This is a genomic window from Colwellia sp. MB02u-9 (assembly GCF_014077085.1).
Classification (GTDB): domain Bacteria; phylum Pseudomonadota; class Gammaproteobacteria; order Enterobacterales; family Alteromonadaceae; genus Cognaticolwellia.
This window is the reverse complement of record NZ_JACGVF010000088.1, coordinates 1-57,671: the sequence shown is the minus strand read 5'-3', so window position 1 is coordinate 57,671 and position 57,671 is coordinate 1. Positions and strand designations below refer to the sequence as shown.

Below are 57,671 nucleotides of genomic sequence, written 5' to 3'. Positions count from 1 at the left end.
CTGGGTTAGTGCCTTCAGTTGCAAAATCAATTGCGGCTTGATAAGCATTACGAGCTAGTGATTTTTTACCTTGTTTAAAGTAAATATCACCTTTAATTTCTTCAACGCTAGTGTCAAATGAAGCGGGTAATTTTGGTGTTAATGTCACTAGAGCTTGTTCATATTTCTCTAATTGTAATTGCACTCGCGCTAAGCGCTCAGTAGCAATCGCTTTAATACCATCATCCACTGACTTTTCAATTGCCGTGTTTAAATATGTTTCAGCTTTTACCCAGTCTTGCTTTTCAGCCGCTTCTTTAGCTAAAGCAATAGCGGTTAACATGGTATAACTAGAGGCACTATTTTCAGCAATAAAGGCGTTGCCCGCAGCTTCAAAAGTAGTGCTATCTTCAGCCGCCTCCTCGATCATCGTTTGATAAGCTTCTGAGGTATTTAGCTCTTGCTGCAATTTATGATCATTATAATAGTTAAGACCAATAAACCCTGCAAAACCAATAGCTAAACCAGCAATAATCGCATTACCATTATCACTCCAAAACTTTTTGATTGATTCGACTTGTTGTTCTTCTGTTTGATTTATATCCAAAACTGACCCTTAAAGTAAATTTGTTAAAAGACTTGGCACTTGCTCAAGTGGCAAACTTTGTTGTTCTTGTTGTCCGCGCAAATATTTTACGGTTACCGTCTGTTGAGCTATTTCATCTTCACCAAGAATCAATGCTATTTGGGCACCTGATTTATCTGCACGCTTCATTTGTTTTTTCATATTGCCACCACCACAGTGACATTGTAAGCGAATATCTGGCACTTGATCACGCCATTGCTCCGCTAAGCCGTTAGCGGTTATTTCAACGTCATCGCCTAACATAATAACGTAAGCATCGACTTGCGCTCTAATGTTATTGGCTTTTTCTAAGCTGGTCATCATCAACACTAAACGTTCAATGCCTAAGGCAAAACCAAACCCTGGTGTTGATTTACCACCCAGTTGCTCTACTAAACCATCATAGCGCCCGCCAGCACAAATAGTGCCTTGAGCACCTAAGCTCGAGGTAACCCATTCAAAAACGGTACGGTTATAATAATCTAAACCACGTACTAAACGCTCATTAATCACATACTTGATACCCGCAGCGTCTAAGCGCTGACAAACCGATGCAAAGTGTGCGCTTGACTCTTCAGCAAAATAATCAGCTAGTTTAGGTGCGCCAACCAATGCAGCTTGTACCTCTGGATTTTTACTGTCCAGTACGCGCAATGGATTAGTGTGCATGCGGCGCTTGCTATCTTCATCTAAAAGATGTTCTTTTTCAGTTAAAAACACCACTAACGCGTCACGATAATTGCCGCGCTCTTCGTTCGAACCTAGTGAGTTTAGCTCTAGTGTGACAAATTCGTTGATGCCAAGTTCCCGCCAAAGTCGAGCCGTTAACATAATAATTTCAGCGTCAATATCAGGTGTTGCTATACCAAAGGCTTCTAAGCCGAATTGGTGAAATTGACGATAACGACCCTTTTGTGGACGTTCATGACGAAACATGGGGCCCATATACCACAAGCGCTGCTCTTGGTTATACAGTAATCCGTGTTGATTACCAGCACGAACGCAACTTGCTGTGCCTTCTGGGCGTAATGTTAAGCTGTCGCCATTACGATCCTCAAAGGTATACATTTCCTTTTCAACAATATCGGTTACTTCACCAATAGAGCGTTTAAATAGCGCCGTTGACTCGACAATCGGCATACGTATTTCAGCAAAACCATAATTACTGGCAACGCGGCGCAGTACTGTTTCTACCATTTGCCAAATGCCGGTTTGTGCAGGCAAACAGTCGTTCATACCTCTAATTGCTTGAAGTGCTTTACTCACGTATTATTTTCTCGCTAGTGTTTGTCTGTTTAATTATTCGTTTGCTTATACAAAGAATATTTTTTATCGCGGGCATTATAGGCAGTTTACTATCAAACGTAAATAACAGCGCAATTGTGGCAATAATTAGCCATTATTAATCGATTTCTTGTATGGCTATTTTATAACTCGCATCAAGCATTTTAGCCTTCGCGCGGATTCGTTGCTCTAGTTGGTCAACAAGATTGTTATTATCAAAGCGCTCTTTTTGACGAATACCATCAAGATAGTAACCACTTTTTTTACTACTGCCGGTTAAGCCTAAGTCAGAAATTAAGGCTTCACCGGGTCCGTTAACAATACAGCCAATAATTGACACATCCATTGGCGTGGTTATATCTTCAACACGTTGCTCTAAAGCATTGACCGTTGAAATAACATCGAACTCTTGGCGCGAACAACTTGGGCAAGCAATGAAGTTGATGCCGCGGCTACGAAGCTTCAGTGATTTTAAAATATCAAAGCCAACTTTAATTTCTTCGATAGGATCAGCTGCTAGTGAAACTCTTAACGTATCGCCAATACCTTCAGCAAGCAATAGCCCTAATCCTACTGATGATTTAACAGAGCCTGAGCGTAAACCGCCAGCTTCGGTGATGCCTAAATGCAAAGGGTTATCAATTTGTTTCGCTAACAAGCGATAAGCCCCCACGGCAAGAAAAACATCCGAGGCTTTGACGCTGACTTTAAATTGATTAAAGTTTAAGCGATCAAGAATATCAACATGACGCATGGCTGATTCTAACAAAGCTTCAGCCGTTGGTTCTCTATACTTTTCTTGAATATCTTTCTCTAACGAACCACCGTTTACGCCAATTCTAATAGGAATATTATTATCCCGAGCACACTCAACGACAGAGCGCACCCGGTCTTCTCGACCGATATTACCTGGGTTAATGCGCAGGCAATCAACGCCGTATTCCGCTACTTTTAACGCAATACGATAATCAAAATGAATATCAGCCACTAATGGAATATTAGTTTGCCGCTTTATTTCACGAAATGCTTCCGCCGCGTCCATCGTTGGCACACTCACGCGAACAATGTCGGCTCCAACGGCCTCAAGTGCATTAATTTGTGCCACCGTTGCCGCGACATCAGTGGTCAGAGTATTGGTCATTGACTGCACTGTAATCGGGGCATCGCCGCCAACAGGAACATTGCCAACCATGATCTGGCGGGACTTTCGACGAATAATAGGAGATTCTTTAAACATAATAAAACTTCAATAGTGTTGCGTTAAGTAAAAAAAATTACCGTATTAAGGCGCTAGCGGTAATGAAAATTTGGCAATATTACCGGCATTAAATACAGCCATATCAACCGGAATGTCATTGTAATCTATTTGTACCAATTCAGGTTTACCTAAGGTGATAGAAAAAGGTGCTTGACCAGAGATTTGCATGATATAACCTGATTTTTTCACACCCCAAGCAATTCGCTCGCCAGTAGCATCAAATATATTAACCCAACAGTCACCCGCGAAAGTGAAAACAACCTGGTTGATTATGGCAGATAATGCATTTTCACCAACCGCTTTGTTATTATTTAAATCGACTTGAGCCTCGGTTAAATCTGGCGTTGATAACACAGGTTCAACAGCAAGCGGCGCAGCTATATCAAGGTTTTCTGCAGCGCTATTAACATTCGCCTCAGTGTTAACCACGTTAGTTACACTAACGACTGACTCGTCATTTAGCATACGGCTTGAGTTTTTTTCGTTATTTTCGTTCGATAGACTGGCTTGCTTAGTCGCCGTATTGTCTCCGACTAAGGTTTCAACCGTACTTACCGCTATCGGCGCAGGTTGTTCAGAAGGCGTTTGAAACCACCAAACTACAGTTGCTGTCACTAATATGGCTAAAATGAGATAAGTGATCCACATCAACATATTGTGTTCTGCTTGCTTCTCTGTGCCTTTAGAAAAGCTTTGCATGCCTGTGCAATGGTTTTGTGTTATCGCTAATTTTTCATAGCTTTTTAACACGTCTTCCTGAGCAATATTAACCAACTGAGCATAATTTTTAAGATAACCACGATTAAAAGCCTCAGGTAAGCTACAGTCAAATTTATCTACTTCGATATTTTCTACTAAGTGAATTCTAAAGTTGAGTTTATTAGCCACTTGCTGTTGGCTTAATCCTCGCATTTCTCGTGCTGCTTTGAGCATAGAACCAGGACCCACTACCTCGATATCGTCAGTAGTTTCTGCCAGGTCATCATTTTCATTCTTCAATACTTCAAGCTCTTGATTCATCAAGTATTTCTCTTAGCGTTTAATCGCTGATTTTGGATCCGAGAGATAGAGAACATCACCAATTTTTAAAAGATAGGGGCGGCGTAACTTATTCCAACGCGCTAAACTTTCCATCACAATATTGTAGTGCTTAGAAATAGTAAACAAACTATCACTTTGTATAACAACATGAATCGGTAAAGACACCATAAGTGTACTATTATTTTCTTGTTTAATTTGTGCTTCGCCAGCCATTATTTCAAGTGGTCTTTTTTCATTACTTTTTTTTTGACTCGTCTGTTTTTTTGACGGCGCTTCTTTCATCTTAACTGGCTGAATATTTTGTAAACGCGTATTACTTTCAAGATTTTTGTCCGCTGACTTTGCTTTTAACTCAGTTGCTTGCTCTATCGTTGGCATAACTGAATTGGCCATAATAGGCTTTAAACCATCACGACTTAAGCTAGAGTTTGTAACACTTGCTGTCGTTTGTGGCGACAATATCACCACACGCTTTTTAGTTTTTTTACTGTTACCTCCCGACAAAAAAAATCGGTAGTCTTCAGCTAGTTGGTCTGCATCAATCTGATAAAGTTCATTTAAAATATATTGTTTGGCTTCAAAAGAACGGGGAAACATTTGAACCAGCCTATTGCCATAATTTTTAGCAATAGCTTTATTGCCTTGCTTGGCAAATATTTTAAAGGCTAAAGCTAATGCCTCAGCATTAAAACGACGCGTTGATTTTTCATAGCGGTAAAGGTAAGTTTGCGCTGACTTATAATCACTTTTTGCATATTGCAAGCGCATCATTTGCAGCAGAGAACTCGCTCTATTGGGGCTGTGGGCAATCGCTTTTTCAAGGTATGTTTGGGCTTTATCGAACTGCTTTGCTTTGAGTTGGCATAAGGCTAAGTTTTCGTAGCTTTGCGCCACTAAAATATAGCTAGGAATAGCTATCGCTTGTAGCATCATTTTTTCAGCGGCGGCGTACTTTTCGTGTCGACACAAAAAAACGCCATAATTATTAAGCGTATCAGCATCTTGATTATCAATGCTTAGCGCATGTTCATAAGCTTGGGTCGCTAACTTAGCCTCATCTACCGTGTCATAATAATGGGCAAAAGCTGTGTATACTTGCACTAAATTAGGTGAAAAACGTTTGGCTTTTTCTAAATTAAGCTTAGCTTGTTGGGTATTGCCCATTTTTAAATAACCTAACCCGAGTGATATACGGGTCATGGCTATTTCATTATTACTGGCTTCATTTTCAATTATCGGCGTATTTTTATCATTGCCATAATTTTTCGTCACACAAGCCGTTAATGTACTTGTCGTTAGTAACGCAATAAACAATGGTAATAATTTTTTCATCATAAAGGCACAGTCACTTAGTAAATATCAGTTTAAGAACAATTAGACCATCTTTACTGAAATTGAATCAGCTTTCACCTCATTTTTTCCTGTCCGCTTAGTTCTATCTAATACTTCACCGGCTAATTGACCACATGCTGCGTCAATATCGTCTCCACGAGTTCGACGCGTGATCACGGTTAAGCCATAGCTTTGTAGTACTTTATCGAAGCGATCAATACGAGAATTACTCGAGCGTTTATAAGGTGAACCTGGGTAAGGATTAAATGGAATAAGATTGATTTTACTGGGTAAATCTTTCAAAGCAAGCGCTAATTCATGTGCTTGTTCCGTGCTGTCGTTAACATGATCAAGCATCACGTATTCTATGGTCGCCTGCTTATTGGCTTTTGAGCCATCGATATAACGACCCGCTGCCGCTAAAAACTCTTCTAGTGGATACTTTTTGTTAATCGGTACTAGTACGTCACGTAAGGCATTGTTACCCGCATGAATAGATATCGCCAATGCGCAATCTATTTTCTCTTTTAACATATCTAAGGCAGGTACCACGCCTGAGGTACTCACAGTGACACGACGTTTCGATAAGCCATAGCCTAAATCATTTAACATGGTGTCTAATGCCGGGATCAAATTTTTCATGTTAAGCAATGGCTCACCCATGCCCATCATAACAATGTTGGTAATCGGGCGTGTGCCAGCAATGCGCGTTGCGCCAATATCATTTGCTACTCGCCAAACTTGACCGATAATTTCAGCCATAGTGAGATTACGGTTGAAACCTTGCTGCGCGGTCGCGCAAAAGGTACATTCCAAAGCACAACCCACTTGTGATGAAACACAAAGTGTTGCTCGGCCATTTTCAGGGATCCAAACTGTTTCAATTTCTTGACCGCCTTCAAGGCTTAACGCGTACTTAATTGTGCCGTCGTTTGATACCAATTTTTCAGATATCTCGGGCGCTTTAATTTCAGTATCACGTTGTAATTTTTCACGTAATTTTTTATTTATATTGGTCATCAACTCAAAATCATCATAACCAAAATGGTAGATCCATTTCATAATTTGGTCAGCACGAAATGGCTTCTCGCCGATTGAAGAAAAATATTCTCGCATCCCTTGATGGTCAAGGTTTAGTAAGTTAATTTTTTTCTTCACTGGGGTTACTACTTCGGTTACATCACTCATAATAAAAACTTCTCAATACTACAAAAATTACAGAATAAATTGTACGCTTTCTGGAAAAAACAAACAATTTAGTGGATCGATATTAGATATTTATTCGCACTATATCAATAAAAGTCAATGTTCTCAGTAGCATGCTTACTGGCAAAAACACTCAATTTTATACGGTCTTAAAATAGACAAAAGGATTTTACCGATTAATCAGTAAAATCCTTCAAATTAATTTTTAAACTACATTAAGCTAACGACTAAAGCGCTAGCTTATTATGTAATATTTTAAATTAACGCGTACGTGGGCAAATTTCTTCATCAGCGAAGAAGTAAGCAATTTCACGAGCAGCAGATTCTAATGCATCGCTACCGTGAGCTGCATTTTCATCGATTGAATCAGCAAGATCAGCACGAATAGTACCAGCAAGCGCTTCAGCTGGGTTAGTAGCACCCATGATTTCACGGTTTTTAAGAACAGCGTTTTCGCCTTCTAAAACTTGTACCATTACTGGGCCAGAAGTCATGAATTCAACTAAAGCACCAAAGAAAGGACGTTCGCTGTGCTCAGCGTAAAAGCCTTCTGCTTTTTCTTTTGATAAATGAATCATTTTAGCCGCAACGATTTTTAAACCAGCAGTTTCAAAACGGTTGTAGATTTGACCAATAAAGTTTTTAGCAACTGCATCAGGTTTTACGATAGAAAAAGTACGTTCGATAGCCATGATAGCCCTCTCAATAAATTAGAATTAAAATACGGTATAAATTTTGGCGCGATTATAGACGAATTAAAAGCAAATGCCTAGGGTTATCACTTTTAGCTGACGTAAACTACGCTAATTTTTTTTACTATAAGCAGGTATAAATCAGTGAAATGACATACACCTGCACGCCTAACCTGCAAGGTAGCGCTTTTGCCGAGAAGTTAAACCACTGCAAGCCGGCTTGTTCGCCTTAAGGTATATTTTTATCGGCGGGCGACTACTTGGCTTAGAGCTAAAATTTATAACTTGTGCCTAGATCGGACTCGGTAGTTATTTTTATTTATACTAAAAAAATTACCACTGGAATTAAACAGAAAAACGCTCATCCATGTGAGCGTTTTTTATTCATTATTTTTTTATTCATTGTAATGCGGTTTAAATCAAACTTTATCGCGGTTTAAATACTCACTCGACGATATTGACGATATTGAGGTGTCCAAAAATTACGCTCAATATTTTCCATCAGTTGTTCATCCGATAGTGGCAAGGCTAGATTTTGCTCAAAAGCGACTTTACCAACAGCAAAGGCTATTTTTTTACTTAACGCCGCAATTTCTACTAAAGGGGGTAACAACTCACCCGTACCAGTATTAGCTAACGGCGAGGCTTGCGCTAACATGGCGCTTGCTGCCATTAACATTTCATCGCTAATGCGATTGATCTTTGCTGACACCACACCTAAACCTATACCTGGAAAGACGTAACTGTTATTACATTGGGCGATAGGAAACATCTGACCTTTATATTCAACGGGCTCAAACGGGCTACCTGTGGCAATAATCACTTCACCTTCGGTCCAGTTGATCACTTGTTCAGGTGTTGCTTCTACCTGACGACTTGGGTTACTCAGTGGGAAGATTATTGGCATATTACAATGTGCTTTCATGGCTTTAATCACGGCTTCAGTGAACAAACCTGGCACACCAGAAACGCCAATTAAAATCGTTGGTTCAGCGCCATGCATAACGTCCAGTAAAGAAGCGTAGTCACCTTGGACATTCCATGGTGCTATTGCTGATTGTTGCTGGACCAGTTTTTCTTGAAAATCACGTAAACCCAGCATACCTTCAGTTAATAAACCGAAACGGTCGACCATAAATATTTGGCTACGCGCTTGTTGCTCACCAATCCCTTCACTGACCATTTGTGAGATAATTTGCTCCGCAATACCACAACCCGCAGAGCCGGCACCAACAAAAACGACACGTTGCTCTGATAAGGCTGATTTTTTGGTACGACAAGCCGCTAATAAGGTACCGACAGTAACCGACGCTGTACCTTGAATATCATCGTTAAAACAACAAAGTTCATCGCGATAACGGTTTAACAAGGGAGTGGCATTGGGTTGAGCAAAATCTTCAAACTGTAATAAAACATCCGGCCAACGACGTTTAACCGCATCAATAAACATAGCTAAAAATTCGTCGTATTTATCTTGTTCAATACGACGATGACGCCAGCCCATATACATAGGATCAGTTAATAACTTTTCATTATTGGTACCCACATCAAGCATCACAGGCAAGGTATAAGCTGGGCTAATACCACCACAAGCTGTGTAAAGCGACAGTTTACCTATGGGTATACCCATGCCACCAATACCTTGGTCACCTAAACCCAAAATACGTTCGCCGTCAGTTACCACAATAACTTTAACTTTGTTTTTTGTCGCATTACGCAAGATATCGTCAAGCTGATGACGTTGGTCATATGAAACAAACAAGCCCCGAGAACTGCGATAAATATCTGAAAACTGCTCACAAGCATCACCCACAGTTGGGGTATAAATAATTGGCATCATCTCAGCCAAGTTCGCTTGCACTAACTTAAAAAACAGGGTTTCATTGTTGTCATGAATGGCGCGTAGGTAAATATGTTTATTTAAGTTAGTTTCAAAACTACGATATTGCATGTAGGCACGCTCAACTTGCTCATCGATAGTTTCAAAACGTGGGGGTAATAACCCAGTTAAATTAAAGTGTGAACGCTCTTCTTCGCTAAATGCGCTACCTTTATTCAGTAAAGGTGTTTCTAGTAAACTAGAACCTGCGTAGGGGATATATAATGGCCGTTTATTTTTTTCAGATGTCTTTTCAGATGTCATAGTTGCATGCTTTCTTTATATACTGAGTGAATGACGAAGATTCATCATAAGAATAATGATGGGCACATTATAGCCAAATATCACCTCTTGAATAGTGATAAAGCTTAATCATTCAGTTTTAATTACCTATTATAGCTGCTAAATAGTTAAGCCTATATTTAAACCTGTAGTTAAACCTGTAGTTAATCAGCTTCTGAAATCCAGGCTAACTGAATAGCTTCAAGTATGCGTTCGCCACAATGTTTAGGGTCATCCTCAAAATTTTCTAACGCTAACACCCATTGCATTAATTCGGGGAAATGTAATTTCATCGGGTCTACATCAGGATGTGCTTCGATCAAATCAAGTGCTATCTCAAGTGAGTCGGTCCAACGATAAGTCATAGTATTACCTCTTTATTTTGTTAGTGAATAATTAAACCAAGTTGATTGATTAACTGCTCATTTTACATGGTTAAAATGAGCAGATCACTTGATGAGTCAAATGGGTATTAAACCAAACCACAAACTATCAGCAATTAACATCAACGCCAACCATAAAATAATCATTCTTGATTTACGGCAAAACTGACAGTCTGTTTGCCACCATTGCTTAAACGACGATTTATTCACCATGTCATACTTAAATTAGTTTTCATCTGGTGAGTATATACCCAAATCACGGCAATATATTCACTTCAGTGGTCATTAAACACGATTTAAACCAGGCATTTTTTTGCGGGATTGTCATTCTCTAATCAAAAAATCAACATCGACGTAGTGAAGTGGAGTAACGCAAGAGCAGTTAGCGAGAATAAACATTTCTACAACGCTAGCTCTTAAAGTTATTAAAGTTAGGTCCTTATGAAGCCATAAACATGCATCTTGAAGTGACTTGAGTATAATGCCAATTCATTAGGTTATTTGTCATGCAGGAAAACGTATTTATGTCGCCAATAAAATTTACTCGCACCGAAAAGTCGCTATTAATCGACAAGCTACAAGGCTACTTTACTAAGGAATTAGAGCAAGATTTAGAGCAATTTGATGCTGATTTTTTACTCGACTTTTTTACTGAAGAATTAGGGGCGGTATATTACAATCGCGGTTTGTATGATGCCCAAGCATTGATGGCAGAAAAACTGGAATTAATTGCCGAGCAAATTGTTGAATTAGAATTACCCGTATCCAAATAACCGTTAAAAATTTTAAATAACCACCCATTACTTGATTTGCCCCAAAGTAATGCTGATTAATTGCTTTATGATAATCACAAAGTAAAAATTTAGGATTGCACCTGTAATGCAACGTTCTGATTTAGAAAAAGCTGATTTAGACAAAAAAACTGATTTAGCAAAAGAACAGCAAATAATCCCCTTATTTAGGCTCGGCTTTCGTCCTTTCTTTTTCGCTGGCACGATATTTAGTATTATCGCCATGCTCTTGTGGCTAATGCTCTACCGAGCTGAGCTAAATTTTCAGCCTTTCGGTGGTGGTTACTGGTGGCATATTCACGAAATGATTTTTGGTTTTGGCTGTGCCATCATTGCCGGTTTTCTATTAACCGCCGTACAAAATTGGACTGGGTTGCACGGTGTGCAAGGCAAAATGCTCGCCGCTTTATTTTCTTTGTGGTTACTCGGCCGAGTGTGCTTAATTTTTCCTGATTTACTGGGTACAAGATTAACCACAATAGTAGATTTGGCCTTTTTGCCTTGTATCGCTTTTGTTTTAGCCAAGCCGATATTGGCGGTTAAACAGTATCGCAACTTATTCTTCGTGCCTTTATTAAGCATTTTCACCATCGCTAATGTCCAAATGCACGCCAGCCTATACTACCCAAAATCGGTCTCTATTCAATACGCAGGTTATGCCGGTGTGATGTTAATGACTTTACTGATTTCAGTGATGGCCGGTCGCGTAGTGCCCATGTTTACCGCAAATGGTACTCAAACGCCCAAAGCAACCACGCTACCTTGGCTTGATAAACTTACTAATGGCCCGCTAGCCCTGATCACTATACTGCTGCTACTGCAGCCAGTTATTGGCTTAAACCATTTTTATCTCGGTGGCCTATTAGTTTTTGCTGGCATTTTTCAAGCCGTGCGATGGTTTAGATGGCGCCCTTGGATCACCTTAGGCGTGCCATTACTTTGGTCATTACACTGGGCAATCAAAGCCTTGGCCTTTGGTTTGATATTGCTTGGCCTGAGTTATTTAATCCCTGAAATTCCCAGTAGCCCTATTTGGCATTTAATCACCGTGGGCGGGCTCGGTGGTGTTATTCTTGCTATGATTTCACGGGTATCTTTGGGCCATACCGGCAGAACATTACAAGCGCCTAAGCTGATGTCGTTGGCTTTTGCAGCGCTAATATTAGCAAGCTTAGTACGGAGTTTTGGCCCTTGGGTATTGCCAGACAAAACCATGATGTTTATTGATATCAGCGGCTTACTTTGGATGTTCAGTTTTATGCTGTTTGTTATATGTTATGGACCTATGCTACTAAAAGCACGCGCTGATGGCCGCTCTGGTTAGCGCTTGTAAGCGGTTGTTCGATGCGATTAAACGCCTTAACTTGCTGTTTTCATAACTTTCTATTTTATTAACTTTCTATTGATAGTCAGGCGTTGAGCTTTAATGCAATAAAATAAGCATTGATTGAGTCGCTCATTAGAATTGATATAAACTGAGCTAAATTTTCATCTTGAGTAGATAACATGCGCGCGGTATTTTTAGACTATCAAACCTTTAGCCCTTCACTTGACTTATCTGTGCTTCGCCAGACGGTGAGTAAGTTAGATTTATACCCGGTCACAACACCAGCACAGGTATTGCTACGTAGCATCGACGCTGAAATTATTTTAAGTAATAAAGTCATACTTAACCAGGCAATATTAAGCCAGTTACCCCGTTTAAAACTCATTTGTATCACAGCCACAGGCATTAATAATGTTGATATTGATGCCGCGCGCGAGCTTGGCATTGCGGTAACTAATGTCAGTGGTTATGCAAAAAACTCAGTCGCTCAATATGTATTTGCTCAACTACTGGCCTATTACAGCCAAATAGAAGATCACAATAACAATACCCGTGCTGGCCAATGGCAAGCTAGTGATACATTTTGCATGCACGGCAAAGGCAGTGTTGAATTAGCGGGAAAAACCATGGGGATTATTGGCTACGGCGCATTAGGTAGCAAAGTAGCGACAATCGCTCGCGCTTTCGATATGCGTGTACTCATTGCTGAAAGACCTAAGGCAGTAGCAATACGTATCGACCGAGTGGCCTTTGAACAGGTAATTTCTCAGGCTGACATCATTAGTTTACATTGTCCACAAACAGCTGAAACTGAAGGCTTGTTTGATAAAAAAATATTCAACAGCATGAAAGATAGCGCCATACTGATTAACACCGCCAGAGGCGCTTTAGTTAATAATCATGACTTATTAGCGGCATTAAATAATAACCAATTGGCTTGTGCAATTTTGGATGTATTAGAGCAAGAGCCGCCACCAAAAGATCATATCCTGTTAGCGGCACAGTCAACCAAATTGAAAATAACCGCGCACATCGCTTGGGCAAGCCAACAAGCACAGCAAGCCTTACTTAATTTAGTCGCCGCGAATATAAAGGCATTTAAACAAGACGAGCGCACTAACCGCATCGATTAAACCTGAGGTAAAAATTTACTTTACAGTTACCACGCTAAAACCAAGGATCTTTGATTTTAGCTCAATGGGCACTTAAAACCACTGATCTTTTATTTTACCGTAATGAAAATAGCCCCATTGCCCTGCTCGTCGTAATGGAGCAAATGGAAATTTAGGTAGTGCTTTATTATACAGAGGTAAATTAGGCACTGGCTTTTCAGCCACTTTTTCAGCTAAACGTTTGCCTGCTTGTACCGAGAACGATACGCCACTGCCACAATAACCCATGCTGTAAAATACCGATTGTTGATCATTTTGATGAATGTGTGGCAAATCGTCCAACGCCATACAAATCCAGCCTGACCAAGCGTAACTATAAGTGATATTAGCTAACGCAGGAAAACTGGTTTTTAATACCGTCAGTAAACGTTGTGCATAATAAGGGTCGTCAGCCCCTTTACCTGTTATAGCGCCGCGGCCACCAAATAATATTCTATTGTCAGGTAACTTACGGTAATAATATTTTAATGCTCTCGTGTCCATAACAACATTCGAGGTTAAGAAATTACACGCGGCTATTTGCGCTGCACTCAACGGCTCGGTAACGATAATTTGTGAAAGTACCGGCAATGTTCTATCAGTTGTTAATGGATGAAAGTTTTTTGGAGTGTAACCGTTGGTAGCTATCACCACTTTTTGTGCACTAACAATACCATTAGGCGTATGAAGTTGTTGTTTATTGCCTTGTGATTGCCAGTGGTTAACCGGTGTCGCACAATGCACTTTAGCGCCTGCTTGTCGCGCCAACTTTTGGTAGCCCCAAGCAAGTTTTAACGGATTTAAACCAAAACCGTCTTGATAACGAATAGCCCCATAAGCATTACGATCGTCCATGTATTGCTGACGTACTTCGTTTTGTGAAAGAATTTCAACATCATAGCCAAACATTTTCTGCTGCAGTTTTGCTAGCTCAACTAATTCTTTGAGTTTATTAGGCTTATGGGCAACTTTAATATAACCTGCGCTTTGCTTATCGCAGTCAATGCCTTCATTAATCAGTGAATTGACTGTTTCAACACCCGCGGCCATTTCTTGATAAATGCCGCGCATAACCTCTTCGCCCCATTGCTTAGCCATTTGGCCATAAGACTTGCGACCTGAAGATTTCAAAATAAAACCGGCATTACGGCCGCTGCAACCCCAAGCGGTTTGGTTAGCTTCTAACACATGAGCTTTAATACCATGCTCACGAGCCAAATGTAGCGCGCAAGATAAACCGGTATATCCTGCACCAATAATAGCCACGTCAACATCAAGATCAGCGATAACGGCGCCATCGTGTTCCGGTGCTATGCCTGAGACATTAGCCCAATAACTCTCGGGGTAGGCCTGATTACAGCCTGGTGATAAATCGTGTAAAGGATCGTACATTTTCACTTCCAAAACCTAATAGGTTTTTATATTAATTTTTTATATTAATTTTTTATAGTGTTTTAAACACTAGTGCGCTTAAAGTATCTCAAAAAAAACAGTACAATGCTGTAATAACTCACTCAATAAAAATAATCTTATGACCATCACCCTCAACTATCAAGCATTAACCCCTGCTGACTTTGATAAAGTTATTCAATTAGCTACCGAGGTACACGGCGCTGGTTATCTTGATCAAACTAGCATGCAAGTTTGGTACGATAAAGGACTTAAAAATGCTATTAACGCGGGTTTTGTGGTTTATCATGATAAAAAATTGGTTGGCTTTAGAATTACTTATGCCTCACAGCAATGGCAGATAGACAAATGGTGTTCTACTGAACTCTGGCCAGTGCCTGCCGAACAAGTTTGCTATTTTAAGTGCAATACGGTTGATGAGCATTACCGTGGCCATGGCATTGGTGGTGAGCTATTAAAGCGCTCAATTGCAGCCGTTAAGCAACAAGGTGCCATTGCCGGCGTTAGCCACTTATGGAAACAAAGCCCAGGCAATAGTGCGGTAAAATATTTTACTAAATCTGGTGGTATATTAATTAAAGACCACCCAGACCGTTGGCATGAATTAAGCCTAGCAGGCTATGAATGTACGATATGTCATCATGACTGTCATTGCGAAGCCGCTGAAATGATGGTTGTTTTTGAGCCATAATACTATGCCTGAAAAACTTTCTACTGGGTGATTTTCTTCTTAATCACCCAGCACTCTTTAATCCTCTAGCCAAATATTTTCCGTAATATTGATGGCGTTTCTCGCACTTTATTTCTAACGGCTGAGCCAGTTTCTGGTAAGGCATTAAAGTCAGATAAACTCGGAAAATCAACCTCGGGTTTACCATGTTCGTAGTCGCCAGACGCTGGATTAAAACGGTACTCTTTGCTCCATAGCGCTATATGTTCAGTCACTTGATTGATGGCTTCAACCACAAAGGCAACTTCTTTATCTGAGGTAGTAGGATGAAATGAAGCTCGGATCCAACCGGGCTTTTCGGCAAAGTCACCTGAGTCTATTTGCTGGGTTATTTTTGAGGAGGTATCTTGGTCCACCTTTAATAAAATATGACCATAAGTACCCGCGCATGAACAGCCGCCACGGGTTTGTACACCAAATTTATCATTGAGTAACCGCACGACTAAATTATAATGAGCACCCGGCACATAGAACGAAATAATCGCTAAACGCTGACGTATATTAGGCTCGAGCATCACCACATGTTCATTCTTAGCTAAGTTATCCATAACATATTGGCTGATTTGAGCTTCACGTTGCTGAATTTTTTCAACACCCATGGCATCTTTTAATTTGATCGCTAGCGCGGTTTTAATACATTGTAAAAAGCCGGGGGTTCCGCCATCTTCCCGCAACTCTATATTATTAAAAAAACTGTGTTTGCCCCAAGGATTTGTCCAGGTTACTGTGCCGCCACCTGGGTGATCTGGCACTTTGTTTTTATAAAGTGCTTTGTTAAAAACCAACACCCCTGAGCTGCCAGGACCACCTAAAAATTTATGTGGCGAAAAGTAAATCGCATCTAACGCTTGCTTAGGATTACTCGGGTGCATATCAATATCAACATAGGGTGCAGAAGCGGCAAAATCAACAAAACATAAACCGCCATGTTGATGCATAATTTCTGCAAGCTGATAATACGGGGTTTTAATACCGGTAACATTTGAACAAGCAGAAAAAGAGCCTATTTTCACCTTACGGTTTTGGTATTTTTCTAACAAGGATTCTAGGTGCGTTAAAGAAGGTAGACCCTGACTATCAGGCTCAACAATTTCCAAGGTGACATCGCATTCATACCAAGAGGTTTGATTAGAATGATGCTCCATATGGGTAATAAACACCACAGGTCTGTCATTTTCTGCAAACGCCACTTGCGCTTGCATACGCTCAGGAATTCGCAAACCTAAAATCCGTTGAAATTTATTAACAACAGCCGTCATACCCGCGCCAGCAGTGATCAACACATCATTGTCGCAAGCATTTACATGGCGTTTAATAATATGTTGGGCGTCATGATAAGCATGGGTCATGGCACTACCAGTTAGATTAGTCTCAGTATGCGTATTAGCGACATAAGGGCCTAACTCTTGGGTCAAATAGTCTTCAATAGGTTGGTATAACCGGCCACTTGCTGTCCAATCGGCATAAATAATATCAAGCTGTTGACCATTAATTTGATGTTGTAAATTTTTACCAATGACATGTTGGCGAAAGGGTAAAAAATAATTTTCTAATGACATGCTCTATGCTCTTCACTTTCTATAATGAAAACATACTAGCACTATTGCTACTTTGTAAAACAAAAAACCAATAAAATAAGATTAATAGCAAATTAAATTTACAAATAAACATATTAATGAAAAAATTTACTTTTAATGATTGATTTTAAGCCTTAGCTGAAAATAAATGTTAGTAATCGCTATAAAGTGAAATTATTTTCTTAAAAGCGAGCAATAATAACGACTTTTTAATCGCTAATTTGCCAATTGATGGCGGTTTTATTGTGTGCTTTTAACCATAAGTTAGCTTTAGAAAAATGTTGGCAACCGAAGAAGCCTCGATAAGCCGAAAGTGGCGATGGGTGCGGCCCGTTTAATACTAAATGTTTTTGCTGATCAATATTTTTACCTTTTTTCTGCGCATGACTGCCCCAGAGTAAAAATACACAGCCGGCATTATGCTGATTAATTTCAGCAATAATTTTATTGGTAAACTCTTCCCAACCCAATTTAGCGTGAGAGTGTGCTTGTCCCTGCTTAACGGTCAGCACAGTGTTGAGCAGTAAAACGCCTTGTTGTGCCCACTCATTCAAATAACCATGATGAGGTATGCTAAAGTCAGTAATATCTTGCTTAAGCTCCTTGTAGATATTAACTAAAGAAGGTGGCACTTTAATGCCTTTGCGCACCGAAAAAGCTAAACCATGTGCTTGTGATTCACCACTTTTACCTAGGCCATGATAAGGGTCTTGGCCTAGAATAACCACTTTCACATTGGCTAAATCAAGGGTAGAAAAAGCATTAAAAACATCCTCTTCAGCTGGCAGTACTACCTCACCGTTCGCTCTTTGCTGAGCAATTTCTTGCGATAATTGTTGAAAATAAGCTTGTTGTTGCTCATGAGCTATAATTTTTTGCCATTGTGGTTTTAACTGAGTCATATTATTACTCTTTAAGTAGCGAATCTTTTAAATGACGTGCGAACAAGCACTCATATCGTAACGCCACGTATGCCAGTGAATAATGCAATCATTGTTTTATAGCCTATTGAGCGGTATGACTAGCTGCATACTAACGGCATCACTACCGGCATGGTTACCTGCATAACTACTGGCATAGATAGCGAGCTACAATAAGCTGCCTTAAACATCAATTGGCCTTATTTTGCTTAGCTGCCTTTGGGCACTAAAGCCTGTTTGTCTACAAAATGAAAAAGCCAAAGAATACATTCTTTGGCTTTTCTAGTGATAGGTTATTGACTGGTTATTAGCTTAATAAAAAATTAGCATCATACAAGCCCAAGCCGCGATACCCGCGACTATATCGTCAAGCATAATACCTAGTCCGCCATGGCAATTTTTGTCAATATAGGAAATAGGCCAAGGCTTGAGAATATCAAAAAATCGAAATAAGATAAAACCCACCAGTATTGTCTGCCAGGTTAATGGCATCAAGAACATGGTGATCAAAAAGCCAACAAATTCATCCCACACTATCGCGCCATGATCAGGAACCCCTGCATCAGTTGCCGCTTTGCCACAGATATAAATACCTGCAACACTCATCACCACTAACAAGGTTAAATACAGCGTATTGTTAAGCGGTGCAAACAGCAACAATAGTGGAATTGCGGCTAAGGTACCAAAAGTACCCGGTGCTTTAGGTGCTAAACCACTACCAAAACCTAGCGCCAAAAAATGGATTGGATTTGATAGTTTAAAGTTTGCCGTAGAATTTTTCATCATCACTCTTTACTGCTAGAAAAGTGCTCGAAGCTTTTAGTCTTAATAGCGACAGCTTTACGGTTTAAAGTTGTGGTTATTTTTTCACTGCGATTAATCTGACCAATGCAGGTTATCGTGTTACTGGTATTTGCTAAAGCAGTTTCAATACCCACTTTGTTGTCTTCAGATACCGTAAATAACAATTCATAATCATCACCACCCGTCAGTGCCATTTCAAAGGCTTTTTCCATACCAACCGTAGCTTGTAATGCCTGAGAAATTGGCAAGTGATCTAATACAATATTAGCACCTACCTTAGAAGCGGTACAAAGATGGCCTAAGTCTGAAATAATACCATCAGATAAATCTATCGCCGCACTGGCATAGCCACGAAGTGCCTGTCCAGCCAAGATCCTCGGTGTTGGAAAATCTAAACTGTGCTGCACACTTTCTCGATATTCAGGTGCAACATTTACCTCATGTAAAATATGCTTTAGGGCTAATGCCGCATCACCAACTTCACCAGTAACATAAATCCAATCACCGGCTTTGGCGCCTGAACGAGTCAAATGCTTATTTATTGGTACTAAACCTTGCGCGGTAACAGTAATACTCAAAGGCCCTTGCGTAGTATCGCCACCAATGAGTTGCACATTATAATATTCGCACAGTTCAAAGACACCAAGACAGAACTCTTCAATCCATTTTAGATCGACTTCTGGCATGGTGATCGCCAAAGAAATCCAACTAGGTTCAGCGCCCATTGCCGCTAGGTCTGATAGATTCACGGCTATTGATTTATGACCAATAGCGCGAGCGCTGGTTTCATGAGGAAAATGAACACCAGCGACTAAGGTATCTGTGGTTATTGCAATATTTTGACGCTCAGCAGGGCTGACTATAGCACAGTCATCACCGATACCGAGTACCACATCCTTGCGTTTGATCACTTGCTCACTAAAGAAGTGCTTGATCAATTCAAACTCTTTCATATTACAACCAAATTATGACTATTCGTTCGGACGAACAAGCTTAACAACTTTGTCTAAAACGCCGTTGACAAACTTATGACTATCATCTGCACCAAATGATTTTGCTAACTCAATGGCTTCATTGATGATGACACGATAAGGCACATCTAAACATTCAGATAATTCAAACACCGCGACGCGTAAGATCGCTTTTTCAACCGGGTCAACATCCTTTAGTGGACGGTCAACATGAGGAGATATTTTTTCATCAATGCTGCTAATTTGTGCTGAAATTCCACGGAACAATTGTTGAAAATAAGGAATGTCAAAACGACGAGCACTATTTTCAGTCAAAAAATTCAATTCAATTTCAGCAACGTTGTTGTTACTTAGTTGCCAAGAATACACGGCTTGTACTGCCAATTCTCTGGCTTTTCTTCTAGGTGATGGTTTCACAAAAATATCCTGTTATAACTTATCGAGCACGTTAACCATTTCTAAAGCACTTAATGCTGCTTCAGCGCCTTTATTGCCTACTTTAAGGCCGGCACGGTCAATAGCTTGTTCAATAGAATCGGTGGTAATAACACCAAATGCCACTGGCAGAGTATATTCCATAGCCACTTGTGCTAGGCCTTTATTACATTCGCCAGCAACAAAATCAAAATGCGGCGTACCGCCACGAATAACGGCACCAATAGCAATAATGCCATCGTATCCACCTTTCGCAGCAACTTTTTTAGCCGCTACTGGCAACTCATAGGCACCAGGAACACGGATGATGGTAATGTCGCTATCAGCAACATTACCATGGCGTTTAAGTGTATCTACGGCGCCTTCAAGTAAGTTTTCAACAACAAAACTATTAAAACGAGAGACGACAATCGCGAATTTCTTACCGGTTGCATCAAAGTTAGCTTCTATGATATTCATTTAAAAATCACCTACTGATAAAAATTGTCGCAATTCTAGCAAATTGCACGCGACTGAGGAACTCGTTTTGACAAATTTATCAGAAACTTTGCATCTAAAGTCGATATTTTACCTTTCTTAACCACGGATGTAGCTTAGGCTCAAGACCATCATTTTTATTTAGTATTTCTAAAGGCACTTGTCGGCTAATTTATCCGCTCACTTAATGGCATAAATCTTGGTTTACAAATAGTGATAAGGGAAGTTTTAAGGGATTAGTGCTCAGGTTTTAGTCAAATTTTAGTGCTCATAATGACGGGGTCTGTTGTAACCATGTTTAGTGTTCTTTACTGATACCTCAGCGCTATTTTGTACTGCTCGCGTCTAAATTAAAACTTATCGCTATCTTTGTACCGTTAGCTTTGTACTGTTAACTTTGTACTGTTAACTTTGGATTACAATAAACAGCAACCATGTTAATAAATCACTCACTATCGTATTTGCCCATGGCACATTTAGTGTCATTTTTGTATGATAGCGCTACCTATAGTTTGAGCACATATTTACTTGAAATTTTATGACTATTTATTTTTCTTCCAATAAAATACCAGCCTTGCAGGTATTTAGCTTACATCAACGACAAGCTATTCTAGCCTTAGCGCAAGCAAAACTTTCTCCGCCTGAAAAGTTTATTTTGAATATGATTAAGTTATCATTGCTGATACCACCATTTTTCTTTATCGCAAATCTGCAAGGGTTTGCCTTGGCAGCATCCGTTGTGATGGTGCTGATTGCCTATTTTTTGCTGTTAAGACCTATTATGTTATTTTTTACACAAAAGCACCTAGATAACGCCGTTGCTCAATACCAAAAAAGCGAACTTTAGTTCGCTTTTTATTATTTTTCAGTTGATTCCTAGCATCAGTCTTGATTAAAAATATTAAGGCTGCATATTTTCAAGCTCTTCTAGATAAGCGTCAATATTGGCCTCTTCTGCTTGGTTAACTTCAATGGGTGGGTTGCCATCATAAACTCTAAACTGCATATTTTGAAAGTAGGCATTTTTAACAAACTCATAAGGGTCGATGGCATCATTTAAAATAGCTTCTTGATCAGCAAGCGACGCTCGAGCTTCCAAGCCTAAAACGCCAGCTCGTAAAATATTAGGCCAAAAATCGATAACGGCAAGTGGCCAGTAATAGCTATCAACAAAATCACCTACCTCTTCACGTACCGATGAAGGGCCAAGCGCGGGAACAACCAAGTAAGGGCCGTCACCCACACCATAACTGCCAAGTACCTCGCCAAATTCTTCTTGTTTTCGGTTCCAACCAAAATCACTGGCTGGGTCAAAAAAGCCTAATAAGCCGATGGTAGAGTTCAAAACAAAGCGTCCGGTGGACTTTGCTGCATCAGTAAACTTTGCTTGTAATAAATCATTAATGATTGTTGAAGGTTCATTAAGATTCAGTGCCATATTATGAACACCTTTGCGCAAGTCTGTCGGCATATATTCAACATAGCCTTGCGATGCCGGTTTGAAGACGTATTTGTCTGCATAATCCCAGGTAAAAGTCCAAAAAGGTCGGTTAATCACTTCTAGCGGATCTTTTGGATCAGATAGCGTTTGCTCTGACGAAGGCGTTGTCGAACAAGCCGTTAAAAAAAACGAAAAAATTAGGGTTAGCAAGAGTTTTAAGCTAAGTATTGACCGGGTTTTCAAGGCAACTTTTTTTATTCTATTCACTACAGGATCCTTGTCTTATAACCATTAAGTAATATATAGGTTATAAAGCTAAAAATAAAATTTCTCTACTGTGCAGTTTATCACGAGAGCGTTTAAGATTTTACGTAAAAATGTAACGTTTAAATACGGTATTTTATAGTAATGGTACTACTTTACAGCTTTTCTTTGATGAATAGAAAGCAACATTTCAGCCTCAGCTCTAGGAATATCACACTCTCGCATTATTTCAGCAAGGCCTGCACCTAGCTCAACCAATTTTTGGGCTCGAGTGTATAACTTATCTTCAGGTGGCTGATGTAACAGTTGTTCGATACTTTGAAATTGGTTATTGAACTGTTCCTGAGTCACTTTAATGCGGTGTTCTAATTGCTTGCTAACTTGTTCGTTTTCTATTTGCGACTCAGTGCAGTGTTGTTGATTGATTTCTAACTGCGATTGCTGTCTGGCAAGTAAATCTTGTAATTCTAACAGTTGTATTTCTTGGCTATTTACTTGTTGTTGTAATTCATCTATTTGTTGGGCAAAACGATTTTTTCGCGCCACTAATAACAGCACAACGAGTATCACAATGACGAAGCCAATTAAGCTGTTCAGGTTAGCAGATATATTTTCCATAAGTTTAATTGGCTTCGCTGGCAATAAAAGTCTACTTAAGCAGGCTTATTAGCTAAAATTAGAATTCCTTTAGTTCATCCCACTCTTCGTCAGAGAGTAATTGATTGAGATCAACCAAAATCAGTAATTCACCATCTCGGTTAGACACGCCTTGAATAAACTTGGCGCTTTCGTCATTGCCTACATTGGGTGCTACATCAATCTCTGATGATTTTAAATAAACAACTTCCGCAACGCTATCAACTAAAATGCCAATAACTTGTGTTTCAGCTTCAATGATCACGATGCGAGCATTGTCGTTTATTTCAGCAGACTCAAGCCCAAACCTTATACGAGTATCAATAACGGTAACAACATTACCACGCAGATTAATGATACCCATAACATACATTGGCGAACCCGGTACAGGTGCTACTTCAGTGTAACGTAACACTTCTTGCACTTGCATAACGTTGACACCGTAGGTTTCTCGATCTAGCTTAAACGTTACCCATTGTAGTATTTCATCATTGATGTTTACACGTTCACTTGCATTGCGTCTTTCATCAGACATACTGCTGACCTCTTTAAATTTTAGTTGTTATTCTAATGACCAGAACACTTAGGCTCTCAGTATACTGGCAAGTTTACATTCATCAATTATTCTTGGCTTATATTTACACCTTTTTCCAATAACTTAATTAAAGATTCAACATCTAACAGTACGCACATCCGGTTTTTTACTAACCCTGCTAGCCAAGGACGCTTGTTTTGGGTATCTAACCATTTAACATCTTCTTGCTTGAGCGTTACCGTATCAACCAACTTCTCAGCCGACAAGCCCCAAGATGAATCATTTAACATGATAATATATTGGTAATTAAGTGCTGAAATTAATGCTTCATCACACTTTTCAGGCATAACCCATAAAGCGGTATCAACCACGTTAACTTTTGCTGCTCGGTGAAGCATAACACCTTTAAACCAATCCGGCTTACCCATCAGCGGCGTGATTTTATCTGTGTTATGAATACCACCTAACTCGATTAGTGGTACGGCAATCATTAAGCCCGCAACCTCGAAAAACATCACCTGAAAGTCGCCTTGGCGATAACTGTGTTGTTGAGTATCCTCAACTCCATCTGTACTTTTACCGGTGGTAATTAGCTTTTCATTAAGGTCAGCGGAGTTTATTACTGCCTGTCTCAGTGCAACTTGATCTGCTACTTTTTCTGATAATGTTTGCTCTCCTGCATTACTTATATCGCTTGTGCTAATCGTAGCGTCTTGAACTGAACTTTGACTGTCAGCTTTAGTTGAACTTAATTTCTCGATATCGTTTGATGCAAAAACCTTTGGAAAAGTAGCGCTATTCAGTAACTTTTCTAGTGGCTGATGTTGTCTTTCTTTAACCGGCAGTGCTGGTTTTTGCTCTACTTCTTCTTCAGTAAGCAACTCTGACAAATAAGTCTGCATAAGTTTTTTACTTGCAGCTAAAGACTTTGGCATCGGCTTACTTACTCTTTGTGTTTAAGTTAATGAGATATTTTAATAAATTTTTATAAGCAATGATACCACGAGATTTTGCGGCATAATCTGAAGGTACCTTCTGGGCAACACTGGCATTACGAAAATTAGTATCAATTGGTACAACTGAAGGCCAAACAAACTCGCCATAAAGGTCTTGTAATTTTTGGTAGGTCGTTCTTGATGCTTTAGTACGTTTATCAAACATGGTAGGAACAATGGTATATTTAAACGGCAAAGGATGTTGAGCTTGCATAATTTCTAAGGTTTTCATCATCCGATCTAAACCTTTTAGTGCCAAAAACTCAGTTTGAACCGGCACTATAATTCTATCACTAGCCGCTAATGCATTCACCATCAAGACCCCTAAAATCGGCGGGCAATCAATTAATACATAATCATATTCACCTTCAATTGCAGACATCACTTTTTTTAACACTAAGCCCATGCCGCCTTTATTGCCAAGTGCGCGGTCCAGTGTTGCTAAGCCCATTGTGCCGGGGAGTATGTCGATATTACTATAATGCGTAGGACATAAACTTTGCATGATCTGTTCTTTAGTAGACACCTGTAAAAACAAGTCATAAACACTGAGCTCTAGGTCTTCAGACTCAATACCAAAATAATAACTTAATGAAGCATGAGGATCGGTATCAACTAAAAGCACGCGCTTTCCTTGCTCAGCTAATAAACCAGCTAAGGCAATAGCTGTGGTCGTTTTACCGACACCACCTTTTTGATTTGCAACTGTCCAAACTACCAAGTGGAATTCCTATCGTTCATTAGTTTTTGCTTTTGATGGCTGAGTGGCTTCATTGTTAGCCTTAGTCTCAGCTCGGGTGGTAATGCGAATACCACCATTATCAAGTTCGATAATACGGATTTCATCATCGGCCATTGAAGTGCTAATGCGGTTAATTACGGCTACATTTTCTTCTGAGATACTGGGAGGGGCCACTACCTTGGCTTTTTCTAAACCGTATTTAGAAAGCGCAATAACGACACGACGATTTTTGGCCCGCCCTGCACTTGTACTATTGTCAGCACTTGGATAATACTGACCGTAACCTTCAATAGCCATTCGAGCCGGGTTTAAGGTTAAGGCTTCTAAGGTCCGTAAAATGGCGGTTGCTCTAAATACTGATAACTCCCAATTAGAGGAAAAAATCTCGGTCTTAATCGCTTGATTATCGGTATAACCTCTCACCCTAATGTAGTTGTTGGTCTCGGCAATAATTTGATAGATAACCAATAAAATATCTTTTGCGCCATTGGTGGGCGACGCCGAGCCACTTGGAAACAATAAACTGCTGTTTAATTCAATTTCCAGCCAATCACCATCAATTTGCAGTTGCGCGTAACCGGACTCTACTAGTTCATATAAGGCTTCATGAAGATCTTTTTCTAAGGAGCTTAAACTGCTACCCAATTGAGCATCTGAGACAGTAGATAAATTTACCTCACCTGAAACAATGTCAGGTTCAGCGATATCTACAATAGCATCACCAAACAATACCTGCTTAGTTTTTACACTATTAACCGGTAAGATATCATCGCCATGACCGCGATTTTTAGTTTGTGCTTCCTGCGCTTGAAATACACGACCTAGAGATTCTGTCGCGGTTGCAAACGGTTTTTCATTGACTCTCGCCATGGCATATAACACGACAAAAAGCGCAAATAATAAGGTCATATAGTCGGCATAAGAGACTAACCAACGCTCAACATTTTCATGTTCTACTAGGTGACGTCTTGCGCGTAGCCGGCTCATTGCTCCAACCGAAATGCCGACAGTTTGTTTTCAATGGCATGTGGGTTTTCTGCTAAGGCAATGGCAATCAAACCTTCGGTCATCATTTCACGATACATAGTTTGTTCGTGTACTATGGCTTTTATTTTATTAGCGACCGGTAAATAAAGTAAGTTGGCAAAACCTACGCCGTAAATAGTGGCAACAAATGCGGTGGCGATGCCTTGCCCCAATAGTTGTGGATCAGCCAAATTCGACATGGCATGAATTAACCCCAGCACAGCGCCTATAATACCAATGGTTGGACTATATCCGCCCATAGACTCAAAAACATGAGCAGAACGTAAATTGTGTTCACGATATAAATCTAAATCAAGCTCTAATGAAACCCTTAGGTTCTCAACCTCTACACCATCAACAAGCAAATTTAAGCCTTTGTTAACGTAAAAATCGTTTTCTTCTTTGGCAATATATTCTAGCGACAAAAAACCAGATTCTCGTGCTTTTTCAGCCCAAAGCACAATCGATTCAATGCCCTGTTCAATGTCGTATTTAGGGGGGACAAACAACCATTTGAGTAAGCTTATGGCGTGAAAAAATTGACTTTGTGATGACTGCAACATAACAGCACCGAGCGTGCCACCAAAAACAATAATGAAGGCGGGCAGTTCCAGTAACGAAGATATAGCACCGCCATCAATAATAAAACCGAAATAAATAGCGAAAATGGCAATAAGGAGCCCAGCTATACTGAGTTTATCCATGCTGTATTTCCTTAAGAATTGCAGCTGGAAAGCTTTCAAGGGTCAATGATAGTTCAGATATCCCGGCAACCTTAACCGCTTGCGGCATACCATAAACAACACAAGACTCCTCATCTTGTGCCCATATAGTTGCGCCTTTATTTTTTAATAATCGCGAGCCTTCGCGACCATCTGCACCCATTCCAGTTAATATAACACCTAAAACATTACCACCAAAAACTTTAGCGGCTGAAGCAAAACTAATATCTACACTCGGTTTGAAAGCCATACGTTCAGAGTTGTCTTCCAGTATTCTTAGTTTTGCAGCACTTTCTGTCCCGTCAATGATCATTTGTTTACCACCTGGCGCTAAATAAGCATGACCAGGTTTTAAGATGTCACCTGAATTCGCTTGGCTAACCTGTATCTTGCAGATACCATTTAAGCGGTTAGCAAAAGCTAAGGTGAATGCAGCCGGCATGTGCTGCACCATAATGATAGGTAGCGGGAAGTCTTCAGGTAATTGAGTTAACAACTTTTGTAATGCTACAGGGCCTCCAGTTGAAGTGCCTATGGCAAGTAATTTATATTTTTTGCCAGAACTTTTTCTAAAGGTCTGGTTTTGAGGTGTGGTAGTTGTTGTGGCCGCATTTGGGGTAGTTGCATGACTGACCTTAGCTTTGTCCTCAACATCAGCCCTTGAGCGAAAGCTTGAAACTCGTGCGGCTGTAACCATTTTTTTTCTAGCTAATTGCTTAACGCGTTGACGTAATACACTACCGGCGTCTTCAGTAGTTTTAGCTATTTCATTAAATTTTTTCGGCAAAAAGTCTAACGCGCCAGCATCTAATGCTTCAAGCGTTGCTTTAGCGCCGTCATGGGTTAATGAAGAAAACATCAGAATGGCCGTTGGTGCTTTTGCCATGATCTGTTTAACCGCTTCAATGCCATTTAATAACGGCATTTCTATATCCATAGTGATGACATCAGGCTTTAAGGCAATAGCTTTTTCTACTGCATCAATACCATTAATAGCAACACCGATAACCTCAAGATTAACATCTGTATTAAGGATATCGGTTACTCGGCGTCGAAAAAAACTGGAGTCATCAACTACTAATACTTTAAATGACATTTACAATCTATTTCCTGTCGTGATTATGTGTTTACCACAGGCTATTACCTATGGATATTATGAGCGTAATTTCTTATTCACTAGTGCTTTTTTTGCGTAAAATTTAAGCATATTAGGTACGTCAATAATTAAAGCAATACCCCCGTCACTGGTTATTGTTGCTCCAGCCATACCTGGCGTACCATTTAATAATCTGTCTAGTGGTTTAATCACCACTTCTTCTTGGCCAATTAAACTATCAACAACAAAGCCAACTTTCTGGTTGCCTAACTGCACAATAACGACATGACCTAGCTCTCGTGGTTTTTCAACATAATTTCGCACTAACCACTGATCAAGATAAAATAATGGGATGGATTTTTCACGAACAATAATCGTTAACTGTCCATCAACTACATTAGTTTTAGTTAAATCAAGGTGAAATATTTCATTAACCACGGCCAAGGGTAAGGCAAAAGTCTGTTTACCAATCACCACCATCAAGGTTGGCAATATGGCTAACGTTAATGGCACTTTAATTTCAAGTATGGTGCCAACACCCATTTCTGAGTCGATACTGATGGTGCCATTTAGCTGGGTGATTTTTGTTTTCACCACATCCATACCTACGCCACGGCCTGATACTTCTGAAATTTCGGTTTTTGTTGAAAATCCAGGGGCAAAAATTAAACTAAAAGCTTCTTTATCAGACATACGTGCTGCAGCGTCGGCATCCAAAACACCACGATTTATGGCTATTTCTTTTAGTTTTTCCGCATTCATGCCAGCGCCATCATCACGAATGGTGAGTAGAATATGGTCACCTTCTTGTGATGCTGACAATAGCACAATACCTTCTCGTGGCTTACCCGCGGCTTCACGAGTATCAGGGGCTTCAATACCATGATCAACCGAGTTGCGCACAAGATGCACTAAAGGATCGGCTAAAGCTTCAACTAAGTTCTTATCTAGATCGGTTTCTTCACCTTCAAGAATAAGTTTAATTTCTTTATTGAGACTACGGGCTAGATCTCGTACCACACGAGGAAAACGTCCAAACACTTTCTTAATGGGTTGCATACGCGTTTTCATTACCGCGCCTTGCAAGTCAGTAGTGACCGCATCTAGGTTTGACAAGGCCTTGGTTAATTCTTCATCTTCTTTTGTCATGCCTAGACTCGCTAGACGGTTACGCACTAAAACTAACTCGCCAACCATGTTCATGATCTGATCTAGTCGTTTGGTATCAACCCTCACCGTTGTTTCAGCTTGAGCGGGCTTTGCCGGTGCGGTTTTTTTGTCAGTGCTTGCTGGTATTTGATTTATTGCCGGTTTAGCCGCGATGTTATTCGCCGCAGGAGCACTTGCCGCTTTTGTAACAGCGGCAGCAGGTTTTTCCGGTGCTTGAGCTTTAGGTCGTTGATTTTTTCCGTGCAGTTCGTCTAATAACGACTCAAAATCATCATCATCTATTTCATCAGCCGATGCGGAATTTTCTGTGCTAGCATGCGCAGGAGTCACCGCAGGAGTCACCGCAGGAGAAAATGCACCTTGGCCGTGCAGTTCATCCAGTAATGATTCGAATTCATCATCCGAAATATCATTACTACTACCACTACTCAATGTTGTTGGCTGCTCAACTACAGCCGCACTGGCTTTTTTTGCACCGCTGCCATGAAGTTCATCTAATAGGCGTTCAAATTCATCTTCTGACATTTCGTCACTTGAATTACTATCAGCTGCCGGTATATTTTCCTCAGCCGTTGCAAGCGCATTTTCTGCCACAGACTCTGCTTGTCCTTCCGGCTGAGATAGTCGATGTAACTCGGCTAGCAAACTAGGATCTGCCGGGCTTAATGGCGCTTTATTTTGTACTTGAGCAAACATTTCATTAATGGTGTCGAGCGCTTTAAGAATAACATCCATTAATGAGGAGGTAACTGATCGTTGTTGATTTCTTAAGGTATCGAAAACATTTTCCGCACCGTGACAGGCATCAACTAACTCGGCAAGTGACAAAAAGCCAGCACCACCTTTTACTGTATGAAATCCTCTAAAAATAGCATTGAGCAATTCCGCATTTTCAGGATCATTTTCAAGCTCAACTAATTGCTCTGACAAGGTTTCAAGTATTTCCCCAGCTTCAATTAAAAAATCCTGAAGAATTTCTTCATCTTGTTCAAATGACATTTAGTAACTCCTATTAAAAACCTAAGCTTGATAATAAATCATCAACGTCGTGTTGATCTGAAACAACATCTTTACGATTTCCAGGATTAACAATCGGACCTTCAACTAAGTTTTCACCTAATTTTGGTAAGTAATTCGATTGCTCTTGTTTGGAAGCCATACCAAAGGCTGTTAGCATATTTATTAAGCTGTCTTCAACCTCACAAACTAAATCAATAACTTTGCGAATAATTTGGCCGGTAAGATCTTGAAAATCTTGCGCCATCAAAACATCCGTCATTAAGCCATGAATTTTGCTGGTTTCTTTTTCTGTTGTTGTCAGTAAAACATCGATATCTCGACATAATACTTTAAAATCAGTAATATCAAGATCATTGTGCATTAATTTATGCCACAGCGGATTAACGTTCTTGATTTGTTGTTGAATATTACTAACCACAGGAAAAATTGATTCAACAACATCCATGGTTTTATTAGCCGCTTCTTCGGTACGATCAATAACAAAATTCAATCTTTCTTTAGCGTCTGGAATGTCCGCAGTCGCTAAATCATTCAAACGTGAATCAAAATGAAAGTTATTCAATGAATTATGCAATTCGCGAGTTAACTTACCTATTTCTTCAAACAATGCAGTTTGAACTGGATTTTGAATTTCTGCAATTAACTCATCCGCTTTGTTTTGCTGATCTGCCTCAAGGTATTTAACCAACAATTTAGCCTGTTCTAAAGAAACATGGATACTAGTATATTTACTCATATAACAGCCTTGTGTAAAAAAATTGGTGATTAACCAAGACGTTGGAAAATTTTATCAAGCTTTGCGCTTAACGTTGCAGCTGTAAAAGGTTTAACAATATAACCATTAACTCCCGCTTGAGCTGCCATGATAATTTGATCTTTCTTCGCTTCTGCAGTAACCATCAATACTGGAATATGAGATAACTTTTCATCCGCTCTAATGGCTTTAAGTAAATCTATCCCTTGCATAACTGGCATATTCCAATCAGTAACAACAAAATCAAAATCACCAGCTTTCAGCATCGGCAGCGCGGTATTACCATCATCTGCTTCTGATATATTGGTGAAACCTAAGTCGCGTAATAAGTTTTTGATTATGCGTCTCATTGTTGAAAAATCGTCAACAACAAGCACTTTCATATTTTTTTCCAAGACACCCTCCGGTGATAACATTTAAAATTTTACAATATTTTTAATATTCTACTTAATTTTGCCACGATTGCATACGAGCTTTTAATCTATGCATCGCTTGACTGTGTATTTGGCTTACCCGTGATTCACTCACATCAAGTACTTGGCCTATTTCTCTAAGGTTAAGCTCTTCGTCATAATACAAGGACAGTACTAAAGCTTCACGCTCGGGTAAAGAAGAAATACACTCTGCTAATGACTTTTTAAAGAAACTTTGTTCAATGTTAGCGTAAGGTTCATCTTGCTGGTGACTGTGGGCTATTTCAATCACATCATCACTAACACCTAAATCATCAAGACCAATAATTTTCCCTGAACTCACGTCATTCAGTATCTGATGGTATTCATTGATTGAAATCTCAAGTTTTTCAGCCACTTCAACATCGGTAACGTCGCGGCCATATTGCGCTTCTAAGCTTTTGATGGCTTCGCTGATCATGCGACTATTTTTATGCACTGAGCGGGGAACCCAGTCACCCCGACGAATTTCATCAAGCATGGCACCACGAATACGAATACCCGCAAAAGTTTCAAAGCTAGCACCTTTGCTATTATCAAAATTATTTGCCGCTTCAAATAAGCCTATCATGCCTGATTGAACAAGGTCATCAACCAAAACACTGGCCGGTAGTCGGGCAAGCAAATGATAAGCAATGCGCTTCACGAGTACTGTGTGTCGCTCCAGCAAGGCCGATTTATCAACACTATAAGTATGTACTTTTAACACGATAACTCACTTGTTTGTTAAATAGGGCCTGTAGAATTTTCATTCTAGTCTCGGCTATAGATTAGGCTTTCAGTTAACAAGGCGACAGACATATTAGGTAGCTATGCTAGTTTACACTTGCTAACGATGTTAGTTAAAAAACAACGATAGACCTTTAACAGGCGGTAAAAAAACCTACACACTTGCTATAGCTAGAGCTCGCTTAACTCATGCAAAAAAAAACACCACGAATTGTCCAATTGTAACCCTGCTTCGTCGTTATGTTCATACCTAGCTACAAGTTAAAAGCTCAACAGCTTTAGTGTTCTAGTAATTGCTCAATAAAGAATTCTAAATGCCCAGAGGCTTGTTTTGGCACTGGCCAGCTCACAATGTTTTTGGCAAGTGCTTTAAGGCCAATTGACGCTGGCGAGTTAGGATATGCCTCGACAATCGCTTGTTGTTTTCTCACAGATTTACGAATATTTTCATCATAAGGTATAACAGCAACCAGCTCTAAAGTGACATCCAAAAATCTGTCAGTGACTTTAGCTAATTTCGCAAATAAATTTTTACCTTCATTCGGGGTGCGCACCATGTTTGCCACCACTTTAAATTTGAATAGCCCGTGATCTCGGCTTAACAATTTCATTAAGGCATAACAGTCAGTAATTGAGGTGGGTTCGTCACACACGACTAATAAAACATCTTGTGATGCACGGCAAAAACTTAATACCATATCTGAGATACCGGCAGCGGTATCAACAATTAAAATGTCAAATTTGGTTTTCATATCACTAAAAGCACGAATAAGTCCGGCATGCTCAGCTGGGGTTAAATCCACCATAGATTGAGTGCCTGATGTCGCAGGAATAATATTAATGCCGGCAGGGCCTTGAATAATAATATCATCCAGTTCACATTCACCCGATAGCACATGCGACAGGTTGCGTTTTACGCGCAAACCTAGCATAACATCAACATTAGCCAAGCCTAAGTCGGCATCTAGCACTAAAACCCGCTTACCTAATTTAGCTAAAGAAATGGCAGTATTTAATGAGACATTAGTTTTACCAACCCCGCCTTTACCGCCAGAAACGGCGATGACTTTTATGTATTCGGGGTTTTGCATTTTTCTTAAGCCACTCGCTTGATCTATCATCTATATAACTTCTCTATGTAATGCCCATTGCAATAAATAATCGGTCATTTTAAGCTGACCTCAACGTACAAAAATCACTTAATGCTGTGGAACCATACATGACTCAAAATGGCCATGTAAGAATCAATCAAGCGCCAAACTACACGGATGGTGATACTTACCTGTAGTCTGAAACAATAAACCTATGCTCTTGAATATTTATGCTTACTTATAATTAGATAATTGCTTACTTAATTCAATTAGCATAATTGCTCTGCCTAACTATACTGCGACGGCTGATACCGGATTACGCCAAGAAACAGTCCCTGAGCTTTGATACTTAGTGGCCATTCGGTCTGCTAGCGTAACCAATTTTTCAGCATTTGCAACCTTAATATCTTCCGGAACTCTTTGTCCATCAGTAAGATAGCCAATAGCTAAACCGTTTTGTAATGATGTGGTGATAATTTCACCGACACTTAGGCTTTCATCTAATTTAGTATAAATGCAGCCCGCTAAAGGAATACTTTTAAAGCGCTCAACATTTTCTTGCATAACACGCTGCTGCGTATTGGCGGCTAATACTAAGTAATTACGAATTCTAACACGCGCATTTGAGATTAAGGTAGTCAAATGCTCAGTTAGACGCATATCTCTTTGCCCCATACCGGCAGTATCGATCAATATTAATTTTTTTTGTGAGAACTGTTGTAACAAGCTATCTAGCTCATCGCCGTCATTGGCCAACTTAACGTGGCAACCAATAATACGACCGTAAGTAGCAAGCTGTTCAAAACCAGCAATACGATAACTATCTGTAGAAATTAATACCACTTGGTCGGCGCCGTGCAGCTGAGCAAAGCGGGCCGCTAATTTCGCAATAGTGGTGGTTTTACCCACGCCTGTTGGCCCAACAAGAGAAACCACGCCACCACGTTGAATAATATCATTGTTAGTGGTGTTTAATTGTTGCGCTATAATATGTTTTGCTTGCTCAAAGGCATCTTTTTCAAGGCTATTGGCTGGAATGTAACCCGCAATTTGATCAGCCACTTGTTCATTAAGACCCATCGCCATTAATTTATTAACCAACACAGCGCGCATCGGATCTTTTTGCGCCATATCTTGCCACATTAGCCCTGACATTTGATGTTCTAATAGCTGACGAATAGATGACATTTCTTTTTGCATATGATCAAACTCACTGCCACTTATTTGACGTTCGCCACGCGAAGCCATTTGCTCAGGTGCAGGTGTTGATGAATCAAGCGAGTTAGTAAAGTTTGCACTGTTTGAGCCATGCCCAGGAGTATCTGCTCCTTGGTTGCCCGCGTGATCCGCTGAGTCTAAATCAGTAGTTTGCGCTAAACGAGTAGTGAAATTTTTAAACTGTTGTTCAATATCTTGTGGTGCAGCACCAGGCTTGTTGTCCGCTTGATGATTAACCTCATGAGTTGAGCTAGCTATTTGACTATTAAATGCCTGTGTTGCTGGCGCTTTATCGTAGCCATTTTGTTGTACTTGTCGGCTTAACAACGCGGCTAAGCTATCGGCTGGCAAAGTGGTTGACGTTTCTGCTGACTGAGGTGAGCTACTAATGGCTACCGTATCTTCAACACTGTCGAATCGGTCAACTTGATGAGTCGGCTGGGTATTGGCAGCCGTACTCGCTTTGCTGTGCTCAGATACTGGTGATTGGGCAGGCTTAACACTTTGGTTATAATCAACCGCAGCCATTAACTCGACACCTTCAGCAATTTTTTTATTAGACATAATGACGGCATCAACACCCAAATCTTCTTTAATTTGTGCGAGTGCGCTTCTCATATCTTTTGCTACATAACGTCTAATTTTCATCGCCAACCCTTATAATTCAGTACAACTTACTTTGAAGTATTTTTTACTGGCCGATAGCGCTAACAATTTTGATTTGCTTATCATCTGGAATTTCTTGATAAGAAATCACCCGTAATCCCGGGATGGTATATTTAACAAATTTAGCTAAAACTGCACGTAAAATACCTGACGTTAATAAAATTGGTGTGTCACCAGCCATTTCTTGCTGTTGTGCACCATCGGTCAAAGATTTCTGTAGTCTTTCTGCTAAACCTGGTTCGATACCTGCGCCATCATCTCCAGCCATTTGCATAGACTGATGCAACATCTGTTCCAACTCTGGTGACAAAGTTATGACAGGTACCTCTACCACAGGTCCAACTAACTCTTGAACGATGAATTTTCGCAAGGTTATCCGAACCGCCGCCGTTAACACTTCAGGGTCTTGAGTCTTAGGACCATACTCAACTAAGGTTTGAATAATGCTACGCATATCACGTACAGCCACCCCTTCATTCATTAAGTTTTGTAGTACTTTTACAATAGTGCCTAATGACAAGACATCGGGGATCAGGCCTTCAATCAATTTAGGATAACTCTTAGCTAACATATCAAGTAAGTTTTGAACTTCCTCATGGCCTAATAGCTGAGCGGTATTATTAGTTAAAATTTGACTTAAATGTGTTGCTAATACCGTGGCTGAATCAACCACCGTATAGCCTAGTGATTGTGCGTGTTCTCGTTGATCTTTTTTTATCCATACAGCATCTAAGCCAAAAGCAGGGTCTTTGGTTGCAACACCATCAAGCTTGCCAAATACTTGACCTGGATTAATAGCCAGTTCTTGATCGTGGCGAATTTCGGCTTCACCTACCGTGACGCCCATCAGTGATATCCGGTAACTGTTAGGATCTAAGTCTAAATTATCGCGAATATGAACGGCTGGTACCAAAAAGCCAAATTCTTGCGAAAGCTTTTTTCTCACGCCTTTAATGCGATTAAGTAACTCTCCACCTTGAGCTTTATCCACCAAAGGAATTAAGCGATAGCCTATTTCGAGACCAATAATATCAACATGATTGACATCATCCCAACCTAGGTCTTTAACTTCGGCTTCTTGTTGCTGACTTTCAACTTCTGCCGCCTGACCTTGTTCAATTAATTGTGCCGCCGCTGCGGCTTTATATTTACTATTAAAAAACGCCACCCCCGCGATTAATATCGCAAAGGTTAAAAAAGCAAAGTGTGGCATTCCAGGCACAATGCCCATAACAAACATCACACCTGCGGCAATATAAAGTGATTTTTCTTGGCCAAGCTGACTACTAACTTGCTCGCCCATATCTTGAGAGGTGTTTTGGCGGGTAACCACGATTGCCGTGCCTACTGAGAGCAATAACCCTGGAATTTGTGCAACTAAACCGTCTCCGATCGTCAGTAGGGTATAAATTTCCACCGCACTGTCAAACGAAAGATCATGCTGCACCATACCAATAATTAAACCACCAACAATATTGATAAAGAGAATTAAAATCCCCGCAATGGCATCACCTTTAACAAATTTACTCGCACCATCCATTGAACCATAAAAGTCGGCTTCACTGGTGACTTCAACTCGGCGTTCTCTCGCTTCATCTGCGGTGATAAAACCGGCATTTAAATCCGCGTCAATCGCCATTTGTTTACCTGGCATAGCGTCTAAAGTAAAGCGCGCAGTTACCTCAGCAATACGCCCTGCACCTTTGGTAACAACAACAAAGTTGATGATAATCAAAATGGAAAAAACGACTAAACCAACCGCATAATTGCCACCAATAACAACCGAGCCAAAGGCTTCAATCACTTTCCCTGCCGCATCAGGGCCTTCGTGCCCCTCAAGTAATACCACTCGGGTACTCGCAACATTAAGCGCTAAACGTAAAATAGTCGCAATCAGCAATACCGCTGGAAATGAGCCAAACTCAAGCGGCTTTAAGGTATAAACCGTGATCAATAAAACCACCAGAGACAAGGCAATATTGAAGGAAAAAAGAATATCCAACAAAAATGCCGGCATAGGTAAAATCACCATACCGAGCGCCGCCATCACGAGGAATGGCGTACCTAAACCTGAAAGTAGGTTAAGTTTTTGTTTCTTTAACTTATTAAAAGTTGCGGCTAACTGCATGAGTGCTTAAGGATAATTTTTTGACGTGTCTTGTAATAGGCAATAATCAGACCAATGTTATTACTTTTGTAATTTAAGCATTTTTATTTTGCATTTTTTAGTATCACCATTGAAGTCTTTGTTCATATAAAAAAATCATAATGCATAAACGAAAAGATTTTTATTCTAGGTCGACAGTTAATCCGAATTAGATAACGCCTATGGCTGCTGATGTGGATTGGGTTATTGTTGCTTAAACCTGTCCAATATTTTTACTGACAGCTGATGACTAATTGTTTAACTACCGACCGACAGCGATGTCTTTTTACTGAAAGCTAATCCCGACCTTTTTTTTCGTCAGAATTAATAGCGAAATTCATCTGGGATGGGTAAGTTTTTGGCCACAGGTTTGGGTCGGCGCGCCTGACCTTTTTTATGGGCACTCAACTGAAAAATAAATGCCAGTATTTGTGCTACTGCCGCAAATAATTGTTCTGGGATTTCTTCATTGGGCTCTGCGGTGTAATATAAAGATCGAGCTAAAGCTGGAGATGCCACAACCTCAATATTATGCTCTTTGGCAATGGTACGGATATGTAAGGCCATTTCATCTATGCCTTTAGCGACTAATACCGGTGCGCCACCCGCTTCAGTGTCATATTTAAGCGCTACTGAATAATGGGTTGGGTTAGTGATCACCACATCAGATTGGGGTACGTCTTGCATCATGCGCCGTTGTGACATTTCATATTGCGCCCTTCTAATCCGACCTTTTGTTTCTGGGCTACCTTCAGAGCTTTTCATTTCATCTTTAATTTCTTGCATGCTCATTTTTAATTGCCGATTATGATTCCACACTTGATATGGCGCATCAATAACCACAATAATGCCAATTGAAAACGCTAAGGCTAAAAACATCCACATCAGTAATGACACCGCATGAGCAAAATTATCCGGAATATTCTCCGTACTTAAACTCAATATTTGGCCAAACAAACTACTCAGTAATAAATATGCTGAAATAAAAACCACAAAAAACTTAAGAATTGACTTAATAAGTTCAACATAGGATTGCACACCAAACATGCGTTTAAACCCAGCCATCGGCGAAAGTTTACTGGCTTTGGGTGCCATAGCTTCCCAAGAAAAACTGATACCGCCCAGCAGCATGTTGCCAATAAAGGCCGCAATAACAATAATAATATGTATCCAAAGAAAAGGTACCGTTATTGCACTGATACTATCACTGATCACTTGATATAAAGCATGCACATCCATGGTTTCTTTCCGACTTAGACTCAGCAGACGAGTCATCATCTTTGCTAGGCCCTCAACCAAAGAATTGCCCATCAGCATCAATGCCGCCGCACTGCCGACTAAAACAAACATAGTGCCTAAATCTTTTGAACGCGCTATTTGGCCTTTTTTTCTCGCGTCAGAAAGTTTTTTCGCCGTGGGTTCTTCGGTTTTTTCACCGCTATCAGATTCGGCCATTAGGGCGCGGCTCCACAATCGATAAGATAACAGCTAAAATCTAAAGCCCGTTGCCATTGCATAACAAAATGACTATAAAAATTACCCATGGTTAACCACATAATTAATAATCCTGCACACATGGTGACAGGAAAACCAATAGCGAAAATATTCAATTGCGGCGCTGCTCGTGTCATAATGCCAAATGAAAAGTTAATTAATAACATCGCCGTTAAAGGTGCAATGGCGAGTGACAATGCGGTGGCAAACATCCATCCACCCCATTGGGCGATTTCTTTAAATTTGATACTGGAAAATTCTGGGGCAGGAATAGGAATAGTGTCAAAACTGGCGACCACAAACTGTAAATAAGCTAAGTGGCCATCCATTGTCCAAAACAATAATGATGATAAAATTAAAAAGAACTGACCTACAGCCGGCACGCTTGTGCCACTGGCGGGGTCAACAAGCGAGGCAAAACCTAAACCCGTTTGCATCGCGATAATTTGGCCCGCTAAGGTAAAAGTATTAACCACCATCACGGTGACAAAGCCGAGCATGATGCCGATAATCATTTGCTCACCAATGAGCAATGTTGTCGCCAATGAAAACATATTATCAACACGAGCAGGCGGTAATGCTGGCATAACCGCGACCGTGACGGCCAAGCAAAGAAACAATTTCACCCGTCCAGGAATGGCTTTTGCCCCTAAGCCTATCATTGACATCACCATGGCTGAAATACGTGTAAACGGCAGCAAAAAATCAGCCATGCTTTGATTAATAATTGACTCAGTGAACTCCATGGCTAACTGACTACGCTAGGGATGCTACCGATGAGTCGAATGGTATAATCCATTAGTTTTTGTACCAACCAATGTCCGCCTATAATTAAAGACAGCAAAGTCACAATTAAACGCGGTAAAAAACTCAAGGTTTGTTCATTTATCGAGGTAGCGGCTTGGAATACTGCTACAACCAAACCAATAATCAGGCTTGGCACAATAACGGCACTCACCAGTACAATCACTAGAAACAGTGCATCTCGTAAAATATCAACAAATACCTCAGGACCCATTACGTGGCTCCCATACCGTAACTTGTTGCCAGTGTACCTATCACTAAATTCCAGCCATCAATCAGCACAAATAGCATTAACTTAAACGGCAAAGATACGATCATCGGCGATAGCATCATCATCCCCATCGCCATTAAGATACTGGCCACCACTAAATCTATGATTAAAAATGGAATAAATAACATAAAGCCAATTTGAAATGCCGTTTTTAACTCACTAATAACAAAGGCTGGAATGATCACTGTCATCGGTAAATCTGTTGGTTTATCAACTTGTGTTATACCTGCCATTTGGGCCAAGGTATCCAGATCTTTAATACGTGTTTGCTCTAACATAAACGCCCGTAATGGCACTTTAGCTTTATTAATCGCCTCAACCGAGGTTAATTGGTCTTGTAAGTAAGGTTGAATCGCCCGAGCATTAATTTCGTTATAGACCGGCGTCATAATAAATAAGGTCATAAACAAAGTAATGCCAATAATAACCTGATTAGACGGGGTTTGTTGTAAACCAAAAGCTTGCCGTAAAATCGCCATGACCACCACAATGCGGGTAAACGACGTCATCATGATCACCGCTGCCGGTATGAAACCTAGCGCGGTCATAAAAATTAATATTTGTAAGGTAACTGAGTATTCTTGCGAACCATCCGGATTAGTGGTCAAGGTTAACGCTGATAATGAAAGGCCATCGGCGGCAAAACTAGTATTGCTAATGAGTAAAAACGACAAAATCGTCACCAGTAAAGTGACGATTTTGTTTAACGATAATAATGATTTTTTATTTTTGTTTATCATAATTTTTTATAGCTTTTTGTTTGAATAGTTTTGCTAACGACTGAGCAAAATCAACACTGTTTTCTGTGGCATTCACCAAGGGTTCATCAAGGGTTTCTAACAAGGTAACCTGCTGTGTGGTGACCCCAAGCAATAATTGTTTATCTCCAGCTTGCACCACCACTAACTTCTCTTTTGCCCCAAGGTGTAAACTTGTGACTATTTTTAAGCCATGGTGAGTTTGACGTACGCCTTGAAAACGCTTTAATATCATGGCACTAATAACAATCACCGCCAGCACCATCAGTAATGACATAATCATGCTCATAGAGTTCATATTAGTGGCAACATGCTTGCCCACTTCAACCTGAACATCCTCAGTTAAAGCAACATCGCTAACAACCTCTTGCGCATGGGCAAAGGCTGCAAAAGCCAACCAGCTTAAAAGTCCTGATAAAGTTTTTTTCATTAGTGACTATTTTAACTTTTTAATACGTTCAACTTGGCTAATAACATCAGTCAAGCGAATACCAAATTTATCATTAACCACAACCACTTCACCATGAGCGATTAAGGTGCCATTGACCATCACATCTAATGATTCACCTGCAACACGGTCAAGTTCAACAACCGAGCCTTGGTTCAGCTGTAGCAAATTTCGAATACTAATATGACTACGTCCTACTTCCATAGAGATGGTAACAGGTATGTCTAGAATCGCATCGAGCTTACGCTTTTCTGCACCTGAGATATTGCCACTATCTTCTTCTAACTCTTCCAATTCAACCGCTTTAGCCGCTTCTGCACTAGCTTGCTCATCCATCGCTTCATCCCACATACCTAAATCATCTTTGTTTTCTGTACTCATACTATTTTGCCTCAATTTTCATCGAGTAGCGTCAAAATACTTACACTACTCGTTTGTTATTTTCTATTATGCCGTTATACAATTTTTACACCAGAGTTAATCAGTCCTGTTTTCTCAATACTGTTTTCTCAATCATGTTTTATCAATATTACTTATCCAGGTTTGTTATAAATAATCGTCTAATAAATGCAGCTCGGCATCACTGTCTAAACGCTTACCACCTTTGGTCAAGATAGTTAGCTCTGATTTAACTGATTCCGGACGCTTAATTTTTGATTCTATTTTCAGCGCTAAATTATTACGACTTTGACCAAGTTGAGCCCTAAATGACGGTAATTTTTCTATTAATACAGTAATATGTTCAGGCATATCAATGGGAATAATGTCACCGGCTTTAAGGTCCATAATTTTTTGCAATGGCAAGGTCACTTCGATGAATTTAGTTGATATCTCGACCGACACGTCCATAATTTCATCACGCAGGGCCTTCGACCAACGCATATCAGTATCTTCTTTATCAGTTTGTAAACCGGCATCAAGTAATTCGCGAATAGGCTCTAACATTGCATACGGTAAAACCACATGAAAATCACCGCCACCACCATCAAGTTCAATATGAAAAGAACTAATCTCCACCACTTCAGTTGGACTAACAATATTTGCCATCGAGGGATTAACTTCTGAATCAAGATATTCAAATGAAACATCCATCACAGGTGACCATGCTACTTTATAATCTTCAAAGATAATTTTTAACAACATTTGCACAATACGGCGTTCAGTGGGAGTAAATTCACGTCCTTCAATTTTCGCATGATATCGACCATCACCACCAAAAAAATTGTCCACTAATATAAAAACCAGTCGCGCTTCCATGGTAATTAGTGCCGTGCCTTTTAAAGGCCGAAAGCGCACCATATTTAAACTGGTTGGCACAAATAAAGTATGTACGTATTCTCCAAACTTGATCATTTGGATACCGTTAATAGAAACTTCTGCGGTGCGACGCATCATATTAAATAAACTAATACGCATATGACGTGCAAAACGTTCGTTGATCATCTCCAACGTTGGCATGCGGCCACGAACAAGGCGATCTTGCGAAGAAAAATCGTAATCAGAGGTCTCTCCTGAATTAGCAGAGTCCTCTAAAGTTTCATCTTCTTCAACATCATCAACACCGTGTAAAAGTGCATCAATTTCATCTTGAGATAATAAATCACTCACTCAATAGTCTCTTTATCTTGTTAGTTTAGTTACACTGTTCACAAACCATAGCCGTTAACTTAAGCAAAAGTTTAATCAAAAATTCAATCAAAAGCTTCAATCAACCAAGCAATCTATTCGCGGCTATTTTTCTTCAAAGGAATTACTGCATGACAAAGCCGGTAAAGAGTACTTTTTCAACCACTGTACTCCCTTCAATTTCAGTCATTACTTTCTGAACTGCTACTAAAGACTTTTGCTTTAAAGCTACTTTTCCTGCACTTGTTGCTAGATCATCAGCATTCGACTTTGAGAAAACACCTAACAAGGCACTTTCAATTAAGGGTACATGTTTTTTAGCGATTTCTTCATTTTCAGCGCCTCGCACCAACAACTGTACACGAATTTCAACAAAGCGATCGCGAGCGATTCCAGGTACATTAAAGCGAAAATGTCTTGGCATAGGCACATACAAAGCTGAGCCAAGTTGAGCACCTACGACTTTTACCGCTTCATTTTCAGCGCCTGTGTCTAAAGCCGCATCGATCTCAGCTTGTGAAATGTCATTATCACCACCAAAGATAAAAAACGCAGCCGCACCGCCAGCAATAGCCAAAACGGCAACAATGGCGATAATGATAATCAACTTTTTCTTCTTACCTGGGTTATCCAGCTTAAGTTCTTTTTCGTCTGCCATGGTTTCTACCTGTGAAAAGTTTTTATATCTATTGTTAAACTATATCGTTGAATAGCTGCTAATCCAAAGGGTTTATCAAGTATTGTCAGTGTATTCATGAATTAAGCATAGTAATCGATACCGGTTGACGAAGCTTTGAGCACATTCACTATTGCGTTATCATTTTCACTGAAACTGTCTTCAGCCGACTGGGCATTTTGACCCTTGTTAGACTGGCTGTCAAAACCATCACCATCTTGCTCTTTTGCTTCGCGCTGTTCGATATTTGCCTCCCCAACATCAACACCACTTTCAGCTAACATATCGCGTAACTTGCCCATATTTTGCTCTAAAGCCTCTCTTGCTTGCTGGTTTTGCACCACAAATTGCACCGCGGCTTGCTCATTTTGTAAATTCACTCGCACATGAATATTACCCATCTCTGGTGGGTCAAGTTGAATTTCCACTTGTTGAATTTTTTGGTTGATCATCACCATCACTTTATCTTTAACAGCATCGGCAAAATCTTTACGGTAAATAGCAATAGTCTCAGTCTGCATAGTGGCAAATGATTTTTGTGTTGAGACAGTATTTGTCGTTAATTGATTTACCGTACTTTCAAAACTTTGCTCTTGCTGGGCAGCTAACTCCGCAGCACTTGTCAGCGGCTTGGCTTGATCAACTAATGTTTGATTAAACACTGACGCCACTTTGTCAACTTGTGGTGTTAGCTTGTCGCCCTCAGTTTTAGCGGTTTTTTGTGCCTCGAGCATGGCACTGGCTAATTTATCAACGTCTTCATTTACCGCTGTTTTCTGATTAGTATCAAGTTTTGTATCCGTAACCGATGTTGATACCACAGTAGCTGTACTTTGATTAACAAGATGAGTTTTTGCGGCTTCGATATCGCTACCAGGTTTAAATTCACTCGCTTTATCGCTGGCACTATTTTGCAATGCGCTATTGTTAGTTATTTGGTCAACATCTTGGGTTTTATCTACGCCAGCATTGCCTTCTTCATTTAATGCTTTTATACCTGCTTGCTTTGCCATTAGCTCGGCATCATCAATGCTAGCTTGCTCACTCGTTAAGGACGTTGTGCCGTCAGTGGTTGTTTGCATATAGCCTGATTTAACGCCGCCCGGCAATGCCCCTTCAGCAGTATTATTTGCTGCAGATTTTGTCAACAATTGCTCTGCACCACTTAACATTTTTAATAAATCAACCGCGTCATCATTTTCAACATTGCTCGCTAAGTCACTTTGGGTTTGAGCTTGATGTTCAGTTTGAGTTTGAAAGCCAAGATAGGATTTTAGCTCAGCGTTTGGCGCAGAGAGATATTTGGCATCGTCTATCGGTAAAGGCACGGGTAAAGTATGATCATCTTCAACTTCATTGCCCTTGGCTAAACGCTCGCTTTTTAAAGCCTGTTGGTGTTGTTCTGCCGCTTTAGAGACAAAATTGCCATATGGCTCAGTATTTTGCTCTGACTCTTCCGCTTTTTTTCTTAAATAGTGTTGCTCCATCGCATCATTAAATGCGTTGCTTTTAGCTTGACTTTTTATTGACGACCCACCTTTAGCACCAGGGGTGTCAAGGCTTTGGCCAGCATCAGTAGACAATATATTCATTTGAGACATAACAGACCTTTCTTAAATGTAGACTTAAGCACAATTTAATAAATTATTTCTATTGTTAATTAAGCAATATTCATTCCAAAAATAATTTTCAAGAGAGAAGGCAGTATGATCCTGCTTGTCTCTACCTGTGACCAAATCGTGCCGCTCTAATAGGCAGTTCAGCGCTAAAGATTAAAGTGAACTAAATATAAAAGCATCAATAACAAGCCTTGAGTTTGAATCTTGATGCTGATGGGGTTTACTCAAGTACTTAATCTATTGTTTCTATTATTAAAATGGCAGAGTTTAGCGGCGGCGGCGAACAAATTGTTGTGTCGCCATTTCATCAAACATTTTTTGTTCTTTTTTATTCGCGACTAATTGCAGGGCAGCAAGCTTTTTATTACGTAGTAATTCTACCGCTTGTATTTTTTGCCTTTGCTCTAACCATTGTTTTTTTCGCGTATCAACTAATGCTTTAGCTTGATGAACCGCAACTTTAACCTGTTGAGAGGCGTTATCTAGTTTCGCGATAAAAGCATGAAAATGGCTATATGTTGCACTATCAATACCCTCGATTGAACGCTGATTAAGCCGGCGCATATATTCTAAACGATAATCGCTAACACTTTTTAAACGCGCTTTGTTTTGTTCATAATCGACCTCTGCGACTTGTAATGCTTGTGAGGCTTTTTGTTCTTTATCAAGTTCATACTTATGTAAGGTGTTCAACTGTTTCATCGGTTTAGTGACCTATTCGTTATTGTGTCTACTGATTTTTATTGGCATGAGCTTGCGCTGCCGCTAATACTTCCTGCAGCTGAGTTAAACTTTGATCATAAGGAATAATTTCAAGCGTTTTTTGCTGCAAAAAAAATTGAATCACGGGTTGCAAGTCAATCGATTGATCTATTCTTGGATCCGTCCCTCTGCTGTAGGCGCCAATGGCAATCAAGTCTTTATTTTCTTGATATAAGGCATAAATCTGCCGTAGTTGCCTAGCAAGTTGCTGATGTTCTTGGCTGGTTACCATCGGCATAACTCGACTAATTGAGCCTTCAATATCAACCGCTGGATAATGCCCGGCATCAGCTAATTTTCGAGACAAAACAATATGACCGTCTAAAATGGCACGGGCAGCATCAGCAATTGGGTCTTGTAAATCATCACCTTCGGTTAATACAGTAAAAAATGCACTGATTGAACCTTGGCCGTCCCCGCCATTGCCGGCTCGCTCAACGAGTTGGGGTAATTTAGAGAAAACTGATGGCGGATAACCTTTCGTTGCCGGTGGCTCGCCTACCGCTAGTGCTATTTCGCGCTGCGCTTGTGCATAACGGGTCAGTGAATCTACCAGCAATAAAACATTTAAACCTTGGTCACGAAAGTATTCGCTGATCTGCACTGCGGTTTCACAGCCCTTAAGCCGCATTAACGCTGAATTATCGGCCGGTGCTGCCACCACCACAGAACGCGCACGACCTTCTTCACCCAAAATTTCTTCAATAAATTCTTTAACTTCTCGTCCACGCTCGCCAATTAAACCCACTACAATAACATCAGCGTTTGTGCCACGTGTCATCATACCTAACAGCACACTTTTACCAACACCTGAGCCCGCAAACAAGCCCATTCGTTGCCCAACACCAACGGTTAGAAAACTGTTAATCGAGCGCACTCCAACATCTAGAGGCTCTGTAATGGCTCGTCGTGATAGAGGATTGATCGGTGAACTGTCATATTGATAACTATCAGATGCTTTAATCGGCCCTTTACCGTCAAGCGGTTTGCCAACACCGTCAATAACTCTGCCTAACAAGTCCATTGATAAGGGTAAACGTGCTTTAGTCGATAAAGGCACGACTCGTGCGCCAGGTAATACCCCTTGCAAGCTTTGTTCTGGCATTAAAAATGTTATATCTTGGGCAAAGCCAACAATTTCTGCAATCAGCTCGCCTTGTGAGGTTTCCACCAAACATTGGCTACCAACCGCGGCTTTAACGCCAACCGCTTCTAAAGTTAACCCCACCACACGCACTAAACGCCCGGCAACAGAGACACTGTGCGGGTGAATAAATTTTTCACTATTTTTTAAACGTTCAGTTATGCGATTTATATCAACCATAGAAATTTTTACGCTTATTGATAAAGTTTAACAGGACAATATTTGTCGTTAGATAGTTAAGGTGTCTCGGGTTTATTTTTGTAAGTTTCATGACTTATTTTTTATTGAGATTCGTTTTATTGATATAATTTTCTTGATATAAGGTTTATTGATATAAGTTTTTTGATATATAGCTTATTGATGTAAAGCTTATTGATGTAAAGCTTCTAGCAAAAACGAGTCCAAAACCTCATTCAAACGTGATTTAACACTCAGATCAATATTAGAAGTGCTGTTTTCAATTTGACAACTCCCGGGGCTTAATTGTGGCGCAGCCAATAAGCGCCAACCTTGTTCTTGAATATGTGCTGCACCAAATTGTTCTTCTACCAATTTAATGTCTGTGGGATGCAATAAAATTTGGGTTTGAGACTCTTGTGCCGGTAAGGCTTTAATACCTTCAGCGATAGCCGATAATAAAATATCTGGGTTAGTTTTCGCTTCATGCTTAGTCACCGCTTGAGTTAGTTGCACGACTAACTGTAATAGTTGCGCTTCAACATTTTTTTCAACATTAAGCAAAGGCTGATGTAATTGGTCTAATAGGGTTTGCATTGCCGCGATTTGTTGTTCGCTGGTTTCTTTACCTTCGGCTAAACCTTGTATCACACCTTCTTCACTACCTGAAATAAGACCCGCTTCATGACCACTGGTTTTACCTTCATCAAAACCTTTAGCAAAACCGTCTGCTTTTCCCTCACTAAAGCCTTCTTCAAATGCGGCTTGACGAATGTCTTCCATGTCTTGTGCCGTTAACGGCACAGGCTCATTCACTTCTGTCTCTTCTGGTGGCTCATAACGCCAGTTCATTGGCTGGCCTAAGGCATTAGTTTTATTAACCTTTGTATCTTCGTCTGGTTGCACATTAGGTGCTGACCAGGTATCAACCTTTTCAATTTTTTTTTCCGCCATCGCCCCAGTGCTTGGCTCAGAATCTGCTGCCATTAGGTTACACTCTCTGATGTTTGATTATAAGAATTCATCGCCGCCACCGCCGCCGCCTAACATAATTTCACCGGCATCAGATAATCGATGTGCAACCGCCAAAATTTCTTTTTGCGCGGCTTCAACTTCACTAATGCGTACTGGCCCCATCACTTCAAGATCATCCGCTAGCATTTCTGCAGCACGTTTAGACATATTGGCCATAATTTTTTCTTTTAAGGCTTCATCAGCACCTTTTATTGCTTTCATGAGCGCATCTTGCTGAACTTCTCTTAAAATGGCTTGGATACCTCGGTCGTCAACATCGGCAAGGTTTTCAAAGACAAACATAAGGTCTTGTATTTGCTGACTCATTTCTTCGTCATGTTCGCGAATTGAAGTCATCAACATACCTTCAACATTATTGTCTAAATAGTTCATGATGTCTGCAGCCGCTTTCAAGCCGCCCATTTTCGCGGCTTGTGCACCCGCTTGACCGGCAAATTGTTTTTCCATGATCTCATTTAATTCTTGCAATGCCGCGGGTTGAACTTCTTCTAAATTAGCAATACGCATCATAAGATCCAAGCGCACTTTGTCGGCGAATTGGGTCAGTATTTCTGCTGATTGATCCGGTTCAAGGTAAGATAAAACGATGGTTTGAATTTGAGGATGTTCATTACGAATAATGTTCGCCACTTGCTTTGAGTCCATCCATTTCAAAGAATCAAGGCCCTTAGCACCACCACCTTTGACAATTTGATCGATAAGATTACCGGCTTTATCTTCGCCTAATGCTGCGGTTAATGCTTTGCGGACAAACTCTTCACTTTTGAAACCAATAGTAGAAAAATTTTGAATTTCGTTAATAAATAACTTATGCACGGCGGTAATTTTTTGTTGAGTAAAATCTTCCATACCGGCCATGATCATACCCACTTTTTGCACTTGCTTCGGCTCTAAGTGTTTTAGTATCTGTGCCGCATCTTCTTCTGAAAGACTCAACAATAAAATCGCGGCTTTTTCAGCGCCGTCAAGTTTATTGACGTCATAGCCAGACGATTGTTGCTCTGCTAGTTCTTGATTTTCATCACTCATTTTCGGTTAACCAACTTTTAACGACTTGCGATGATAATTCTGGCTCGTTTGCCACTAAGGCCCGTACCGCTTTTAATATATCGCCATCGCGATGTAAATCAGGCAATTGTAAACTACCATCAGGAGCAAAGCCAATTGAGCCAGCATCAAAGTCAGATGATAACATGTCCATGGTTTCATCACCCAAATCAACATGACTATCAAGCGACTTATCACCGTAGTCACTCGGGGTTTTTTCGGGATGAATTAGGCGTTTTAACATCGGACGCACCACGGCAATAAACAAGATAGCAATTAAGATAACCGCCCCAAGCAATTTTGCATATTTATAAATAGTAGGATCTTTCCACCATGCTAGTGGCGCCACGGCTATAATTTCTGGGCGAGAAAACGGTAAAGTAACCACCTCTAATGAATCACCACGTTGTAAGTTAAAACCAATACTGCCTTGCAATAAACGACGAATATTAGCCATTTCTTGTACAGAGCGTGGTGTTGGTACAGGTTCACCTTCAGCATTTAACTCAGACAAGTAATCTAAGGCAACAGAGACACTAATGCGATGAATAACGCCGGTTTGTTGTTTGGTGTAGCTAATAGCCTCGTCGAGTTCATAATTACGTGTCGACTCTGTATGCTTACGACCCGGCATGGTTTGCTGTTGAGCATTGCCCGTAGCATCTTCGGGAATATTACTGTCCAGCGGGGGTTGATTCGTTAACGCACCTGGAATACCACCGAGTAAACCACCAATGGTATTATCTTCAACTTTCATTTCGCTACGCAAAGCTGGTAAATCTGAATTATAACGCCGCTGAGTTTCTTCAGTATTGGTAAAGTCCATGGCCACGTCAACTTGGGCGGTAAAGTTGCCTAAACCTACAACGGGAATTAAGATCGAATCAATCTTATCCATGTATTCTGCTTCGCGTTTTTGTTCAATTTCGAATTCTTTACGTGAGCGTGACGACACAGAATCTTGTGAGCCAGAATTTAATAAACGACCATTTTGGTCGGTCACCGTGACCCGATTCGGCGATAAACTTTGCACGGCTGATCCGACAATATCTACTACAGCGTCAACTTCTTCTTCAGATAACAGGCGGCCACGACTCAAGGTCAGTACCACAGTAGCTGACGGATTTTTTTCACGTTTAGCGAAAACATTTTCACGTGGAATGGCTAATAAAACTCGAGCGCGTGAAATAGATTTTAACTCTTCAATGGTGCGGGCAAGTTGCTGCTCTCTAGAATGCTTTAAACGTTCAGTTTCAAGCCGTTGACTCACACCAAAACCCATATCTTGCATAAGAATTTCGCTGCCCTCAGAAGGCGCATCACTTAGGCCGCCACGAGCTAGCATCAACTTAACATCTTGGTATTGGTCACTTTCTACCGATATTGTGTTGTTTTCTTGGCGGTATTCAACTTGCTTGCTGTCCAGAAAATCCATGGTTTTAATTAATTGCTCGGTGGGCAATTTAGTTAAAAAACGATATTCTGCTTCATTGGCTAGCATAATAACAAACACAGCAATCGCGAAACAAATCGCTAGCGCAATCACTATGGTCATTTGACGTAGAAAATCAACATTACCCATAGCCGCGGCTAAACCTGACTTTTGTTCACCAACATCATCTGAACTATCGTTGGCGACTAAGTCATTGTTACTATCTGCCACCGTTAAATTTGTGTTGTTTGTTGAATCTGCCACTTACTTCTCTCCGCGTCACTATCGTTTTATGCTTAACCACTGAGCCGTTATACGGGCATGCTCATAATTTCTTTATAAGCTTCAACAAACTTATTACGCACCTGAACGGTCGCATCGAAAGCAATACCTGCCTTTGACGCCGAAATCATGGTGTCAGCCAAAGTAACACTGCGATCGCCAAGTTCAAAAGCGGTACGCTTAGCACCCGCATCTTGTTGTAGCTCATTGACATTATTAACGGCATCTTTTAATAAGCTACCAAAGTCACTACCGGCTTTGCTCACCGGTGGTGTGCCCATGCCATTTGCTTCACCTATGGGTAGTTTATTACCCATAGCTTCCATCGACATGCTTTGCATTTGAGCGTATAAAGAATTAGTTTTAATATCCATGGCTATCTCGCTTTCGTCAATTTCTTGTTACTTAATGTTACCTAAGGTTAAAGCAAGCATAGTGCCAAGCTAAATAATATCGCAAAATATTGAAAAAATCACCTGATAAAAAAGCTAGAATGTCTTTTGAAATCTTTAAAAAGACTTTAAAATCAGATAGAAACTAAAAATAAATAAATATCGTAAATATAAATAAATAATTAATGAAACGAAAAAAACGACGTTAATGCGTCGTTTTTTTGTTACAAACAGGTACTAAGCCTATTTTTTCTTAAAGTGGGATATTAATACCACTATCACGCATACGCGCAATTTTATAACGTAAGGTGCGTGGACTAATACCTAAACGCTCGGCCACATCTTTACGACTACCGCGACAAGCATGCAAAGTGTCCAGTATTATTTGATGTTCTTGTAATTTAAGTTCACTGCCGAGTTTGTCATTTTTTTCCGCGTTTACTGCCTCACTTGCTACCTTGGGTGTTTCAAAGTCATCGATCAATAAATCATTCGCATCAATGCAACGATCACTTTGTAAAATTAACGCCCGTTGAATAACATTGTCTAACTCTCGCACATTACCAGGCCAGTCGTAAGCCAGTAATTTACTACGCGCGGCGGCGGTGAATTCAGGAATAACATTACCGTCTTTTTGACAAATACGGCTAATAAGATGGGTCGCCAAGGGTAGAATATCATCACGACGTTCATTAAGTGGCAACCAGGTTAATGGGAATACATTCAGTCGATAATATAAGTCTTCTCTAAAAATACCACTTTGCACAGCGGCTTTTAAATCGCGATTACTGGTGGCTATCACTCTAACATCTAAGCTGATGGTTTTACGTCCACCTATGCGTTCTACTTCTCGCTCTTGCAACACGCGTAAAATTTTGGCTTGTAAACTTAAGTCCATTTCGGTTATTTCATCAAGTAAAATAGTGCCACCTTGCGCTTGTTCAAACTTACCCGGACAAGCTTGAATAGCGCCAGTAAAAGCGCCTTTTTCATAACCAAATAAAGTGGCTTCAAGCATATTTTCAGGAATAGCAGCGCAGTTAATCGCCACAAAAGGCGCTTGGCTACGTGGTGAGTAATTGTGAATATATTGTGCCAGCACTTCTTTACCTGAGCCACTAGGTCCCAAAACCATCACAGAGGCGTCAGTATTTGCCACTTTTTTGGCGAGATTTAATAACTCAAGACTTTGCGCATCAGCCACAATAGGGTCGCCACCATCATTGACTTGTAACGGCACATACTGACTGACCATATTCAGTAAAACTTCTGGCGCAAAGGGTTTTGCCATATAATTGCGAGCACCGTCTCGCATGGCCTGTACGGCATCATCAATAGTGCCATAGGCGGTCATGATCAATACTGGCAATTTTGGATAGTTATGGCGAATACTTTTCAATAACGACAGTCCTGACATGCCGCCCATTTGTACATCACTCACCACTAAATCGACGTTATGCGACTTAAGTTTTATCAGTGCGTCTTCACCTGAGTCTACGGCTAAACATTGATAGCCCGCCAACAGCAAAGTATCAACCAGTGCCTCTCTCAGTCCGGCGTCATCTTCAACAACCATTATTTTACTTGTGCTCATGACTAAGCTCCTTAGACAAAAATGCCTCATTTTCATGCTCAGTCAATGCCGCCTTAGTCTCTTCACTGACCAGTAAGGGTATTTTCATACAAAAATGTGCCCCTTCACCTGGCTGACTTAACAAGCTCACTTCACCTTGGTGTGCATTAGTGACAGATTTTACCACCGCTAGGCCTAAACCTGTGCCTTGGCTTCTTGAGGTATAAAAAGGTTCGAATATTTTATCGGCTAGCTCGCCACTAATGCCCGGACCATTATCACGCACACTAATGTAGGCATATTCGCCCTGACAGTAAGCACTAATGTTGATAACGGCATCGGCTTTAATGACAGATAAACTATTGTGTATTAAGTTTTGAATTGCCCCCGACAAGGCACTCACATTGCCTAAAATCTCGCAGCCTTGTTGGCAAAAATGCAAATTAACTTTTGCGCCAGCTTGACTCACTTGCGGCTCAATGACTTGCTTGGCTTGCTCAATCAGTTGGTTAATATTAACCGGTTCAACAACCGCTTTACTGCCACTTTTAGCAAACAACAGCATGTCATTAACTTGCTGCTCTAAGTCATGTAGACGTAACATTAATTTGTCTTGAAAATTACCCCGTGCCTCTTGGCTGAGTTTTTTATTGCGTAGATTAGCGCCATATAGCATGGCAGCCGATAATGGTGTACGAATTTGATGAGCCAATTTTGACACCATACGCCCTAAAGACGATAGTCGCTGTAATTGGCCAAGCTTATCTTGTAAAAGTCGCGTTTCGGTTAAATCAGTGATCATGATCAACTGCCCAGGTTGGCCACCTAAAGTGGTAATTTCTAATTTTACCCGGCGACCGTCATTTAACGAAACCTCGTGCCAATCATCAGCGCGGGGTTTAAAAGAGCGTTTAATTACACCAAACCAAGGTTGACCCAAAATGGGTTCATCAAGCAAACGTTTAGCGCTGTCATTAATTTTCACCACAATACCGTTGCCATCAAGCATGATCATCCCCGTTGGCATAACATCAATAACGTGTTGCAGTTGTTTGTTTTGTTGACGTAAGTACGCCAATTCACCCGCGTAGTTTTCGCTTTCTAGTCGATTGGATTGCTCGCGTTTAAAACTAACCTCATCAAATGAAGTTACTACACGATTCAGCGCAGAATGGGCTGAAGAAGAATTGGTCGATGTCGAATAGGCAAGTGCCATAATATTTTACCCGAGTAAAGAAGTACACCCGAACAAAGCATTAAGTATGCCAACCAATTAAACTCATATTATTCAGTAATTAAAGCACATTATTTCGATTAAAACTGGCTGTCAATAAAATGGCTAACATCATAAAACCGTTAAAAAAATACTGAACGCCGATCTAAGATCGCTATTACCATGTCTATTTAACAATGGGTATTTAACTGACTTTATTGGCTGTGCTAAAAAGTAAAACGCCCTTGAAATAATTATTATTTCAAGGGCGTTTTACGCAATTAAGTTAACAAAGCAACGCTAACTTGTCTTGCTGTTACCTAGCGCTTATGGCCGTGAATAATTAGCTTACTTTCTGGAGATTATATTTACGCATTTTTTCCACCAAGGTAGTACGGCGCATACCTAAAAGCTCAGCTGAACGAGCAACAACCCAATCATTTTTACCTAAGGCTTGGTTAATCAAGGAAATTTCTAAATCAGCTAAATACTCTTTTAGGTTCAGACCATTATTTGGTAAAACATCAAGGATATTGCCACTATCAGCGCTCGCATCTGCTGAGCTAGTTTGTGCCATAGCCTCCTCTTCATCTTCATCGTCATAATCAGCACCTGAAAACATTTCATTAATTGCTTCACGTTCTTGTAACTCTTCAGGATATTCAGGTTGATAGTCATCTATATCTAAGTGTTGATACTTCAACGGTAGTTGTCCAACATTCACCACCTGCTCGCCATACATAATAATCATACGTTCAATTAAATTGGAGAGTTCTCTCACATTACCGGCCCAGGTATGCTCTTTTAACGATTCAATCGCTTGTTCCGTAAAGCGCACTGACTGCCCTTGCTCAGCAGAAAATCGTGAAATAAGCTCTTGCAACAAGAGTGGAATATCTTCTTTTCGCTCTCTTAGCGACGGAGTTTCGATAGGGAAAACATTTAATCGATAGTAAAGGTCTTCACGAAAATGATTAGTTTTAATCATGTCTTCTAAATGTTGATGTGTCGCCGCCACAATTCGAACATTAGCTTTTAAACTTTTAGCGCCACCTACCCGTTCAAAGGTTCGTTCTTGTAATACACGTAATAATTTTACTTGCATGGGTTGTGGCATATCACCAATTTCATCCAGAAAGAGTGTGCCGCCTTCCGCCATTTCAAAACGACCTTTGCGCGTAGAAATAGCGCCGGTAAATGCCCCTTTTTCATGGCCAAACAGCTCACTTTCTAATAAATCAGCGGGAATAGCACCACAATTAACTGGCACAAATGGCCCTTTACTTCGCTCTGACAAGTTATGAATATTTCGCGCAACCACCTCTTTACCTGTGCCCGACTCACCTAAAATCAAGACACTGGCCGAAGTAGAGGCCACTTGTTCAATTAAAAATCGTACCTCTTGCATTGCACTACTCGTACCCACCAAAGAGCGAAATAAAGAGTTTGGACGATTAAAACCACGTTTTGACGGCAGGTTATTATGGTATTGGTGACTATGGTGCACTAACTCGGTCAATTGTGCATAATTTAGCGGTCTGGTTAATTCACCAATGACATTGACATAACCACTCAATTGTTTTTTATCAATAACATCGTGATAAATAAAAGGGTAGGTTGGCTGAGATTTAATAATATTTTGTAACTTTTCAGAAACGTCTCCACATAAAATAATGGTCAGAACATTCGGCACTTCAGCTAGATATTGATCAATTTCTTCTTCAGCAAAAACATGAAAATACTCGCCGACAAAAGCTAAAACTGTTTCTATTTGATGACGTCTTGTCGCATCATTATCGACAACTAAAATATATTTTTTTTCTTGCATTTTTTGCCTTTGTATTGGTTGACTTCACGTTAGCTTATCTTGCGCTTTTTGATCTTACGCAAGAGCCTAACAAGTCATTTATTATTATAAGCTGCCGCCATTATTCACTTGCTGTCATGATTAATCAACAATAAATTGACACTTGTCTGTCATTTTATTGTCAGTTAAAGTAAAAGAGAAGCCAGCCGATACAGGGTAAGTAACGAAAATAGCTTATGGTTAATACTCACATGCACACAAGTAAAAAAGGTCCTATTAAGGCCATGTCAAAAAAACAACAACTAAGCTTACCTATAATCACTTGAATGATCTTTATATTTAAACAAGCAGATAATTGCTTATATTTCATTACAATACTGTTTTTTTTAAGTCTAAATCAAAAGTGGCATGAAATAAGCTTGTCTGAGCAACACGATTAGAAATAAAATTTAATAGGAATATTCGATGTTAATTATTAACGGTACAGCTGAGCTTATGAAAGATAATGGCAGCTTTCAAAAAGGCGACAGATACGAGTTCAATATGTTCTCAGTAAATATGCCGCTAGAAGATCAACTTGTGCAGATAGAAGACTATTTAGTAACACGCGGTTGGGACAATATTGAAGTGGCCGATAATGGCATAGTTGCAGACCCTAAAGCCATTGAGCACGGTGTGTTACTCGCCGCTTACGAAAAAGCTAAAAGCGAAGGTTTTGCTGTCACCATTAATAACCAAGCTTTACTATAATTTATAATATTCAATTTTAAATCTAATGTATTTTAGTATAATAGATTATTGTCTTACAGTTGGAGATATCTATGATTCACGCGTCATTAAAGAAATATCAACAAGTTAACAAAAGTACCGCTCAACAAGCGTCACCTTATCAATTGGTCGCCATGTTATTTCAAAAATTACTTGATAACATTGCCACTGCTAAAGGCGCTATTACCCAAAAAAATTACGCTAAAAAAGGCACTGAGATTTCAAATGCCATTTCCATTATAGGTGTTTTAGAGGCTTCACTTGATTTTAAACAAGGTGGAGAAATATCAAATAATTTAGCGTCTATCTACGTTTATTGCTCAGAACAATTACTAGCCGCTAGCGTAAGTAATGATATTGATAAACTCAATGAAATTGCTCAAATATTAATCCCTATTAAGTCAGGCTGGGATAATATACCCCTTGATACTCAACAAGAAGTAAGCTTCTAGTGGCTTTAACAGCCATTGAAAATTTAGCTGATATTATTGAGGTATCTAAACTGCTCCTTAAGCATTTAGATACCGCAGATATTCAGGTTCAGAGTGAGAATGAAACAAATAGTAGAGTAGAGAGTGAAATAGAGGGTGGAATAGGCAGTGTAAGAGATAATAAAAAGTCGATTGCAGAGTCAACCAGCCATGATAACAGCGAGCAAATTAATACAGCAAAGCTGCTTAAATTGATCAAGAACAGAGAAGAGAAAATTTATCAGTTATTCGAGCACTTTAGCCCAGAAGAATTACAATTGCATCTTGCACAACTGCAAACTATGGCGGCACTAGACAGCCAACTTATTGAAAAAGTAAATCGTACTCAACAGTCAGCTAAGTCAGAAATATTGACCTTAAAGAAAAACAAAAAGGCGATAAATCTCTATCAAAAACTGTAAAGACAATCATAGATAATACTATTATTACCATGCCACCTTTTCTTAACTGATCAACAACATAATACCTGTTGCAGGGGTTTGTTGTTCTATCAGCATAATCCCCCGCTTAACAGTTGACGGACTAAAGTCCGACCTACAAAACAATTGCCCAAGGCTATATTTTCACTCGAAGTCACTATGTAGGTTTGATGTAG

The 57,671-nt window shown here is 40.1% G+C and carries 57 protein-coding genes (1 of these 57 running past the window's edge); 8 read left to right on the top strand and 49 right to left on the bottom strand.

Annotated elements, in window-relative coordinates; translation table 11 throughout:
• The 9 genes from H4J65_RS06320 to iscX all read right to left on the bottom strand — a co-directional run.
• Positions 1-586 carry the 5' portion of a tetratricopeptide repeat protein gene (locus H4J65_RS06320; RefSeq protein ID WP_182196851.1) on the bottom strand. 53 nt of this gene lie to the left of the window's left edge, so the window shows 586 of its 639 coding nt (coding positions 1-586); the start codon lies at positions 584-586; its stop codon lies off the left edge, out of view.
• A 9-nt stretch (positions 587-595) separates the two neighbouring features.
• Positions 596-1,870, bottom strand: coding sequence for a histidine--tRNA ligase (hisS, locus tag H4J65_RS06315; RefSeq protein ID WP_182134885.1), 1,275 nt, complete (start codon positions 1,868-1,870; stop codon positions 596-598).
• Between the two features lie 136 nt (positions 1,871-2,006).
• Positions 2,007-3,125 carry a flavodoxin-dependent (E)-4-hydroxy-3-methylbut-2-enyl-diphosphate synthase gene (gene ispG / locus H4J65_RS06310; RefSeq protein ID WP_182196849.1) on the bottom strand — a complete coding sequence of 373 codons (1,119 nt, stop codon included), beginning with the start codon at positions 3,123-3,125 and terminating at the stop codon, positions 2,007-2,009.
• A gap of 45 nt (positions 3,126-3,170) precedes the next feature.
• Entirely contained in the window at positions 3,171-4,166 is a 996-nt protein-coding gene (locus H4J65_RS06305) for a RodZ domain-containing protein (protein WP_182196846.1), read from the bottom strand.
• A gap of 12 nt (positions 4,167-4,178) precedes the next feature.
• Positions 4,179-5,522, bottom strand: coding sequence for a type IV pilus biogenesis/stability protein PilW (gene pilW, locus H4J65_RS06300; protein ID WP_182196842.1), 1,344 nt, complete (start codon positions 5,520-5,522; stop codon positions 4,179-4,181).
• Between the two features lie 39 nt (positions 5,523-5,561).
• Positions 5,562-6,707, bottom strand: coding sequence for a bifunctional tRNA (adenosine(37)-C2)-methyltransferase TrmG/ribosomal RNA large subunit methyltransferase RlmN (locus tag H4J65_RS06295; protein ID WP_182134877.1), 1,146 nt, complete (start codon positions 6,705-6,707; stop codon positions 5,562-5,564).
• Positions 6,708-6,985: 278 nt separating this feature from the next.
• A complete protein-coding gene (ndk, locus tag H4J65_RS06290; protein WP_182134874.1) occupies positions 6,986-7,417 on the bottom strand; it encodes a nucleoside-diphosphate kinase in 432 nt (143 codons plus the stop codon).
• A 436-nt stretch (positions 7,418-7,853) separates the two neighbouring features.
• Complete coding sequence (locus tag H4J65_RS06285; RefSeq protein ID WP_182196838.1) at positions 7,854-9,560, bottom strand: NAD-dependent malic enzyme; 1,707 nt, start codon at positions 9,558-9,560, stop codon at positions 7,854-7,856.
• Between the two features lie 182 nt (positions 9,561-9,742).
• Positions 9,743-9,943 carry a Fe-S cluster assembly protein IscX gene (gene iscX, locus H4J65_RS06280; RefSeq protein ID WP_146879432.1) on the bottom strand — a complete coding sequence of 67 codons (201 nt, stop codon included), beginning with the start codon at positions 9,941-9,943 and terminating at the stop codon, positions 9,743-9,745.
• A 524-nt stretch (positions 9,944-10,467) separates the two neighbouring features.
• Here iscX and H4J65_RS06275 point away from each other — a divergent pair.
• From H4J65_RS06275 to H4J65_RS06265, 3 genes are all read left to right on the top strand, one after another.
• A complete protein-coding gene (locus H4J65_RS06275) occupies positions 10,468-10,734 on the top strand; it encodes a DUF2164 domain-containing protein (RefSeq protein ID WP_259364499.1) in 267 nt (88 codons plus the stop codon).
• Between the two features lie 106 nt (positions 10,735-10,840).
• Positions 10,841-12,076: an NnrS family protein gene (locus H4J65_RS06270; RefSeq protein ID WP_182196834.1), complete on the top strand. Its 1,236-nt coding sequence runs from the start codon at positions 10,841-10,843 to the stop codon at positions 12,074-12,076.
• 182 nt (positions 12,077-12,258) lie between these two features.
• Positions 12,259-13,212, top strand: coding sequence for a D-2-hydroxyacid dehydrogenase (locus H4J65_RS06265; protein ID WP_182196831.1), 954 nt, complete (start codon positions 12,259-12,261; stop codon positions 13,210-13,212).
• Between the two features lie 72 nt (positions 13,213-13,284).
• Here H4J65_RS06265 and H4J65_RS06260 read toward each other — a convergent pair whose 3' ends face one another.
• The gene (locus tag H4J65_RS06260; RefSeq protein WP_182196827.1) at positions 13,285-14,622 is read right to left on the bottom strand and encodes an FAD-binding oxidoreductase; all 1,338 of its coding nucleotides are present in this window, start codon (positions 14,620-14,622) and stop codon (positions 13,285-13,287) included.
• Positions 14,623-14,761: 139 nt separating this feature from the next.
• On the opposite strand from H4J65_RS06260, the gene H4J65_RS06255 reads away from it, so the two are divergent.
• Positions 14,762-15,331, top strand: a complete 570-nt coding sequence (locus H4J65_RS06255; protein WP_182196823.1) for a GNAT family N-acetyltransferase — start codon at positions 14,762-14,764, stop codon at positions 15,329-15,331.
• A 65-nt stretch (positions 15,332-15,396) separates the two neighbouring features.
• On the opposite strand, the gene H4J65_RS06250 is transcribed toward H4J65_RS06255, so the two are convergent.
• The 6 genes from H4J65_RS06250 to ribE all read right to left on the bottom strand — a co-directional run bounded on the left by H4J65_RS06250 (position 15,397) and on the right by ribE (position 20,536).
• Entirely contained in the window at positions 15,397-16,929 is a 1,533-nt protein-coding gene (locus H4J65_RS06250) for an aminotransferase class V-fold PLP-dependent enzyme (RefSeq protein ID WP_182196820.1), read from the bottom strand.
• Between the two features lie 227 nt (positions 16,930-17,156).
• The gene (ung, locus tag H4J65_RS06245) at positions 17,157-17,849 is read right to left on the bottom strand and encodes a uracil-DNA glycosylase (protein WP_182196815.1); all 693 of its coding nucleotides are present in this window, start codon (positions 17,847-17,849) and stop codon (positions 17,157-17,159) included.
• A gap of 330 nt (positions 17,850-18,179) precedes the next feature.
• Positions 18,180-18,650: a phosphatidylglycerophosphatase A gene (locus tag H4J65_RS06240; RefSeq protein ID WP_182196811.1), complete on the bottom strand. Its 471-nt coding sequence runs from the start codon at positions 18,648-18,650 to the stop codon at positions 18,180-18,182.
• A gap of 2 nt (positions 18,651-18,652) precedes the next feature.
• Positions 18,653-19,624: a thiamine-phosphate kinase gene (gene thiL / locus H4J65_RS06235; protein WP_182134854.1), complete on the bottom strand. Its 972-nt coding sequence runs from the start codon at positions 19,622-19,624 to the stop codon at positions 18,653-18,655.
• Between the two features lie 18 nt (positions 19,625-19,642).
• Positions 19,643-20,059 (bottom strand): transcription antitermination factor NusB, encoded by a 417-nt coding sequence (gene nusB / locus H4J65_RS06230; RefSeq protein ID WP_182134852.1) that lies wholly within the window; start codon positions 20,057-20,059, stop codon positions 19,643-19,645.
• 12 nt (positions 20,060-20,071) lie between these two features.
• The gene (gene ribE, locus H4J65_RS06225; RefSeq protein WP_182134850.1) at positions 20,072-20,536 is read right to left on the bottom strand and encodes a 6,7-dimethyl-8-ribityllumazine synthase; all 465 of its coding nucleotides are present in this window, start codon (positions 20,534-20,536) and stop codon (positions 20,072-20,074) included.
• Between the two features lie 556 nt (positions 20,537-21,092).
• Here ribE and H4J65_RS06220 point away from each other — a divergent pair.
• Positions 21,093-21,401, top strand: a complete 309-nt coding sequence (locus H4J65_RS06220; protein WP_182134848.1) for a DUF6170 family protein — start codon at positions 21,093-21,095, stop codon at positions 21,399-21,401.
• 54 nt (positions 21,402-21,455) lie between these two features.
• Here H4J65_RS06220 and H4J65_RS06215 read toward each other — a convergent pair whose 3' ends face one another.
• The 33 genes from H4J65_RS06215 to H4J65_RS06055 form a co-directional block, all read right to left on the bottom strand.
• On the bottom strand, positions 21,456-22,262 hold the full coding sequence (locus H4J65_RS06215) for a VacJ family lipoprotein (protein WP_310649922.1): 807 nt from the start codon (positions 22,260-22,262) through the stop codon (positions 21,456-21,458).
• Positions 22,263-22,409: 147 nt separating this feature from the next.
• Complete coding sequence (locus tag H4J65_RS06210) at positions 22,410-22,877, bottom strand: DUF2802 domain-containing protein (protein ID WP_182196809.1); 468 nt, start codon at positions 22,875-22,877, stop codon at positions 22,410-22,412.
• Positions 22,878-22,935: 58 nt separating this feature from the next.
• Positions 22,936-23,430, bottom strand: a complete 495-nt coding sequence (locus H4J65_RS06205) for a chemotaxis protein CheW (protein ID WP_182134844.1) — start codon at positions 23,428-23,430, stop codon at positions 22,936-22,938.
• An 86-nt stretch (positions 23,431-23,516) separates the two neighbouring features.
• Positions 23,517-24,365 carry a chemotaxis protein CheW gene (locus H4J65_RS06200; RefSeq protein ID WP_259367545.1) on the bottom strand — a complete coding sequence of 283 codons (849 nt, stop codon included), beginning with the start codon at positions 24,363-24,365 and terminating at the stop codon, positions 23,517-23,519.
• 4 nt (positions 24,366-24,369) lie between these two features.
• Positions 24,370-25,146, bottom strand: a complete 777-nt coding sequence (locus H4J65_RS06195; protein ID WP_182134842.1) for a ParA family protein — start codon at positions 25,144-25,146, stop codon at positions 24,370-24,372.
• 9 nt (positions 25,147-25,155) lie between these two features.
• A complete protein-coding gene (locus H4J65_RS06190) occupies positions 25,156-26,154 on the bottom strand; it encodes a flagellar motor protein MotB (protein WP_182196806.1) in 999 nt (332 codons plus the stop codon).
• Entirely contained in the window at positions 26,151-26,897 is a 747-nt protein-coding gene (locus H4J65_RS06185; protein ID WP_182134838.1) for a flagellar motor protein, read from the bottom strand. Before H4J65_RS06185 ends, H4J65_RS06190 begins: the two co-directional genes overlap by 4 nt.
• On the bottom strand, positions 26,890-28,011 hold the full coding sequence (locus tag H4J65_RS06180; RefSeq protein ID WP_182196804.1) for a chemotaxis response regulator protein-glutamate methylesterase: 1,122 nt from the start codon (positions 28,009-28,011) through the stop codon (positions 26,890-26,892). The genes H4J65_RS06185 and H4J65_RS06180 overlap by 8 nt, the downstream gene beginning before the upstream one ends.
• Positions 28,012-28,068: 57 nt before the next feature.
• Entirely contained in the window at positions 28,069-30,180 is a 2,112-nt protein-coding gene (locus H4J65_RS06175) for a chemotaxis protein CheA (protein WP_182196801.1), read from the bottom strand.
• A gap of 13 nt (positions 30,181-30,193) precedes the next feature.
• Complete coding sequence (locus tag H4J65_RS06170; protein WP_182196798.1) at positions 30,194-30,937, bottom strand: protein phosphatase CheZ; 744 nt, start codon at positions 30,935-30,937, stop codon at positions 30,194-30,196.
• Positions 30,938-30,966: 29 nt separating this feature from the next.
• Positions 30,967-31,350, bottom strand: coding sequence for a chemotaxis response regulator CheY (gene cheY, locus H4J65_RS06165; protein WP_182134830.1), 384 nt, complete (start codon positions 31,348-31,350; stop codon positions 30,967-30,969).
• A 52-nt stretch (positions 31,351-31,402) separates the two neighbouring features.
• Positions 31,403-32,116, bottom strand: a complete 714-nt coding sequence (locus H4J65_RS06160; RefSeq protein WP_182196789.1) for an RNA polymerase sigma factor FliA — start codon at positions 32,114-32,116, stop codon at positions 31,403-31,405.
• Positions 32,117-32,414: 298 nt separating this feature from the next.
• The gene (locus H4J65_RS06155) at positions 32,415-33,257 is read right to left on the bottom strand and encodes a MinD/ParA family protein (RefSeq protein ID WP_182134826.1); all 843 of its coding nucleotides are present in this window, start codon (positions 33,255-33,257) and stop codon (positions 32,415-32,417) included.
• A gap of 261 nt (positions 33,258-33,518) precedes the next feature.
• Positions 33,519-35,093, bottom strand: coding sequence for a flagellar biosynthesis protein FlhF (gene flhF, locus H4J65_RS06150; RefSeq protein WP_182196786.1), 1,575 nt, complete (start codon positions 35,091-35,093; stop codon positions 33,519-33,521).
• A gap of 43 nt (positions 35,094-35,136) precedes the next feature.
• Positions 35,137-37,239 (bottom strand): flagellar biosynthesis protein FlhA, encoded by a 2,103-nt coding sequence (gene flhA, locus H4J65_RS06145; protein WP_182134822.1) that lies wholly within the window; start codon positions 37,237-37,239, stop codon positions 35,137-35,139.
• A gap of 342 nt (positions 37,240-37,581) precedes the next feature.
• Positions 37,582-38,712, bottom strand: coding sequence for a flagellar biosynthesis protein FlhB (gene flhB / locus H4J65_RS06140; RefSeq protein WP_182134820.1), 1,131 nt, complete (start codon positions 38,710-38,712; stop codon positions 37,582-37,584).
• Entirely contained in the window at positions 38,712-39,497 is a 786-nt protein-coding gene (fliR, locus tag H4J65_RS06135) for a flagellar biosynthetic protein FliR (RefSeq protein WP_182134818.1), read from the bottom strand. The genes flhB and fliR overlap by 1 nt, the downstream gene beginning before the upstream one ends.
• Before the next feature lie 2 nt (positions 39,498-39,499).
• Positions 39,500-39,769 carry a flagellar biosynthesis protein FliQ gene (gene fliQ, locus H4J65_RS06130; RefSeq protein WP_146880882.1) on the bottom strand — a complete coding sequence of 90 codons (270 nt, stop codon included), beginning with the start codon at positions 39,767-39,769 and terminating at the stop codon, positions 39,500-39,502.
• Entirely contained in the window at positions 39,769-40,566 is a 798-nt protein-coding gene (gene fliP / locus H4J65_RS06125) for a flagellar type III secretion system pore protein FliP (protein WP_182134816.1), read from the bottom strand. The genes fliQ and fliP overlap by 1 nt, the downstream gene beginning before the upstream one ends.
• Positions 40,550-41,014, bottom strand: coding sequence for a flagellar biosynthetic protein FliO (gene fliO, locus H4J65_RS06120; RefSeq protein ID WP_182196782.1), 465 nt, complete (start codon positions 41,012-41,014; stop codon positions 40,550-40,552). The genes fliP and fliO overlap by 17 nt, the downstream gene beginning before the upstream one ends.
• 6 nt (positions 41,015-41,020) lie before the next feature.
• Positions 41,021-41,413, bottom strand: coding sequence for a flagellar motor switch protein FliN (gene fliN / locus H4J65_RS06115; protein WP_182134812.1), 393 nt, complete (start codon positions 41,411-41,413; stop codon positions 41,021-41,023).
• A 165-nt stretch (positions 41,414-41,578) separates the two neighbouring features.
• Positions 41,579-42,640: a flagellar motor switch protein FliM gene (fliM, locus tag H4J65_RS06110; protein WP_182196777.1), complete on the bottom strand. Its 1,062-nt coding sequence runs from the start codon at positions 42,638-42,640 to the stop codon at positions 41,579-41,581.
• A gap of 142 nt (positions 42,641-42,782) precedes the next feature.
• Entirely contained in the window at positions 42,783-43,316 is a 534-nt protein-coding gene (gene fliL, locus H4J65_RS06105) for a flagellar basal body-associated protein FliL (protein ID WP_182134808.1), read from the bottom strand.
• A 101-nt stretch (positions 43,317-43,417) separates the two neighbouring features.
• Entirely contained in the window at positions 43,418-44,935 is a 1,518-nt protein-coding gene (locus tag H4J65_RS06100; RefSeq protein WP_182196773.1) for a flagellar hook-length control protein FliK, read from the bottom strand.
• A gap of 285 nt (positions 44,936-45,220) precedes the next feature.
• Positions 45,221-45,655 carry a flagellar export protein FliJ gene (gene fliJ, locus H4J65_RS06095; RefSeq protein WP_182196768.1) on the bottom strand — a complete coding sequence of 145 codons (435 nt, stop codon included), beginning with the start codon at positions 45,653-45,655 and terminating at the stop codon, positions 45,221-45,223.
• 28 nt (positions 45,656-45,683) lie between these two features.
• A complete protein-coding gene (gene fliI, locus H4J65_RS06090) occupies positions 45,684-47,039 on the bottom strand; it encodes a flagellar protein export ATPase FliI (RefSeq protein WP_182196764.1) in 1,356 nt (451 codons plus the stop codon).
• Positions 47,040-47,228: 189 nt separating this feature from the next.
• Positions 47,229-48,023 (bottom strand): flagellar assembly protein FliH, encoded by a 795-nt coding sequence (fliH, locus tag H4J65_RS06085; RefSeq protein WP_259367544.1) that lies wholly within the window; start codon positions 48,021-48,023, stop codon positions 47,229-47,231.
• Between the two features lie 24 nt (positions 48,024-48,047).
• Positions 48,048-49,100, bottom strand: coding sequence for a flagellar motor switch protein FliG (gene fliG, locus H4J65_RS06080; RefSeq protein ID WP_182182836.1), 1,053 nt, complete (start codon positions 49,098-49,100; stop codon positions 48,048-48,050).
• Positions 49,093-50,814, bottom strand: a complete 1,722-nt coding sequence (gene fliF, locus H4J65_RS06075; protein WP_182196760.1) for a flagellar basal-body MS-ring/collar protein FliF — start codon at positions 50,812-50,814, stop codon at positions 49,093-49,095. Before fliF ends, fliG begins: the two co-directional genes overlap by 8 nt.
• A gap of 47 nt (positions 50,815-50,861) precedes the next feature.
• Complete coding sequence (fliE, locus tag H4J65_RS06070) at positions 50,862-51,206, bottom strand: flagellar hook-basal body complex protein FliE (protein WP_182134796.1); 345 nt, start codon at positions 51,204-51,206, stop codon at positions 50,862-50,864.
• A 271-nt stretch (positions 51,207-51,477) separates the two neighbouring features.
• The gene (locus tag H4J65_RS06065; RefSeq protein WP_182196756.1) at positions 51,478-52,818 is read right to left on the bottom strand and encodes a sigma-54 dependent transcriptional regulator; all 1,341 of its coding nucleotides are present in this window, start codon (positions 52,816-52,818) and stop codon (positions 51,478-51,480) included.
• Positions 52,805-54,013 (bottom strand): PAS domain-containing sensor histidine kinase, encoded by a 1,209-nt coding sequence (locus H4J65_RS06060; protein ID WP_182196753.1) that lies wholly within the window; start codon positions 54,011-54,013, stop codon positions 52,805-52,807. The genes H4J65_RS06065 and H4J65_RS06060 overlap by 14 nt, the downstream gene beginning before the upstream one ends.
• Positions 54,014-54,353: 340 nt before the next feature.
• Positions 54,354-55,838 (bottom strand): sigma-54 dependent transcriptional regulator, encoded by a 1,485-nt coding sequence (locus H4J65_RS06055; protein WP_182196750.1) that lies wholly within the window; start codon positions 55,836-55,838, stop codon positions 54,354-54,356.
• A gap of 444 nt (positions 55,839-56,282) precedes the next feature.
• Between H4J65_RS06055 and H4J65_RS06050 the strand changes: the two genes are divergently transcribed.
• The 3 genes from H4J65_RS06050 (at position 56,283) to H4J65_RS06040 (ending at position 57,477) form a co-directional block, all read left to right on the top strand.
• Complete coding sequence (locus H4J65_RS06050; protein WP_182196747.1) at positions 56,283-56,567, top strand: hypothetical protein; 285 nt, start codon at positions 56,283-56,285, stop codon at positions 56,565-56,567.
• Positions 56,568-56,638: 71 nt separating this feature from the next.
• Positions 56,639-57,037: a flagellar export chaperone FliS gene (gene fliS / locus H4J65_RS06045; RefSeq protein ID WP_182182822.1), complete on the top strand. Its 399-nt coding sequence runs from the start codon at positions 56,639-56,641 to the stop codon at positions 57,035-57,037.
• Positions 57,037-57,477, top strand: a complete 441-nt coding sequence (locus H4J65_RS06040) for a hypothetical protein (protein WP_182196742.1) — start codon at positions 57,037-57,039, stop codon at positions 57,475-57,477. Before fliS ends, H4J65_RS06040 begins: the two co-directional genes overlap by 1 nt.
• The last annotated feature ends 194 nt before the right edge of the window (positions 57,478-57,671 follow it).

What these genes read in the sequence shown, in the direction of transcription:
- ispG (WP_182196849.1), bottom strand. Translation starts at nt 3,125, where the DNA reads ATGTTTAAAGAATCTCCTATTATTCGTCGAAAGTCCCGCCAGATCATG.
- H4J65_RS06305 (WP_182196846.1), bottom strand. Translation starts at nt 4,166, where the DNA reads ATGAATCAAGAGCTTGAAGTATTGAAGAATGAAAATGATGACCTGGCA.
- pilW (WP_182196842.1), bottom strand. Translation starts at nt 5,522, where the DNA reads ATGATGAAAAAATTATTACCATTGTTTATTGCGTTACTAACGACAAGT.
- H4J65_RS06295 (WP_182134877.1), bottom strand. Translation starts at nt 6,707, where the DNA reads ATGAGTGATGTAACCGAAGTAGTAACCCCAGTGAAGAAAAAAATTAAC.
- ndk (WP_182134874.1), bottom strand. Translation starts at nt 7,417, where the DNA reads ATGGCTATCGAACGTACTTTTTCTATCGTAAAACCTGATGCAGTTGCT.
- H4J65_RS06285 (WP_182196838.1), bottom strand. Translation starts at nt 9,560, where the DNA reads ATGACATCTGAAAAGACATCTGAAAAAAATAAACGGCCATTATATATC.
- iscX (WP_146879432.1), bottom strand. Translation starts at nt 9,943, where the DNA reads ATGACTTATCGTTGGACCGACTCACTTGAGATAGCACTTGATTTGATC.
- H4J65_RS06275 (WP_259364499.1), top strand. Translation starts at nt 10,468, where the DNA reads ATGCAGGAAAACGTATTTATGTCGCCAATAAAATTTACTCGCACCGAA.
- H4J65_RS06270 (WP_182196834.1), top strand. Translation starts at nt 10,841, where the DNA reads ATGCAACGTTCTGATTTAGAAAAAGCTGATTTAGACAAAAAAACTGAT.
- H4J65_RS06265 (WP_182196831.1), top strand. Translation starts at nt 12,259, where the DNA reads ATGCGCGCGGTATTTTTAGACTATCAAACCTTTAGCCCTTCACTTGAC.
- H4J65_RS06260 (WP_182196827.1), bottom strand. Translation starts at nt 14,622, where the DNA reads ATGTACGATCCTTTACACGATTTATCACCAGGCTGTAATCAGGCCTAC.
- H4J65_RS06255 (WP_182196823.1), top strand. Translation starts at nt 14,762, where the DNA reads ATGACCATCACCCTCAACTATCAAGCATTAACCCCTGCTGACTTTGAT.
- H4J65_RS06250 (WP_182196820.1), bottom strand. Translation starts at nt 16,929, where the DNA reads ATGTCATTAGAAAATTATTTTTTACCCTTTCGCCAACATGTCATTGGT.
- ung (WP_182196815.1), bottom strand. Translation starts at nt 17,849, where the DNA reads ATGACTCAGTTAAAACCACAATGGCAAAAAATTATAGCTCATGAGCAA.
- H4J65_RS06240 (WP_182196811.1), bottom strand. Translation starts at nt 18,650, where the DNA reads ATGAAAAATTCTACGGCAAACTTTAAACTATCAAATCCAATCCATTTT.
- thiL (WP_182134854.1), bottom strand. Translation starts at nt 19,624, where the DNA reads ATGAAAGAGTTTGAATTGATCAAGCACTTCTTTAGTGAGCAAGTGATC.
- ribE (WP_182134850.1), bottom strand. Translation starts at nt 20,536, where the DNA reads ATGAATATCATAGAAGCTAACTTTGATGCAACCGGTAAGAAATTCGCG.
- H4J65_RS06220 (WP_182134848.1), top strand. Translation starts at nt 21,093, where the DNA reads ATGACTATTTATTTTTCTTCCAATAAAATACCAGCCTTGCAGGTATTT.
- H4J65_RS06210 (WP_182196809.1), bottom strand. Translation starts at nt 22,877, where the DNA reads ATGGAAAATATATCTGCTAACCTGAACAGCTTAATTGGCTTCGTCATT.
- H4J65_RS06205 (WP_182134844.1), bottom strand. Translation starts at nt 23,430, where the DNA reads ATGTCTGATGAAAGACGCAATGCAAGTGAACGTGTAAACATCAATGAT.
- H4J65_RS06200 (WP_259367545.1), bottom strand. Translation starts at nt 24,365, where the DNA reads ATGCCAAAGTCTTTAGCTGCAAGTAAAAAACTTATGCAGACTTATTTG.
- H4J65_RS06190 (WP_182196806.1), bottom strand. Translation starts at nt 26,154, where the DNA reads ATGAGCCGGCTACGCGCAAGACGTCACCTAGTAGAACATGAAAATGTT.
- H4J65_RS06185 (WP_182134838.1), bottom strand. Translation starts at nt 26,897, where the DNA reads ATGGATAAACTCAGTATAGCTGGGCTCCTTATTGCCATTTTCGCTATT.
- H4J65_RS06180 (WP_182196804.1), bottom strand. Translation starts at nt 28,011, where the DNA reads ATGTCATTTAAAGTATTAGTAGTTGATGACTCCAGTTTTTTTCGACGC.
- H4J65_RS06175 (WP_182196801.1), bottom strand. Translation starts at nt 30,180, where the DNA reads ATGTCATTTGAACAAGATGAAGAAATTCTTCAGGATTTTTTAATTGAA.
- H4J65_RS06170 (WP_182196798.1), bottom strand. Translation starts at nt 30,937, where the DNA reads ATGAGTAAATATACTAGTATCCATGTTTCTTTAGAACAGGCTAAATTG.
- H4J65_RS06155 (WP_182134826.1), bottom strand. Translation starts at nt 33,257, where the DNA reads ATGATAGATCAAGCGAGTGGCTTAAGAAAAATGCAAAACCCCGAATAC.
- flhF (WP_182196786.1), bottom strand. Translation starts at nt 35,093, where the DNA reads ATGAAAATTAGACGTTATGTAGCAAAAGATATGAGAAGCGCACTCGCA.
- flhA (WP_182134822.1), bottom strand. Translation starts at nt 37,239, where the DNA reads ATGCAGTTAGCCGCAACTTTTAATAAGTTAAAGAAACAAAAACTTAAC.
- flhB (WP_182134820.1), bottom strand. Translation starts at nt 38,712, where the DNA reads ATGGCCGAATCTGATAGCGGTGAAAAAACCGAAGAACCCACGGCGAAA.
- fliR (WP_182134818.1), bottom strand. Translation starts at nt 39,497, where the DNA reads ATGGAGTTCACTGAGTCAATTATTAATCAAAGCATGGCTGATTTTTTG.
- fliQ (WP_146880882.1), bottom strand. Translation starts at nt 39,769, where the DNA reads ATGGGTCCTGAGGTATTTGTTGATATTTTACGAGATGCACTGTTTCTA.
- fliP (WP_182134816.1), bottom strand. Translation starts at nt 40,566, where the DNA reads ATGATAAACAAAAATAAAAAATCATTATTATCGTTAAACAAAATCGTC.
- fliO (WP_182196782.1), bottom strand. Translation starts at nt 41,014, where the DNA reads ATGAAAAAAACTTTATCAGGACTTTTAAGCTGGTTGGCTTTTGCAGCC.
- fliN (WP_182134812.1), bottom strand. Translation starts at nt 41,413, where the DNA reads ATGAGTACAGAAAACAAAGATGATTTAGGTATGTGGGATGAAGCGATG.
- fliL (WP_182134808.1), bottom strand. Translation starts at nt 43,316, where the DNA reads ATGGCAGACGAAAAAGAACTTAAGCTGGATAACCCAGGTAAGAAGAAA.
- H4J65_RS06100 (WP_182196773.1), bottom strand. Translation starts at nt 44,935, where the DNA reads ATGTCTCAAATGAATATATTGTCTACTGATGCTGGCCAAAGCCTTGAC.
- fliJ (WP_182196768.1), bottom strand. Translation starts at nt 45,655, where the DNA reads ATGAAACAGTTGAACACCTTACATAAGTATGAACTTGATAAAGAACAA.
- fliI (WP_182196764.1), bottom strand. Translation starts at nt 47,039, where the DNA reads ATGGTTGATATAAATCGCATAACTGAACGTTTAAAAAATAGTGAAAAA.
- fliH (WP_259367544.1), bottom strand. Translation starts at nt 48,023, where the DNA reads ATGGCAGCAGATTCTGAGCCAAGCACTGGGGCGATGGCGGAAAAAAAA.
- fliG (WP_182182836.1), bottom strand. Translation starts at nt 49,100, where the DNA reads ATGAGTGATGAAAATCAAGAACTAGCAGAGCAACAATCGTCTGGCTAT.
- fliE (WP_182134796.1), bottom strand. Translation starts at nt 51,206, where the DNA reads ATGGATATTAAAACTAATTCTTTATACGCTCAAATGCAAAGCATGTCG.
- H4J65_RS06065 (WP_182196756.1), bottom strand. Translation starts at nt 52,818, where the DNA reads ATGAGCACAAGTAAAATAATGGTTGTTGAAGATGACGCCGGACTGAGA.
- H4J65_RS06060 (WP_182196753.1), bottom strand. Translation starts at nt 54,013, where the DNA reads ATGGCACTTGCCTATTCGACATCGACCAATTCTTCTTCAGCCCATTCT.
- H4J65_RS06055 (WP_182196750.1), bottom strand. Translation starts at nt 55,838, where the DNA reads ATGCAAGAAAAAAAATATATTTTAGTTGTCGATAATGATGCGACAAGA.
- H4J65_RS06050 (WP_182196747.1), top strand. Translation starts at nt 56,283, where the DNA reads ATGTTAATTATTAACGGTACAGCTGAGCTTATGAAAGATAATGGCAGC.
- fliS (WP_182182822.1), top strand. Translation starts at nt 56,639, where the DNA reads ATGATTCACGCGTCATTAAAGAAATATCAACAAGTTAACAAAAGTACC.